At 63.1% G+C, this 55,677-nt stretch carries 56 protein-coding genes, 2 tRNA genes and 2 pseudogenes (2 of these 60 cut by a window edge); 30 read left to right on the top strand and 30 right to left on the bottom strand.

Annotated elements, in window-relative coordinates:
• Positions 1-262: the 5' portion of a DUF1476 domain-containing protein gene (locus JHW40_RS11255; RefSeq protein ID WP_090616363.1), read on the bottom strand. The gene continues 56 nt to the left of window position 1, outside the view; 262 of the gene's 318 nt are visible here — the first part of the coding sequence; its start codon is at positions 260-262; its stop codon lies beyond the left edge, outside the window.
• A gap of 124 nt (positions 263-386) precedes the next feature.
• Between JHW40_RS11255 and purC the strand changes: the two genes are divergently transcribed.
• The 9 genes from purC to JHW40_RS11300 all read left to right on the top strand — a co-directional run bounded on the left by purC (position 387) and on the right by JHW40_RS11300 (position 7,637).
• A complete protein-coding gene (gene purC, locus JHW40_RS11260) occupies positions 387-1,151 on the top strand; it encodes a phosphoribosylaminoimidazolesuccinocarboxamide synthase (protein WP_090616361.1) in 765 nt (254 codons plus the stop codon).
• Positions 1,152-1,163: 12 nt separating this feature from the next.
• A complete protein-coding gene (gene purS, locus JHW40_RS11265) occupies positions 1,164-1,403 on the top strand; it encodes a phosphoribosylformylglycinamidine synthase subunit PurS (RefSeq protein ID WP_090616359.1) in 240 nt (79 codons plus the stop codon).
• 75 nt (positions 1,404-1,478) lie between these two features.
• Positions 1,479-2,300 carry an ABC transporter ATP-binding protein gene (locus JHW40_RS11270; RefSeq protein ID WP_419182440.1) on the top strand — a complete coding sequence of 274 codons (822 nt, stop codon included), beginning with the start codon at positions 1,479-1,481 and terminating at the stop codon, positions 2,298-2,300.
• A 42-nt stretch (positions 2,301-2,342) separates the two neighbouring features.
• Positions 2,343-3,065: a transporter substrate-binding domain-containing protein gene (locus tag JHW40_RS11275; protein WP_090616355.1), complete on the top strand. Its 723-nt coding sequence runs from the start codon at positions 2,343-2,345 to the stop codon at positions 3,063-3,065.
• Positions 3,066-3,122: 57 nt separating this feature from the next.
• Positions 3,123-4,004 carry an ABC transporter permease gene (locus tag JHW40_RS11280; protein ID WP_090616352.1) on the top strand — a complete coding sequence of 294 codons (882 nt, stop codon included), beginning with the start codon at positions 3,123-3,125 and terminating at the stop codon, positions 4,002-4,004.
• Positions 4,001-4,825: an ABC transporter permease gene (locus JHW40_RS11285; protein ID WP_090616349.1), complete on the top strand. Its 825-nt coding sequence runs from the start codon at positions 4,001-4,003 to the stop codon at positions 4,823-4,825. Before JHW40_RS11280 ends, JHW40_RS11285 begins: the two co-directional genes overlap by 4 nt.
• 1 nt (position 4,826) lies before the next feature.
• A complete protein-coding gene (locus tag JHW40_RS11290) occupies positions 4,827-6,161 on the top strand; it encodes a glutamine synthetase family protein (protein ID WP_244519320.1) in 1,335 nt (444 codons plus the stop codon).
• A gap of 45 nt (positions 6,162-6,206) precedes the next feature.
• A complete protein-coding gene (locus tag JHW40_RS11295) occupies positions 6,207-7,013 on the top strand; it encodes a calcium-binding protein (protein ID WP_244519317.1) in 807 nt (268 codons plus the stop codon).
• A gap of 36 nt (positions 7,014-7,049) precedes the next feature.
• Entirely contained in the window at positions 7,050-7,637 is a 588-nt protein-coding gene (locus JHW40_RS11300) for a histidine phosphatase family protein (protein WP_244519316.1), read from the top strand.
• A 4-nt stretch (positions 7,638-7,641) separates the two neighbouring features.
• Here the strand turns inward: JHW40_RS11300 and JHW40_RS11305 are convergent, their stop codons facing one another.
• From JHW40_RS11305 to JHW40_RS11315, 3 genes are all read right to left on the bottom strand, one after another.
• On the bottom strand, positions 7,642-8,889 hold the full coding sequence (locus JHW40_RS11305) for an Hsp70 family protein (protein ID WP_090616339.1): 1,248 nt from the start codon (positions 8,887-8,889) through the stop codon (positions 7,642-7,644).
• Positions 8,890-8,970: 81 nt separating this feature from the next.
• Positions 8,971-10,977: a DEAD/DEAH box helicase gene (locus JHW40_RS11310; RefSeq protein ID WP_090616335.1), complete on the bottom strand. Its 2,007-nt coding sequence runs from the start codon at positions 10,975-10,977 to the stop codon at positions 8,971-8,973.
• Positions 10,978-11,280: 303 nt separating this feature from the next.
• Positions 11,281-11,910, bottom strand: coding sequence for a 50S ribosomal protein L25/general stress protein Ctc (locus tag JHW40_RS11315; protein WP_090616331.1), 630 nt, complete (start codon positions 11,908-11,910; stop codon positions 11,281-11,283).
• A gap of 194 nt (positions 11,911-12,104) precedes the next feature.
• Between JHW40_RS11315 and JHW40_RS11320 the strand changes: the two genes are divergently transcribed.
• A complete protein-coding gene (locus tag JHW40_RS11320; protein ID WP_090616327.1) occupies positions 12,105-13,094 on the top strand; it encodes an acyltransferase family protein in 990 nt (329 codons plus the stop codon).
• A gap of 6 nt (positions 13,095-13,100) precedes the next feature.
• Here JHW40_RS11320 and JHW40_RS11325 read toward each other — a convergent pair whose 3' ends face one another.
• Together JHW40_RS11325 and JHW40_RS11330 are read right to left on the bottom strand one after the other, a co-directional pair.
• Positions 13,101-14,282 carry an alpha-hydroxy acid oxidase gene (locus JHW40_RS11325; RefSeq protein WP_090616324.1) on the bottom strand — a complete coding sequence of 394 codons (1,182 nt, stop codon included), beginning with the start codon at positions 14,280-14,282 and terminating at the stop codon, positions 13,101-13,103.
• A 64-nt stretch (positions 14,283-14,346) separates the two neighbouring features.
• Positions 14,347-14,598, bottom strand: coding sequence for a hypothetical protein (locus JHW40_RS11330; RefSeq protein ID WP_090616320.1), 252 nt, complete (start codon positions 14,596-14,598; stop codon positions 14,347-14,349).
• Positions 14,599-14,741: 143 nt separating this feature from the next.
• On the opposite strand from JHW40_RS11330, the gene dnaG reads away from it, so the two are divergent.
• The 5 genes from dnaG (at position 14,742) to JHW40_RS11355 (ending at position 20,931) form a co-directional block, all read left to right on the top strand.
• The gene (gene dnaG, locus JHW40_RS11335; RefSeq protein ID WP_090616316.1) at positions 14,742-16,655 is read left to right on the top strand and encodes a DNA primase; all 1,914 of its coding nucleotides are present in this window, start codon (positions 14,742-14,744) and stop codon (positions 16,653-16,655) included.
• 144 nt (positions 16,656-16,799) lie between these two features.
• Positions 16,800-18,803 (top strand): RNA polymerase sigma factor RpoD, encoded by a 2,004-nt coding sequence (rpoD, locus tag JHW40_RS11340; RefSeq protein WP_090616312.1) that lies wholly within the window; start codon positions 16,800-16,802, stop codon positions 18,801-18,803.
• Positions 18,804-18,890: 87 nt separating this feature from the next.
• A complete protein-coding gene (locus JHW40_RS11345; RefSeq protein ID WP_090616308.1) occupies positions 18,891-20,333 on the top strand; it encodes a DNA recombination protein RmuC in 1,443 nt (480 codons plus the stop codon).
• Positions 20,330-20,755, top strand: a complete 426-nt coding sequence (locus JHW40_RS11350; protein ID WP_090616305.1) for a secondary thiamine-phosphate synthase enzyme YjbQ — start codon at positions 20,330-20,332, stop codon at positions 20,753-20,755. Before JHW40_RS11345 ends, JHW40_RS11350 begins: the two co-directional genes overlap by 4 nt.
• Before the next feature lie 80 nt (positions 20,756-20,835).
• Positions 20,836-20,931, top strand: a tRNA-Sec gene (locus JHW40_RS11355).
• Positions 20,932-21,061: 130 nt separating this feature from the next.
• Here JHW40_RS11355 and JHW40_RS11360 read toward each other — a convergent pair.
• From JHW40_RS11360 to JHW40_RS11375, 4 genes are read right to left on the bottom strand one after another with little or no spacing between them, the layout of a single operon-like run.
• Positions 21,062-21,283 carry a hypothetical protein gene (locus tag JHW40_RS11360; RefSeq protein ID WP_090616302.1) on the bottom strand — a complete coding sequence of 74 codons (222 nt, stop codon included), beginning with the start codon at positions 21,281-21,283 and terminating at the stop codon, positions 21,062-21,064.
• Positions 21,280-21,672 carry a hypothetical protein gene (locus tag JHW40_RS11365; RefSeq protein ID WP_090616300.1) on the bottom strand — a complete coding sequence of 131 codons (393 nt, stop codon included), beginning with the start codon at positions 21,670-21,672 and terminating at the stop codon, positions 21,280-21,282. The genes JHW40_RS11360 and JHW40_RS11365 overlap by 4 nt, the downstream gene beginning before the upstream one ends.
• Positions 21,669-21,872, bottom strand: a complete 204-nt coding sequence (locus tag JHW40_RS11370; RefSeq protein ID WP_090616296.1) for a hypothetical protein — start codon at positions 21,870-21,872, stop codon at positions 21,669-21,671. The genes JHW40_RS11365 and JHW40_RS11370 overlap by 4 nt, the downstream gene beginning before the upstream one ends.
• Positions 21,869-22,057: a hypothetical protein gene (locus JHW40_RS11375; RefSeq protein ID WP_090616293.1), complete on the bottom strand. Its 189-nt coding sequence runs from the start codon at positions 22,055-22,057 to the stop codon at positions 21,869-21,871. The genes JHW40_RS11370 and JHW40_RS11375 overlap by 4 nt, the downstream gene beginning before the upstream one ends.
• 399 nt (positions 22,058-22,456) lie before the next feature.
• Between JHW40_RS11375 and JHW40_RS11380 the strand changes: the two genes are divergently transcribed.
• Together JHW40_RS11380 and JHW40_RS11385 are read left to right on the top strand one after the other, a co-directional pair.
• Complete coding sequence (locus tag JHW40_RS11380) at positions 22,457-22,735, top strand: hypothetical protein (protein WP_139208232.1); 279 nt, start codon at positions 22,457-22,459, stop codon at positions 22,733-22,735.
• A gap of 56 nt (positions 22,736-22,791) precedes the next feature.
• A complete protein-coding gene (locus JHW40_RS11385; protein ID WP_139208231.1) occupies positions 22,792-23,052 on the top strand; it encodes a cupredoxin domain-containing protein in 261 nt (86 codons plus the stop codon).
• 604 nt (positions 23,053-23,656) lie between these two features.
• On the opposite strand, the gene JHW40_RS11390 is transcribed toward JHW40_RS11385, so the two are convergent.
• The 10 genes from JHW40_RS11390 to ppk2 form a co-directional block, all read right to left on the bottom strand.
• Positions 23,657-24,148, bottom strand: a complete 492-nt coding sequence (locus JHW40_RS11390; RefSeq protein WP_244519315.1) for a hypothetical protein — start codon at positions 24,146-24,148, stop codon at positions 23,657-23,659.
• 2 nt (positions 24,149-24,150) lie between these two features.
• Positions 24,151-24,504, bottom strand: a complete 354-nt coding sequence (locus JHW40_RS11395; RefSeq protein ID WP_090616287.1) for a phage tail assembly chaperone — start codon at positions 24,502-24,504, stop codon at positions 24,151-24,153.
• A 62-nt stretch (positions 24,505-24,566) separates the two neighbouring features.
• On the bottom strand, positions 24,567-25,499 hold the full coding sequence (locus tag JHW40_RS11400; protein WP_026155396.1) for an IS5-like element ISPpa3 family transposase: 933 nt from the start codon (positions 25,497-25,499) through the stop codon (positions 24,567-24,569).
• A 39-nt stretch (positions 25,500-25,538) separates the two neighbouring features.
• Positions 25,539-25,769, bottom strand: coding sequence for a transposase (locus tag JHW40_RS11405; RefSeq protein ID WP_090617612.1), 231 nt, complete (start codon positions 25,767-25,769; stop codon positions 25,539-25,541).
• Positions 25,770-25,829: 60 nt separating this feature from the next.
• Positions 25,830-26,036 carry a hypothetical protein gene (locus JHW40_RS11410; RefSeq protein WP_139208284.1) on the bottom strand — a complete coding sequence of 69 codons (207 nt, stop codon included), beginning with the start codon at positions 26,034-26,036 and terminating at the stop codon, positions 25,830-25,832.
• A gap of 291 nt (positions 26,037-26,327) precedes the next feature.
• Positions 26,328-26,489, bottom strand: coding sequence for a cbb3-type cytochrome oxidase assembly protein CcoS (gene ccoS, locus JHW40_RS11415; RefSeq protein ID WP_090617616.1), 162 nt, complete (start codon positions 26,487-26,489; stop codon positions 26,328-26,330).
• Entirely contained in the window at positions 26,477-28,762 is a 2,286-nt protein-coding gene (locus JHW40_RS11420) for a heavy metal translocating P-type ATPase (RefSeq protein ID WP_090617619.1), read from the bottom strand. The genes ccoS and JHW40_RS11420 overlap by 13 nt, the downstream gene beginning before the upstream one ends.
• Positions 28,763-28,775: 13 nt before the next feature.
• The gene (locus tag JHW40_RS11425; RefSeq protein WP_090617621.1) at positions 28,776-29,231 is read right to left on the bottom strand and encodes a FixH family protein; all 456 of its coding nucleotides are present in this window, start codon (positions 29,229-29,231) and stop codon (positions 28,776-28,778) included.
• A gap of 1 nt (position 29,232) precedes the next feature.
• Positions 29,233-30,669, bottom strand: a complete 1,437-nt coding sequence (ccoG, locus tag JHW40_RS11430) for a cytochrome c oxidase accessory protein CcoG (RefSeq protein ID WP_090617623.1) — start codon at positions 30,667-30,669, stop codon at positions 29,233-29,235.
• A 187-nt stretch (positions 30,670-30,856) separates the two neighbouring features.
• Positions 30,857-31,849, bottom strand: coding sequence for a polyphosphate kinase 2 (ppk2, locus tag JHW40_RS11435; RefSeq protein WP_090617626.1), 993 nt, complete (start codon positions 31,847-31,849; stop codon positions 30,857-30,859).
• Between the two features lie 242 nt (positions 31,850-32,091).
• On the opposite strand from ppk2, the gene parE reads away from it, so the two are divergent.
• Both parE and JHW40_RS11445 read left to right on the top strand, forming a co-directional pair.
• Positions 32,092-34,053 carry a DNA topoisomerase IV subunit B gene (gene parE / locus JHW40_RS11440; RefSeq protein WP_090617629.1) on the top strand — a complete coding sequence of 654 codons (1,962 nt, stop codon included), beginning with the start codon at positions 32,092-32,094 and terminating at the stop codon, positions 34,051-34,053.
• 166 nt (positions 34,054-34,219) lie between these two features.
• Positions 34,220-34,975, top strand: coding sequence for a WecB/TagA/CpsF family glycosyltransferase (locus JHW40_RS11445; protein WP_090617639.1), 756 nt, complete (start codon positions 34,220-34,222; stop codon positions 34,973-34,975).
• 4 nt (positions 34,976-34,979) lie between these two features.
• Here the strand turns inward: JHW40_RS11445 and JHW40_RS11450 are convergent, their stop codons facing one another.
• Complete coding sequence (locus tag JHW40_RS11450; protein ID WP_244519388.1) at positions 34,980-35,987, bottom strand: glycosyltransferase family 2 protein; 1,008 nt, start codon at positions 35,985-35,987, stop codon at positions 34,980-34,982.
• 155 nt (positions 35,988-36,142) lie between these two features.
• Here JHW40_RS11450 and JHW40_RS11455 point away from each other — a divergent pair, with 155 nt between their 5' ends.
• The 3 genes from JHW40_RS11455 to JHW40_RS11465 all read left to right on the top strand — a co-directional run bounded on the left by JHW40_RS11455 (position 36,143) and on the right by JHW40_RS11465 (position 38,929).
• Positions 36,143-37,021 (top strand): tyrosine-protein kinase family protein, encoded by an 879-nt coding sequence (locus JHW40_RS11455; protein ID WP_090617633.1) that lies wholly within the window; start codon positions 36,143-36,145, stop codon positions 37,019-37,021.
• 3 nt (positions 37,022-37,024) lie between these two features.
• A complete protein-coding gene (locus JHW40_RS11460) occupies positions 37,025-38,248 on the top strand; it encodes a Wzz/FepE/Etk N-terminal domain-containing protein (RefSeq protein WP_090617635.1) in 1,224 nt (407 codons plus the stop codon).
• Between the two features lie 240 nt (positions 38,249-38,488).
• On the top strand, positions 38,489-38,929 hold the full coding sequence (locus tag JHW40_RS11465; protein ID WP_090617637.1) for a glycosyltransferase family 25 protein: 441 nt from the start codon (positions 38,489-38,491) through the stop codon (positions 38,927-38,929).
• Positions 38,930-39,225: 296 nt separating this feature from the next.
• Here JHW40_RS11465 and JHW40_RS11470 read toward each other — a convergent pair.
• A pseudogene (locus JHW40_RS11470) lies at positions 39,226-39,561 on the bottom strand (IS5/IS1182 family transposase); the annotation flags it as partial.
• On the opposite strand from JHW40_RS11470, the gene JHW40_RS11475 reads away from it, so the two are divergent.
• Complete coding sequence (locus JHW40_RS11475; protein WP_090618182.1) at positions 39,547-40,116, top strand: hypothetical protein; 570 nt, start codon at positions 39,547-39,549, stop codon at positions 40,114-40,116. The pseudogene JHW40_RS11470 and the gene JHW40_RS11475 overlap by 15 nt on opposite strands.
• A gap of 406 nt (positions 40,117-40,522) precedes the next feature.
• Here JHW40_RS11475 and JHW40_RS11480 read toward each other — a convergent pair.
• Positions 40,523-41,481 (bottom strand): IS630 family transposase gene (locus JHW40_RS11480; RefSeq protein ID WP_272848970.1). Its coding sequence is split into 2 segments (ribosomal slippage): positions 40,523-41,137 and positions 41,140-41,481, totalling 957 coding nucleotides; the frame shifts between segments, so codons are not numbered across the junction.
• A 105-nt stretch (positions 41,482-41,586) separates the two neighbouring features.
• Between JHW40_RS11480 and tnpA the strand changes: the two genes are divergently transcribed.
• The 3 genes from tnpA to tnpC all read left to right on the top strand — a co-directional run bounded on the left by tnpA (position 41,587) and on the right by tnpC (position 43,990).
• Entirely contained in the window at positions 41,587-42,003 is a 417-nt protein-coding gene (gene tnpA / locus JHW40_RS11485) for an IS66-like element accessory protein TnpA (RefSeq protein ID WP_119752218.1), read from the top strand.
• Positions 42,003-42,356: an IS66 family insertion sequence element accessory protein TnpB gene (tnpB, locus tag JHW40_RS11490; RefSeq protein ID WP_119752217.1), complete on the top strand. Its 354-nt coding sequence runs from the start codon at positions 42,003-42,005 to the stop codon at positions 42,354-42,356. The genes tnpA and tnpB overlap by 1 nt, the downstream gene beginning before the upstream one ends.
• Positions 42,357-42,424: 68 nt before the next feature.
• Positions 42,425-43,990, top strand: coding sequence for an IS66 family transposase (gene tnpC, locus JHW40_RS11495; RefSeq protein ID WP_272848971.1), 1,566 nt, complete (start codon positions 42,425-42,427; stop codon positions 43,988-43,990).
• 187 nt (positions 43,991-44,177) lie between these two features.
• Here the strand turns inward: tnpC and JHW40_RS11500 are convergent.
• The 3 genes and pseudogenes from JHW40_RS11500 to JHW40_RS11510 form a co-directional block, all read right to left on the bottom strand.
• Positions 44,178-44,253: transfer RNA gene (locus JHW40_RS11500), tRNA-Ala, on the bottom strand.
• A gap of 396 nt (positions 44,254-44,649) precedes the next feature.
• A pseudogene (locus JHW40_RS11505) lies at positions 44,650-45,978 on the bottom strand (IS5 family transposase).
• A 223-nt stretch (positions 45,979-46,201) separates the two neighbouring features.
• On the bottom strand, positions 46,202-48,439 hold the full coding sequence (locus tag JHW40_RS11510; RefSeq protein ID WP_170852003.1) for a TonB-dependent receptor: 2,238 nt from the start codon (positions 48,437-48,439) through the stop codon (positions 46,202-46,204).
• 360 nt (positions 48,440-48,799) lie between these two features.
• Between JHW40_RS11510 and JHW40_RS11515 the strand changes: the two genes are divergently transcribed.
• On the top strand, positions 48,800-49,732 hold the full coding sequence (locus JHW40_RS11515; protein WP_026155396.1) for an IS5-like element ISPpa3 family transposase: 933 nt from the start codon (positions 48,800-48,802) through the stop codon (positions 49,730-49,732).
• A 183-nt stretch (positions 49,733-49,915) separates the two neighbouring features.
• Here JHW40_RS11515 and JHW40_RS11520 read toward each other — a convergent pair whose 3' ends face one another.
• On the bottom strand, positions 49,916-51,157 hold the full coding sequence (locus JHW40_RS11520; RefSeq protein ID WP_139208336.1) for a hypothetical protein: 1,242 nt from the start codon (positions 51,155-51,157) through the stop codon (positions 49,916-49,918).
• 132 nt (positions 51,158-51,289) lie between these two features.
• Between JHW40_RS11520 and JHW40_RS11525 the strand changes: the two genes are divergently transcribed.
• Both JHW40_RS11525 and JHW40_RS11530 read left to right on the top strand, forming a co-directional pair.
• Positions 51,290-51,637 (top strand): hypothetical protein, encoded by a 348-nt coding sequence (locus JHW40_RS11525; RefSeq protein WP_139208337.1) that lies wholly within the window; start codon positions 51,290-51,292, stop codon positions 51,635-51,637.
• A gap of 67 nt (positions 51,638-51,704) precedes the next feature.
• Positions 51,705-52,663, top strand: a protein-coding gene (locus JHW40_RS11530; protein ID WP_272848970.1) for an IS630 family transposase whose coding sequence is annotated in 2 segments (ribosomal slippage) — positions 51,705-52,046 and positions 52,049-52,663 — 957 coding nt in all. Because the reading frame shifts where the segments join, the coding sequence is not laid out codon by codon here.
• Positions 52,664-52,675: 12 nt separating this feature from the next.
• On the opposite strand, the gene JHW40_RS11535 is transcribed toward JHW40_RS11530, so the two are convergent.
• Complete coding sequence (locus JHW40_RS11535; protein WP_090618138.1) at positions 52,676-53,320, bottom strand: DEAD/DEAH box helicase; 645 nt, start codon at positions 53,318-53,320, stop codon at positions 52,676-52,678.
• Positions 53,321-53,335: 15 nt separating this feature from the next.
• A complete protein-coding gene (locus JHW40_RS11540; protein ID WP_139208331.1) occupies positions 53,336-53,773 on the bottom strand; it encodes a hypothetical protein in 438 nt (145 codons plus the stop codon).
• Positions 53,774-54,287: 514 nt separating this feature from the next.
• Between JHW40_RS11540 and JHW40_RS11545 the strand changes: the two genes are divergently transcribed.
• Positions 54,288-54,977 (top strand): hypothetical protein, encoded by a 690-nt coding sequence (locus JHW40_RS11545; protein WP_139208330.1) that lies wholly within the window; start codon positions 54,288-54,290, stop codon positions 54,975-54,977.
• On the opposite strand, the gene JHW40_RS11550 is transcribed toward JHW40_RS11545, so the two are convergent.
• Positions 54,974-55,677 (bottom strand): IS630 family transposase gene (locus JHW40_RS11550; protein WP_272848972.1). Its coding sequence is split into 2 segments (ribosomal slippage): positions 54,974-55,588 and positions 55,591-55,677, totalling 957 coding nucleotides (it continues 255 nt past the right edge of the window); the frame shifts between segments, so codons are not numbered across the junction. The two genes, JHW40_RS11545 and JHW40_RS11550, sit on opposite strands and share 4 nt — an antisense overlap.

Genomic DNA, 55,677 nt, shown 5'->3' on the forward strand with positions numbered 1-55,677 from the left:
TGGCGCGGATCGTCGCCTCGTCGGACTTGCCGGACAGGTCGTCCGCGATCTTGCGGAACACGTCCTCGTCGCCGGGGCTTTGGAAATCGGCGGTGACGACGGTCATCGCATAGCTGCGGATATCCTCGCCTTCCTTGCCAAGCAGGCCCGCAGCCCATTCGCCCAGCAGGCGGTTGCGCCGCGCCTCGGCCTTGAAGCGCAGATCGGCGTCATGGGCGAACTTGGCTTCATAGGCGCGTTCGCGATCGTCGAAGGTGGACATGAAGGGGCCTCCTGTTACTGCTCTTTTGATATGACCACAGAAACCCCTTGCCGCAAGCCTTGTATTGCCCATCATGCCTGTTCTGCGCTAAGGCGCGATCGAGGATATGGGAAAGGACCGTGTCATGGCTCCGCGTCGCAAGAAAGTTTACGAAGGCAAGGCGAAGATCCTCTATGAAGGAACCGAGCCGGGCACCCTGATCCAGTATTTCAAGGATGACGCGACCGCCTTCAACGCCCAGAAGAAGGCGGTGGTCGAGGGCAAGGGCGTCCTGAACAACCGCCTGTCCGAATTCTTCATGAACGGGTTGACCAATATCGGCGTGCCCAATCACTTCATCCGCCGCGTCAACATGCGCGAACAGCTGATCCGGCAGGTCGAGATCGTCCCGCTGGAAGTGATCGTGCGCAATTTCGCCGCAGGATCGCTGTCCAAGCGGCTGGGGATCGAGGAGGGCACGCTGCTGCCGCGCCCCATCGTCGAATACAGCTTCAAGAACGACGAGTTGGGCGACCCGATGGTGTCCGAGGAATATATCATCGCCTTCGGCTGGGCCACGCAGCAGGATCTGGACGACATCGTGTCGCTGGCGCTGCGCGTCAACGATTTCCTGTCGGGCGTGTTCTATGGCGTCGGCATCAAGCTGATCGATTTCAAGATCGAGATCGGCCGGATCTGGGACAACGATTATATGCGCCTGATCGTCGCTGACGAGATCAGCCCCGACAGTTGCCGCTTGTGGGATGTCAAGACCGGGCAGAAGCTGGACAAGGATGTCTTTCGCCGCGATCTGGGCAACCTGACCGACGCCTATACCGAGGTGGCGCGCAGGCTGGGCCTGATGCCCGCCAATGCCACCGCCATCCACAAACCGACCGTTATCAACTGAAAGAGACTGCCGATGAAAGCGCGCGTGACCATCATGCTGAAGGACGGCGTCCTTGACCCTCAGGGCGAGGCGATCCGCCACGCGCTGGGCGGTCTGGGACACAAGGGGGTGTCGGGCGTGCGGCAGGGCAAGCTGATCGAGCTGGACCTTGACGCCACCGACGCCGATGCCGCCCGCGCCGAAGTCGCGAAGATGTGCGAGGGGCTGCTGGCGAATACCGTGATCGAGAAATATTCGATCGAAATCGTCTGACGCAGCGGCAGCGACGCTTCGGGGCGGCAAAACCGCACGGAAGTCGTTGCATTCCGTTCGTATTTGTCGCCCAATATGGCAATGAACAGCCAGACGACCGCATCCGCCACACCCGCCGCCGCAGCCAGCGAAGCCCCGGTGATCGCGATCCGCGATCTGCACAAGTCCTATGGGCCGCTCGATGTCATCAAGGGCGTGTCCCTGACTGCGCCGCGCGGCCATGTCATCAGCCTGATCGGCTCTTCCGGGTCGGGTAAATCCACCTTGCTGCGCTGCTGCAACCTGCTGGAAAACAGCCAGCAGGGCGATATCCTGTTCGAGGATGAGGCCGTGCGCTGGAAGGGGCGGGGGCAAGACCGCGTTCCCGCCGACCGGGCGCAGGTGACGCGGTTCCGCACCAACCTGTCGATGGTGTTCCAGCAGTTCAACCTGTGGTCACATCTCAGCATCCTGCAAAACGTGATGGAGGCGCCGGTGACGGTGCTGGGCCAGCCCCGCGCCGAGGTCGAGGCCCGCGCCCGCGCGCTGCTGGACAAGGTCGGCATCGGCAGCAAATGCGACGCATGGCCCGCGCAGCTGTCGGGTGGCCAGCAGCAGCGCGCCGCGATTGCCCGCGCGCTGTGCATGCAGCCCAAGGCGCTGCTGTTCGACGAACCGACCAGCGCGCTGGACCCCGAATTGCAGCAAGAGGTCGTGCGCGTCATCAAGGATCTGGCCGGCGAACACCGCACCATGATCCTTGTCACCCACGACATGCGCCTTGCCGCCGATGTCAGCGATCACGTCGTGTTCCTGCATGACGGGCTGGTGGCCGAGCAAGGCCCGCCCGCGCAGCTTTTCGGCGACCCGCAGTCCGAGCGTCTGCGCCGCTTTCTCAGTGCAACGATGGCGGCCTGAACCAACAGGCCAGCCGATTTTCCCAACAGGAGACCCTGAAACATGAAGAAACTGATCCTTGCCGCCTCTGCCCTCGCGCTGACTGCGGGACTGGCCCATGCCCAGACCGTGCGGCTGGGCACCGAGGGTGCCTATCCTCCGTATAACTTCATCGACGACAGCGGCGAGGTGGCGGGTTTTGAACGCGATCTGGGCGACGAGCTGTGCGTGCGCGCCGCGCTGGACTGCGTCTGGGTCAAGAACGACTGGGATTCGATCATCCCCAACCTCGTCTCGGGCAATTACGACGCGGTTCTGGCGGGCATGGCGATCAACGAAGAACGCCAGCGCGTGATCCAGTTCAGCCAGAACTACATCCCGCCGGCATCATCGGCCTATGCCGCGCTGTCCGAGGATGTCGATCTGGAAAGCGGCATCATCGCCGCCCAGACCGGCACCATTCAGGCCAGCCATGCCGCCGAAATCGGCGCGACGGTGCTGGAATTCGCCTCGCCCGATGAAACGCTGGCGGCGGTGCGCAACGGTCAGGCCGACGCGGTTCTGGCCGACAAGGATTACCTTGTCCCGCATGTCGCCGAATCGAATGGCGAACTGGTCTGGATCGGCGAGGACATCAATCTGGATGAAGGCATCGGTGTCGGCCTGCGCCAGTCCGACAACGATCTGAAGGACAAATTCGACGAAGCCATCACCTCGATGAAAGAGGATGGCAGCCTGAACGAGCTGCTGGGCAAGTGGTTCGGCGAGGACGCCCGCCTGTTCTGATGATCTGACACCCCGCCATCCGGGCCTGATCCGGGTGGCGGCCGCGCGGATGGACCCATGCCTGCATCTTGTGCCGATCCTGCCTCGCTGGAGGGAATTGCCTGGCTGATGTGCTACCTGACCTCGGGTAAGCATCTGCTGTTCTATGCCAGTTTCGGCACCGTCCTTCTGCTGCTGGCGATCACCGCGCCGATTGCGCTGCTGCTGGGCTATGGCGGGGCGATGGCCTCGCGCTCGGGCTTTGCGCCGCTCAGGTGGTTCGGCAAGGTCTATACCTCGATGGTGCGCGGCGTGCCGGATATCGTGTTCTTCCTGTTCGTGCCCATCGCGCTGGATCAGGCCTTTGAATGGACGCGCCACCAGTTCCTGTGCGACAGCGACGCGCCGGTGCGGCAGGGCAATGACTTCATCGTCTGCGCGGCGGCCAAGCTGCCTTTGTCCAGCAGCCCGGCATGGGTGCACGATCTGTACGGCATCTTTCTGGCGGTGATCGCCTTTTCGGTGGTCTTCGGCGCCTTTGCGGCGAATGTCCTTTACGGCGCGATGCAGGCAGTGCCGCGCGCGCAACTGGAAACCGCCGAGGCTTACGGGATGAGCCCGCGTCAGGTGACGCGCCGGGTGCTGGTGCCGCAGATGTGGACCTATGCGCTTCCGGGCCTGTCGAACCTGTGGATGATCCTGATCAAGGCCACGCCGCTGCTGTTCCTGCTGGGGGTCGAGGATATCGTCTATTGGGCGCGGGAACTGGGCGGGGCCAAGACCAGTGCCTTCGCCTATCCGCATCCCGACTGGCGGCTTTACTATTTCCTGGCGATCCTCGTGTTCTATCTGTTCATGACCTGGATATCCGAGCGTGCCCTGCGCCGCCTGTCGCGCAACCTGTCGGCCGGACAGGCCACCATGGCGGGCGAGCGGTTGCGCAAGGGGGCCGCGGCATGAGCTGTCTGCAAACCATTGCCGATTATGGCCTGCGCTCGCTGGGTTATGGCGAAAGGCTGCTGCCGCGTTCGGATTTCACCCTGTGCCAGCAATTCACGCTGATCGGTTCGGGGCTGATCTGGAACATCTATTTCGCGGCGCTCGCGCTGTTCATCGGGTTCTTTCTGGCCAATGCGCTGGCCTTGGCCAAGGCCAGCGACCGGGTCTGGTTGCGCAAACCGGCCGAGGGCTTCATCTTTCTGTTCCGGGGCAGCCCGCTGTTCATCCAGTTCTTTCTTGCCTATCAGGCGTTGGTCCTGTTGCCGCGCGGCGGGGTGGATCTGTTCGGCATCCCCATCGCCACCAACTGGCTGACGCGGGCATGGGCCGGGGCGCTGATCGTGCTGACGCTGAACACGGCGGCCTATTCGGCGCAGATCTTCCACGGCGCGCTGATGGCCGTGCCGAGGGGCGATCTGGAGGCCGCCGACGCCTATGGCATGTCGGGGTGGAAGAAATTCCGCCGCGTGGTCTGGCCGACGATGATGCGGCTGGCATGGCCGTCCTATACCAACGAGGCGATCTTTCTGTTCCACGCCACCACGCTGGTGTTCTTTTCTGCCTTTCCGGCGTTCCAGCAAAAGGGCGACAGTCTTTACTATGCCAGCTATTTCGCCGATCAGACCTTCAACCCTTTTGTCGCCTATCCGATTGTGGCGGGATATTTCATCCTCTGCACATTGATCCTGATCGGGCTGTTCGGGATCATGAACCGGCATCTGAACCGGCATCTGCCGGGGGCGAGGCCCCGATTGAAATACCGCCCGCAATTGATGAGATGAAATCATGGACTGGTTGAGAGACCACCCCGAGGTCAAGACGATCCGCGTCGCCGCCGCAGACCTGAACGGCGTCGCGCGGGGCAAGCGGCTGCCTGCACGCCATGCCGACAAGCTGCTGGAGGAGGGGACGAAATTTCCCTATTCCGTCCTGAACCTCGATATCTGGGGCGAGGATGTCGAGGACAGCCCGCTGGTCTTCGAGATCGGTGATCCCGACGGGCTGCTGCTGCCGACCGAACGCGGCTTTTTGCCGATGCCGTGGCTGGATGCGCCGACCGCGCTGCTGCCCTTGTGGATGTTCCACCCCGACGGCCGCCCCTATGAGGGCGATCCGCGTCAGGCGCTGGCCCGTGTCGCCGAACGCTATCAGGCCGCCGGTCTGGTGCCGGTGGTCGCGACCGAGCTTGAATTCTTCCTGATCGACGATTCCGGCCGCCAGTTGCGGGTGCCGCCCAGCCCGCGTTCCGGCAAGCGCCGCACCGGCGGCGAGGTTCTCAGCCTCAAGGCGCTGGATGCCTTCGATCAGTTCTTCACCGCGCTTTACGACGCCTGCGAGACGATGGATGTGCCCGCCGACACCGCCATTTCCGAAGCCGGGCCGGGTCAGTTCGAGATCAACCTGATGCATCAGGCCGACCCGATGAAGGCCGCCGACGACACATGGCTGTTCAAGATGCTGGTCAAGGGCATCGCCCGCCAGTTCGGCTTTGCCGCCAGCTTCATGGCAAAACCCTATGAGATGTGGTCGGGCTCGGGGATGCATATGCATTTCTCGATCCTCGACCGGACCGGACGCAACATCTTCGACAATGGCGGCCCCGAGGGCACAGAGCAGTTGCGTCACGCGGTGGCGGGATGCCTGCGGGCCATGCCCGGTTCGACCCTGCTGTTTGCGCCGCATGAAAATTCCTATGACCGGCTGGTGCCCAATGCCCATGCGCCGACCGGCATCGGCTGGGCCTATGAAAACCGCACCGCCGCGATCCGCATTCCGTCATCGGGGCCGAAGGCGCGGCGGATCGAGCATCGGGTGGCGGGTGGCGACGTGAACCCCTATCTGACCGTGGCCGCGATCCTTGGCGCGGCGCTGGACGGGATCGAGGACCGGCTGGAACCACCCGCGCCGTTCAAGGGCAACGCCTATGACCAGAACCTTGACCAGCTTCCGGGCGACTGGGGCGCGGCGATCGAAGCCTTTGACAAATGCACCGAGATCCGCCGCATCTTCCCCGAGCATCTGGTCGAGAATTACCTGATGACCAAGCGGCAAGAGCTGCATTACATGGCCGAACTGTCCGACGAGGAAACGGTCGAGCTGTATCTGGACACGGTCTGACCGCCGCGCCCGCGATTTTTTTGCGGATGTCGGGAATAGACCTTCATGCCCCGCGTTCTTGTGGTGTCGGGCCGGACAGATCGGCCCGGCCTGTTCCAGTCAGAGGGTGATCAGATGGCACGCATCAACGGAAATGGCTCGGCGAACCGGCTGAACGGCACCTCGGTCGCCGATCTCATCTATGGCCGCGACGGAGAGGACACGATCCGGGGCAATGGCGGCAACGATACGATCCACGGCGGCGATGATGACGATCTGGTCTATGGCGGCGCCGGCCACGACCGGATTTTCGGCGGCAAGGGCGAGGATCGCCTGTTCGGCGGCGCGGGCAACGACATCATCCGCGATTCAAGCGGCAACGACCTGCTGGATGGCGGTGCAGGCAATGACCGCCTGTTCGCGGGCGAAGGCAATGACACCATCCGCGGCGGCTCGGGCAATGACTATGTCAGGGCAGGCGAGGGCAACGACATCGTCCGGCTGGGCAGCGGCAACGACCGCGCCTGGGGCGGCGAAGGCGATGACGCGATCTTCGGTGGTGCCGGGCGCGACATCATGTTCGGCGGAGAGGGCAACGATACCCTGAATGGCGGTGCCGGAAACGACGTGATGACCGGAGGCGAAGGCGCCGACCGCTTCGTCTTCAACGGTGGCCGCGACCGGATCACCGATTTCGAGCCCGGCGACGATCAGATCGACCTGCGCAGTTGGAACCAGCTGGACAGCTGGAGCGATGTGCGCGGTGCCTCGCGTCAGGTGGGCAGCGACGTGCATATCAATGTCGGTGCCCACAAGCTGATCATTGAGGATTTTCGGCTTGGACAAATGGACAGTGACGACTTTCTGTTCTGAAGAACGGCTTGACCGTCGGGCAGCGAGGGGCCAGAGATGGCCCCTCTTTTTTATCTGGCCGGGGCGCGCGCGATGTATCCTGATCTTTACCTGATGCGTCACGGGCAGACCGAGTGGAACCTTGCGGGCCGGTTGCAGGGCAGGCTGGATTCGCCCCTGACCGACAAGGGGATCGCGCAGGCCGAACGTCAGCGCGGGCTGGTCGCGGGGGTGGATGCCGCGCGTTACGCCAGCACGCAGGGCAGGGCGCAGGCCAGCGCCCGGATCGTCTTTGACGGTGCCGCATTCGCGGGCGATGACCGGCTGGTCGAAATCGATATCGGCGATCATGCGGGCTCAAGCTATGCCGCGCTTCGCGCGCGGATGCCCGAGATCTTCACCGGCGGGCGGCTGGACTGGTATGACCGCGTGCCCGGCGGCGAGGGGTTTTCGGGGCTTGAGGCACGCTGCCGCGCGTTTCTGGACGGGCTGACCGGCCCGGCGCTGATCGTCACGCATGGCATCACGCTGAGAATGCTGCGGGTGCTGGCGCTTGGCTGGCCTATGGCGCGGCTGCCGCATTATTCGGTCGAACAGGGCGCGGTCCATGTGATCCGCGATGGCCGCTCCGAGATCTGGCGCTGAAGGCTCAGACCGCCGCGCTGGCCAGCGCCAGCCCGTCCACCACCACGGTAAAGGCCTGCGCCCGTTCCTGCGTCGCGTCGGGGCACAGCTGCTGCGCCATACCGGTGACCAGATCCATCAGGCTGGAGCCCCCGACCAGCACCACATGCCCGATCTGCCGGGGTGCGACGCCCGCCCGATCCAGCACCTGCATCGCGGCACTGCGCAGATCAGTGGAAAAGCCCGCAAGGGTCCGGTCCAGCATGTCCCGGGTCAGCGGCGAGGACAGGCCGCGCTGAATGAAGCCCATCGCGATCTGCGCGTCATTGGCGCCGGAATTGGCCGCGATCTTGCCGCGTTCGGTCGCGAAGGCCAGATCATGGCCCAGTTCCTCTTCCAGCACCGTGACCAGCCGGTTCAGCCTGTCCGGCTCGACCGCCAGCCGCGCCATGGATTGCGCCATGCGCCGGGTCTCGGGGGTATAGAGGAACGGGATCTTGGCCCATGTTGCCAGATCGGCAAAGGTCGCATTCGGCACCGGCAACAGGCCCGGCCCCATTTCCCGGCGCAGCTGGCTGCCGTGACCCAGCACGGGCATGGCATGGGCCATCGACAGCGCATGGTCGAAATCGGTGCCGCCCAGACGGATTCCGTGGCTGGCGATGATCTGTGGCAGGCGTGACCCGTCGCTGCGAAAGACGGTGAAATCCGAGGTGCCGCCGCCGATATCGACGATCAGCCCCAGATCGCCCGCGCGGCCAAAGCCGTGACTGGCAAAGGCGGCGGCCTCGGGCTCGGGCAGGAAATCGACGTGATCGAAACCCGCGGCAAGATAGCAGTCGCGCAGATCGGTCAGCGCGCGGGCGTCGCGCTGCGCATCGGCGCTGTGGAAATGCACCGGGCGGCCCGACAGGGCGCGGCGGAAGGGCTGGCCGGTGGCGGATTCGGCCTGTTCGCGGATGCGGGTCAGAAAGGCGCTGATGATGGCGGCGATGCTGCGGCGTTTGCCGCCGATCAGCCGGGTTTCATGCAGCAGCGATGTGCCCAGAACGCTTTTCAGCGCCCGCATATAGCGGCCTTCCTCGCCGCCGATCAGCGCCTGGGCGGCGGCTTCTCCGACCCGCATCGGCCCGCCCGAATGGGGAAAGAACACCGCCGTGGGCAGGGTTTCCTGCCCGTCCTCCAGCGCGATGCGATGGGGCTGGCCGTCGCGCAGCACCGCCACCGCCGTGTTTGAGGTGCCGAAATCGATTGCCAGAATGTCTTGTGCCATGACGCCCTCGGAGAATGGAGAGCCGATGCTGCTAACCGCCCCGGCGCCGGGGTGCAAGCCACCCCGCGCCAGTCGCGGTCGTCAGCGCCGTGGCGCTTTGGGGGGGCGGCCCGGTTTCGCGGCCCCGCCCTCGGTCCGGGCGCGGCGCGGCCATGCGTCGGCACCCTTGCTGGCCGTGGCCTTGCGTGCCGGGGGCTTGCCGGTGGTGGCCGTCGCCTTGCCGCGATGGGGCTTTGGCGCGTCGGCTTTGGCGCCGCGCTGCTTGCGTTCGCTGGTGGTCCAGCGGGCCTTGCGCGGCTTCGCGCCGTCTTCCGCCGGGGCCGCGATCTCGTGCGGGGTATCGGCCAGCACTTCGGCTATGGCCTCTTCGCGGGCCTTGCGGCGGGTGGTCTTGTCCGGCGCGGGCCACTCGGGTGCCGGTTTGGCGCGTTCGGGCCGGGGATATTCCGGCCGCGCCCGTTCGGCACGCGGTGCGGGGCGGGACGTAGGGCGGGATGTGGGGCGGTCAAAATCAGGCTCGCCCTCGATCTGGCGCAGGATCAGGTCGTCGCCGATTTCCTGCCCGTCCTTGAACTGGCCTGCGACCTCGGCCGCGATCTGGACGAAGGTGATGTCCTGCCGCACCCGGATCGCACCGATCGAATCGCGGCTGATCCCGCCAGCCTCGCACAGTTTGGGCAGCAGCCAGCGGGCCTCGGCCCGGCCGGTATGGCCGACCGACAGCGTGAACCAGACCGACGCGCCGAATTCGCGCCGCTCTCGTGGGGCGGCGGCATCAGGGGCGGCGGCCTCGGCCAGTTCCTCGGGAGCGGGGCGGCCTTCGCGCCACAGCCGGATAAAGGCCTGCGCCACCTGTTCCGCGCCAAAGCGTTCCAGAACCTGCGCAGCCAGCGCGGAGTCCTCGACCGGTTCGGTCAGGCCCGGATGGGCCAGCATGCGTTCGTCATCGCGGCCCCGAACCTCATCGGCCGAGGGCGCCTTGCCCCATTCCGCCGTGACCCTGGCCCGTTGCAGCAGCCTTTGCGCGCGCTTGTAATCGGGGGGCGTCACCACCAGCGCCGAGACGCCCTTGGCCCCCGCCCGCCCGGTGCGCCCGGAACGGTGCAGCAGCGTTTCGGGATTGGTCGGCAGATCGGCATGGATCACCAGTTCCAGCCCCGGCAGGTCGATACCGCGCGCCGCCACATCGGTGGCGATGCAGACCCGTGCCCGCCCGTCGCGCAGCGATTGCAGTGCGTGGCTGCGTTCCTGCTGGCTGAGTTCGCCCGACAGCGCCACGACGCGAAAGCCGCGATTGCCCATCCGCGCCAGCAGGTGATTCACATTGGCGCGGGTCTTGCAGAAGATGATCGCCCGCTGCGCCTCGTGAAAGCGCAGCAGGTTGAAGATGGCGTTTTCCTTGTCGCGCGCCAGCACGCTGAAGGCGCGATATTCGATATCGACATGCTGGCGGGCATCGCCCGCGACATTGATGCGCAGGCTGTTGCGCTGGAAATCGCGGGCCAGCGCCTCGATATCGGGAGAGACGGTGGCCGAGAACATCAGCGTGCGGCGGCTGGCGGGGGCAGCGGCAAGGATGAAGGTCAGGTCATCGCGAAAGCCCAGATCCAGCATCTCGTCGGCTTCGTCCAGAACCGCGACGCACAGGTCGGACAGCACCAGCCCACCACGCTCGATATGGTCGCGCAGACGGCCCGGCGTGCCGACGACAATATGCGCGCCACGTTCCAGCGCGCGCCGTTCGGTGCGGTAATCCATGCCACCCACGCAGGTCGCGATGCGCGCCCCGGCATCTGCGTAAAGCCAGCCCAGTTCGCGCGCCACCTGCAAGGCCAGTTCGCGCGTCGGCGCGATGACCAGCGCCAGCGGATGGTCGACGGGCAGCAGCGGCGGCTGATCGGGCAGGATCTGCGGCGCGACGGACAGGCCGAAGGCGACGGTCTTGCCCGACCCGGTCTGGGCCGAGACCAGCAGGTCGCGCCCCGCGGCATCGGGCGACAGGATCGCGGATTGAACGGAAGTCAGGGTCTCATAGCCCTTGGCAGCCAGCGCCGAGGCCAGCGGGGCGGAAATGTCGATCTGGGTCATTAACCTATGTCAGGCAGCGGGGTGCATGCACCCGATGGGAGGCGCCGCTTGCCCTCGGTCAGCGAATCCCACAAGTCGCCTGGAAAGGGGCTGCAAGAGCCAAAGGACGCCGCATAACGCCTTGCCGCGTCAAAGTCAAAGGGAATTGAGCCCGCATATGTGGCCTGTCGCCGCAGGCCGGACTGTGAAGGGCGTGACAGGCTGGAAAATACTGCCGAGGGGCGCGAACACCGGGACCGCAACAGAAAAAGGCCCCGGCAATCACCTGCCGGGGCCTGCATTCCGTCAAAACCGCCCGCCCGATTACTCGGTGGCTTCTTCGGTCTCTTCTTCGGTCTCTCCGCCATCGTCGCTGGAACGCAGCGCCGACGGAGCGGCGAGGTTGGCGATGACGAAGTTCCGGTCGATGGTCGCCTTGACGCCCTTGGGCAGCTTCACATCGTTGATATGGATGGTGTCGCCCACTTCCAGACCTTCCAGATCGACCGTCAGGTGGTCGGGAATGTCACCGGCGGTCACGATCAACTCGACCTCGCCGCGCACCGTCACCAGCGTGCCGCCCTTTTTCAGGCCGGGGCAGGTTTCGTGGTTCACGAATTCGACCGGGATATACAGGTTCACTTTCGAGTTGCTGCGCAGGCGCATGAAGTCGATATGGATCGGCAGATCCTTGACGACGTCCTTCTGCACGCTGCGGCAGATCACGCGCACATCCTGCTGGCCGTCAACCTTCAGGTTCCACAGGGTGGACATGAAGCGACCGGCGCGCAGTTTGGTCAGCAGCTTGTTGAAGTCGAACTGGATGGAGACCGGGTCCTTGTGGTCGCCATATACGATTCCGGGCACCTTGCCTTCACGACGAGCTTGGCGGGCGGCCCCCTTGCCTGTCCCCGCGCGCGGCTCGGCCACCAGATCCGGGATCACTTTGGCCATGATTCTGTTCCTTTACCTTGGTTAAGTCGCCATCCTCCAAGGGTGCATGACGACAAGTCGCGTCCCTTAGCCGAAGCGCAGGGGAAAGTGAAGGTCAAACTGCACCTGCGAAAAGCAGAGTTTGACTCGGCGGATATTTGCCTATTATGTAGAATCGGCGGAAAGTCGCCAGTATTTAAGAGTGTCATCATTTCATGTCCCCCAGATATCATGCGCTTGACTATCTCAAAATCCTGCTGGTCTCTGGCGTGGTGCTGGCTCATGCGGGGCTGATGTCGAACCATATTCCGCAATGGGGTTATCTGGTCGGCAACGGTCTGTTGCGGGCCACGGTGCCGACTTTCGCGTTGCTGACCGGGGCGGGGCTGTTCCATACCATGCGGCGCGGCCGGTTACGGCGGTGGAGCGCGGCGATGCTCTCGGTCTATCTGATCTGGTGCGTGATCTACGCACCGATCTGGCTGCGTGACATCACCGGCCCGGCGCAGCTTGCACAGCGGCTGTTCTTCGGGCCGATGCATCTGTGGTATCTGGCGGCAATGTTGCTGGCGACGGCGATCCTTGCGCTGGTTCTGCATGGCGCGGCAGATGCAGCCTCGGGGCGCAGGCGGGTGATCGCGACCGTCCTTGTCACTGGCCTTGCGGGCAGTTTCCTGCAATTCGCGGGCTTTTTTGGCTGGCTGAGACTGGAGGGGGACGAGATCCGCAACGGCCTTTTCCTAATCTATCCCTTCGCCGGGCTTGGCTATCTGCTGGCCGACTGGGTCGAGCGTCATGGCCGCGACGCTCTGCCATCGGCCAAGGTGCTGTGGCTTGGCCTTGCCATCGTCATTGCCCTGCGTCTGGGCGAGGCAATGCTGGATATGGCGGTTTTCGGAACCTCGCTGGGAACGGTGCCCGAATTTCCGCCGCTGGCCTATGGGTTCTCGGCTCTGCTGTTTCTCGCCTTCATCCGTCTGGAGGTTCCGGCGCCATTCGTGGACCTGTCAACCATATCGGCGGTGACATATCTGATGCATATGGGCTTCATCCTGCTGCTGCTGCATTTCGGCATCAGGAATCCGTGGCTGATGTTCTGGGGTGGATTGCTGCTGCCCATGCTGATCGCGGTTGCCTTGCCGCGGCTGCCCTGGCTTGGACGGCGCAGGGCCGCGCCCGCGCCCGTCCCAAGGCAGCCGGAATAATCCACCTCAGCTCATATATTCGTCGGTGAAACCCTTGGGAAGCAGCAGGTTGTGGCGACCCAGGGCCTTCACATCACGCTCTCCGCACAGTGCCATGGTGGTGTCCAGCTCGTTGCGGATCACCTCCAGCGCCTTGCTCACCCCGGCCTCGCCCATCGCGCCCAGACCGTGGATGAAGGCGCGCCCGATCCAGGTTGCGTGGGCCCCCAACGCCAGCGCCTTCAGCACGTCCTGACCCGAGCGGATGCCGCTGTCCATATGAACCTCGACCCGGTCGCCCACGGCCTCGACGATATGCGGCAACATGCGGATCGCGCTCAGCGCGCCATCCAGCTGCCGCCCGCCATGATTGCTGACGATGATTGCATCGGCGCCGAAATCCGCCGCGATCCGCGCATCCTCGGGATCGAGGATCCCCTTCAGGATCAGCTTGCCGACCCACAGATCGCGGATCCGGGCGATCTTGTCCCAGTCCAGCCGCTCATCGAACTGCTCGGCGGTCCAGCTGGACAGCGACGAGGTATCGCCAACCCCCTTCGCATGGCCGACGATATTGCCGAAAAAGCGCCGCCTGGTGCCCAGCATCCCCATGCCCCAGCGCCATTTCGTTGCCAGATTCAGCATCGTCGGCAAGGTCAGCTTGGGCGGGGCGGACAGCCCGTTCTTCAGATCCTTGTGCCGCTGACCCAGAATCTGCAAATCCAGCGTCAGCAACAATGCGCTGCAATTGGCGCGTTTGGCCCGTTCGATGATGGCCTCCAGAAACGCCTGATCCTTCATCACATACAGCTGGAACATGAAGGGCTTTGTCGTATGCGCGGCCACATCCTCGATGGAACAGATCGACATGGTGGACAGACAGAAGGGCACCCCGAATGTCTCGGCCGCCCGCGCCGCCAGAATCTCGCCATCGGCATGCTGCATCCCGGTCAGCCCCACCGGCGCCAGCCCCACCGGCATCGAGACCGGCAGCCCCGCCATATCCGAGGCAAGGCTCCGGTTCGACATGTCCACCGCCACCTTCTGACGCAGCCTTATGCGGGCGAAGTCGGTCGTGTTCTCGCGAAAGGTCTGTTCGGTATAGCTGCCCGATTCGGCATAGTCATAAAACATCCGCGGCGTGCGGGCCTTATGCAGAACCTTCAGATCCTCGATGCAGGTAATGGCCGGCTTGGGGAATAGGGACATGGTCGCCTCCGCATGATTGGTAAGAATTTTTTACCGACGGATTCGCATCAGGGCAACCGTGCCGTCACTCGGGCCGCATGATTTGCCGCCGCGCCGGACTGTCGGCTTCGATCACCGGCCCGCGCAAACCGGCAGCCCGGCTGCGCAACGCGGCGGCACGGGCTGACAACTGGGCCTCGGCTTCGGCGCCCCCCGTGCCGGCATGGGCGGGCAGGGCCGGCTCGGCCAGCATCTGCGCGGTCGGCAACAGATGCGGATAATCCTCCGCCTCACCCGCGCAACCGGCAAGACCCGAAACACATATGACGGCGATCATGCGAATATCCATCCGCGCAGATTACGTCGCCCGCGCCACCGCCACAACGGGCTTTCCCGCCCTCCGGCCTGCCTCATCTCTGGTGTTCAAATATCCCTCTTCCACCGCTTGCCCCGAATGCCGCGTCAGCCGATACTCGCGCCATGAGTCTGCCACCCGGTTTCCTTGACGAGCTTCGCACCCGAGTGCCGATCAGTCGCGTGATCGGGCGCAAGGTGGTCTGGGATCTGCGCAAATCCAATCAGGCGCGGGGTGACTGGTGGGCGCCTTGCCCCTTCCATCAGGAAAAATCGGCCAGCTTCCATTGCGACGACCAGAAGGGGTTCTATTACTGCTTCGGCTGCCAGGCCAAGGGCGATGTGCTGACCTTCCTGCGCGAATCCGACGGGATGGAGTTCATGGATGCGGTCCGCTTCCTTGCCGCCGAGGCCGGGATGTCGCTGCCCGAACCCGATCCGCGCGCCCGCGAACGCAGCGACCGGCGCGACCAGCTGCTCAAGGTGACCGAAGCGGCGCTGCGCTGGTTCCGCCTGCAACTCCAGACGGCGGCTGCGGCAGAGGCGCGCGATTACCTGACCCGGCGCGGGCTGGACCAGCCGGCGCTCGACCGGTTCGAGATCGGCTTTGCCCCCGACAACCGCCACGCCCTGACGCGCGCCCTGCGCGAAAAGGGCTTCGAGGAATCGCAGATCGTCGAGGCGGGCATGTCCGCGCGCCCGGATGATGGCGGGGCGGCCTATGACCGGTTCCGGGGCCGCATCATCTTTCCGATCCGCGATGGCCGCGACCGGGTGATCGGCTTTGGCGGCCGGGCGATGGACCCCAATGCCCGGGCCAAATATCTCAACAGCCCGGAAACGCCGCTCTTCGACAAGGGCCGCAACCTCTATCACTTGGGTCCGGCGCGGGCGGCGGTGGCCAAGGGTCAGCCGCTGATCGTGGCCGAGGGCTACATGGATGTGATCGCGCTGGCCCGCGCCGGTTTCGAGGGCACCGTCGCCCCCCTCGGCACCGCGATCACCGAGGATCAGCTGCGGTTGATGTGGCGCATCTCGCCCGAGCCGGTGATCGCGCTGGACGGCGATGCGGCGGGGTTGCGCGCGGCGCAGCGGCTGATCGATCTGGCGCTGCCGATGACCGGGCCGGGGCAGGCGCTGCGCTTCGTGTTGCTGCCGGCGGGGCAGGACCCGGATGACCTGATCAAATCCGCCGGGGCCGGGGCGATGCGGGCGCTGCTGGATCAGGCCCGGCCGCTGATCGACCTGCTCTGGACCCGCGAAACCGAAGGCCAGCGTTTCGACAGCCCCGAACGCAAGGCCGCGCTGGACCGCCGCCTGCAAGAGGCCATCGCCCGGATCCCCGACGAACTGACCCGCCGCCACTATACCGAGGAAATCCGCCGCAAGCGGTGGGAGCTGTTCGGCAACCGTCCCCCGGGCAATCGTGGTCAGGGGGGGCGCCCCGCGGGCGGCAGGCCCGCGCGGTCCGGCAAGGCCTCGATGGCCGCGACCGGACCGATCCCCGCCATCCCGCTGGACGGTCCGAATGCGGGTCCGGCGCTGCTGGAAGGCGCGGCCCTGCTGATCTGCGCCCTGCGCCCCGAGATGATCGCCGCCGCCGAACCCCGCCTTGAACGGCTGTCGCCCCGCGATCCGGGCCGGGCGGCGCTGCTTCATGATCTTCTGGTTGCGGACAGCAGCGATGCCGGACGGCAGGCCCTTGAAACCCTGCGCGCCGACGCCCATCTGGGCCTGACCCCCGCCGTGATCGAACAGCAGGATGCCGAGGCCGCGGCCGCCATCCTGACGAATCTTCTGGACCGGCTGGAGGCCCATCGCGCAGCCAGCGCCGAACTGGCACGCGCCGAAGCAGAGATACAGGGTGAGGTCGATGAGGGCCTGACCTGGCGCATGCAGCAGACAGCGCGCGCAAGGCACCGCGCCGAGCGCCCGGACATGGAGGATTCCGGCGATCTGAACGAGGATCGCGATGCGCTTTCAGCGCAGCTTCAGACCTGGCTCAGCGGTGAAATCTGGCGCAAACCACCGCGACGCTAGGCTGATTCGCCGAATCGGCACCTGATTCGCGAATCATTGGCGACCCCGGCCTTTGATTCGCTTTTGAAGCGGGGTAAAAACGACAACCGATTCCCAGACGATTCGCGGACCAGCCGTGGGTGTCCGCCCCAGAAGGAGCCGTCAATGGCCGCCAAGGACGACGAACACGACAAGACCGACAAGGACGATAATGCGCACACGCTGGACATGAGCCAGGCGGCCGTCAAGCGCATGATCGCCGAGGCGCGCGAACGTGGTTTCATCACCTATGACCAGCTGAACGCCGTGCTTCCGCCCGAACAGGTCAGCAGTGAACAGATCGAGGATGTGATGTCGATGCTGTCCGAAATGGGCATCAACGTCATCGAGGACGAAGAGGGCGCGGAAGAGGCCGAGGGCGGCGCTGTGGCCACCACCGATTCGGGATCGCGCGAAGTGGCTCTGGCCTCCAGCGAGACCGAAAAGCTGGACCGCACCGACGATCCGGTGCGCATGTATCTGCGCGAGATGGGCTCGGTCGAACTGCTGTCGCGCGAGGGCGAGATCGCCATCGCCAAGCGGATCGAGGCGGGCCGCAACACGATGATCGCCGGGCTGTGCGAAAGCCCGCTGACCTTCAAGGCGATCACCATGTGGCGGCAGGAGCTGCTGGACGAAGACATCCTTCTGCGCGACGTGATCGATCTGGAAACCACCTTCGGCCAGTCTCTGGATGGCGACGAAGAGGGCGAGGAAGAGCTGACCGAAGTCGCCACCGACAGCACCGGAGCCGCCACCGCCACCGCCACCGCGAGCGTATCGCAAAAGCGCGAGGAACTGGATGCCGATGGCAATCCCATGCGCAGCGATGACGATGAAGAGGACGAGGAGGGCGCCAACCTGTCGCTGGCCGCGATGGAGGCCAGCCTCAAGCCCCGCGTGCTGGAAACGCTGGAATCGATCGCGCTCGATTACGAACGTTTGGCCGATTTTCAGGACCAGCGCATGTCGGCCACGCTGAACGAGGATGGCAGCTTTTCCGCCGCCGCCGAGATCGCCTATCAGAAACTGCGCAGCGAGATCGTGGTGCTGGTGAACTCGCTTCACCTGCACAACAACCGGATCGAAGCGCTGGTCGATCAGCTGTACGGCATCAACCGCCGCATCGTCACCATCGATTCCGGCATGGTCAAGCTGGCCGATGCCGCGCGCATCAACCGGCGCGAATTCATCGACGCCTATCGCGGTTGCGAGCTGGACCCGACCTGGGTTGACCGCATGATGCAGCAATCGGGCCGTGGCTGGCAGGCGCTGTTCGACCGCTCGCGCCCGCAGGTGGAAAAGCTGCGCGGCGACATGGCCGAAGTGGGTCAGTATGTCGGCGTCGATATCGAGGAATTCCGCCGCATCGTGAATCAGGTCCAGCGTGGCGAGAAGGAGGCGCGGCAGGCCAAGAAGGAAATGGTCGAGGCGAACCTGCGTCTGGTGATCTCGATCGCCAAGAAATACACGAACCGGGGCCTGCAATTCCTCGACCTGATCCAGGAAGGCAATATCGGCTTGATGAAGGCGGTGGACAAGTTCGAATACCGCCGCGGCTACAAGTTCTCGACCTACGCCACCTGGTGGATCCGGCAGGCGATCACGCGCAGCATCGCCGATCAGGCCCGCACGATCCGCATCCCGGTCCACATGATCGAAACGATCAACAAGCTGGTCCGTACCGGCCGCCAGATGCTGCATGAAATCGGCCGCGAACCGACGCCCGAGGAACTGGCCGAAAAGCTGCAGATGCCGCTGGAAAAGGTCCGCAAGGTGATGAAGATCGCCAAGGAGCCGATCAGCCTCGAAACCCCCATCGGGGACGAGGAGGACAGCCAGCTTGGCGATTTCATCGAGGACAAGAACGCCGTCCTGCCGCTGGACAGCGCCATTCAGGAAAACCTCAAGGAAACCACGACCCGGGTTCTGGCCAGCCTGACCCCGCGCGAGGAACGGGTTCTGCGGATGCGTTTCGGCATCGGCATGAACACCGACCACACGCTGGAAGAGGTCGGCCAGCAGTTCAGCGTCACCCGCGAACGTATCCGCCAGATCGAGGCCAAGGCGCTGCGCAAGCTGAAGCATCCGTCGCGCTCGCGCAAGCTGCGCTCCTTCCTCGATCAGTAAATCCGGCAGGCGCGGGCAGGGATGCCCGCGCCGCTTGCATTTGCGCACAAAACATGAACACTGGCGGCGGAATGTGAAGGAACCCTCATGCCGCAAGCCATTGAAACCGCGCTGAACGATCTGCCAACATTGCGAATCCTTCTGGCGGTGCTGGCCGTGATCGCGATCGGCGCGGTGCTGCTGCTGGTGCAGCGGGGTCGCGATCTGGCGGTGGCACGGGGGCAGAATTCCGATCTGCAATCGCGGCTGACGCGGCTGGACGAACAGGCACGGTCGCAGGATCTGCGCATCGGTCAGCAGGAAATCCGCCAAGAACATCAGGCCGCCCGGCTGGCGGAACTGACCGAGGAACGCGACGGGTTGACCGACGCGCTGCACCAGTCCCGACAAGAGATCGCGCGCGCTGAACGGGCCCTGGCGGAACTGCGTCTGGGCGCGCAAAAGGACCGCGAGGCAGCCGAGCGCGAGATTGCCACCTTGCGCGAATTGCGCGAGGAAATGTCCGGCCAGTTCAAGCTGATGGCGGCCGAGACCCTGCGCTTGCAGGGCGCCGACATGCAGAAGGTGCAGAGCGAACAGCTTTCGGCTCTGCTGACCCCGTTCCGCGACCAAGTCCATCGTTTCCAGACCGAATTGCAGGCCCGCAACAAGGTGCTGGACGAAGAGGGCGCGCGGCTGCGCGAACAGATCACCTTCCTGCATCAGCGGTCCGAGGATATCTCGCGCGAGGCGGTGAACCTGACCCGCGCGCTGAAGGGTGAAAAACAGCGGCAGGGTGCATGGGGCGAAATGGTGCTGGAACGCATCCTCGAGACATCGGGGCTGGAGGCGGGCACCCATTACGAGACGCAAGCCAGCTGGCGCGACGAAGAGGGCAAGCTGTGGCGTCCCGATGTCGTGGTGAAGATGCCGCGCGACAAGATCATGGTCGTGGACAGCAAGGTCTCGCTGAACGATTACGAATTGTCCGTCAATGCCGAGGACGCCGCCGAACGCGACGCTGCCCTGCGCCGCCATGTTGCCGCCATGCGCAATCACATCACCACGCTGTCCGACAAGGGTTATCATCGAATGGATGATAATTCAGTGGATTACGTTCTAATGTTCATCCCGATTGAAGGGGCGTTCTCCGAGGCTCTGCGCGCCGATCCGGGGCTGGCAGGCTTTGCGCTGGAACGCGGTGTCGGGCTGACTACGCCCACCACGCTGATGCTGACCCTGCGCACGGTCGAACATATCTGGGCGGTCGAGCGCCGCGAAAGCAATGCGATGGAGATCGCCCGCCGCGCAGGCGCGCTTTATGACAAGGTGGCCGGTTTCGTCGATTCGATGGAGGCCGTCGGCCGGGCGCTGGATCAGGCCAGCCGCTCTCATGGGCAGGCGATGGACCGGCTGACCCGCGGCTCGGGCAATGTCATCCGTCAGGTCGAGATGCTGCGCGAACTGGGCGCGCGGACGCAGAAGAAGATCGGGCTGGACCATGACGGCGGCGCGTTGCCCGGCATCGAGGGGCCGGAGGCCGCCGAATGAATACCCGCTTTACCATCCGCACAGACGGCCGGGCCTGCCATGACTTCACCCGCGAGGTTGCCAACTGGCTGGACAATATCGGCGCGGACGACGGGGTGGTGACGCTGATGGTGCGCCATACGTCCTGTTCGCTGTTGATCCAGGAAAATGCCGATCCCGATGTGCAAGTGGACCTGTTGGCGTGGCTGGACCGGATCGCGCCGCAGGCCGATCACCCGTCGATGCGCTGGATCACCCATCGCAGTGAAGGGCCCGATGACATGCCCGCGCATCTGAAGGCCGCGATCCTGCCCGTCAGCCTGCAAATCCCGGTTGTTTCGGGCCGGATGGACCTTGGCACATGGCAGGGCATCTATCTGGTCGAGCATCGCCACGCGCCGCAACAACGCCGGATCGCGGCCAGTTTCCTGCCCGCAAGTTAGGGTAAATCCACGAAAATCGCGCCGGGATCGCTTGAGACTGCGCGCCTCAGCCATTAGGTTGACCTGCACGACAGGATCACGGACGGGAATCGTCCCCGGTGGGGCGGCCAGACTTCAAATCTGGTTGGGGCAGCGAGCCTGTCCCGGGTGGGTTCGACTCCCATTCCCGTCCGCCAAATAATCCGACTAATGAATTGATATTTAACATTTTTATCAGTTTACTTTCAGTTTATCGCGCCAATTAATCCCCCAAAGAAAAATTGTCGCATGAGGGTTCTGCCCCCGACCGAAGCCGGGGGCGGGCTGTCAGCTTTTCGGCAGTTCCAGATCAGCGACGGTCAATTTCTCCCCGGCGTCGTGCCGGTCGAACCGCTCCTGCACCCACTGCTGGAACTGCTCGACGGTGAACACACCTGACGAAAGGCCGCGGAAGCCGCCCAGAAAGATCAGTTTCTTGGTGGAGTCCAGCTTGTGAAATATGTCGAGGATCTCTTGCCCCTCGGGGGTTTGCTCAGTCGCCTGCGTCATGTCATCATCCCCACCAGAGCGCGGGCCTCGGCCCAGATCTCGCCTTCCTCCCAATCCGAGGATACTTCGCCCCGGCTGGTAGCCACGATCATCTTGGCGGCGAAGTCGCCCGGCGTCTTGCACGGGATCGACATCATCTTTTCCTCGATTGCAAAGATCTCGTTGTAGAACAGGCGATCCATGATCTCTTCGGCGTCCGGGGCGTCCAAGATGAGTGTCTCGTTCCCGTAGGCTGCGGCTTGGTCAACCAGCTCCTGATGGCGTCGAAACAAGGCAATGATCCGGGTTTCATCTTCTGGTGGCAGAACCTCCCCCGACAGCGTCACAGCCGGGACAACACCAGCAGCGGCAACGGCGGGAATGGCTTTGAGAAGGGCGCGGCGGTTCATGCTGCACCGCCTTTCGGAAGGGCGGCGCTATCCAGCCCATCGTTGACCTCACGGGCTATATCGAGGGCGACGTGTATAAGCGCCGTGACCGCATTTTCCGCGATGCCCTCATTGTCCAAGGTGGCAATGGCTTCGAGAACACCGACAAGCTGGCAGGCGCGGTTCTGCTGGTTCTGAATATGCTGTTCAAGGGCGGTCATGCAGCCACCTCCATCAGCTTGACGGTGCGGCGCAGTGCAGCGCGCATGTAGCTGCGGGCCTCTCGCTCGGCCTGTGAATAGCCGGTGCGGCGCTCGGTGGCGTCCAGCGCCAAGATGAGCATGTCGTGGATTTCGTGCAGGCTGGCGACAGGCAAGCCGACTGTGTTATGGCAATGAATAGCCATTCGCTGATCCTCCGTTGATCAGTGTTTCGGTTAGGGCCGGGTGGAAGGTAGGACTTCCGTCCGGCCTGCTTTCGTGATAACACCAATTTATGAACACGTCAACTCATGATAACACGAAACCTAAGCGCCGCCCGCCAGAAACCGGGACACTGGTCGGTGTACGTCTGCAGCCTGACCTTCTGGATTGGCTCGACCAGCAGCGGTCCAAGCTAGACCCTGAGCCATCGAGGCCCGAGATGATCCGCATCTATCTTGAGGAGCGGCGCGGTAAGCTGGTGGTGCGGGATTGATCAGCTTATGTGCGTATCCGGCGTGGAGCGCAGTAGGCTACTTTCCGCCTATCAATGTGGTCACCGTTATGTGATTATTCGTTATCGAATCAGATAACGGAGATTGAACATGCGCCCGATTTTTGTCTGCGGTTCTATCATTTTAGGTGCTCTTGCTGGATGTGCGCCCGTCAGCCCGATTGTGAGCGACTTCAACGGCGCAAGCGTGAAAATTCAAAGATCGACACTGACTTCGGACACCCTAGAACAAGCCAAGGCCAAAACGCAGGCAGAGGCCACGCGCATCTGCCAAGCGGGCGGAAAGACAAGAGCCGAACCAGCATCCACTAGAATGCTCCCCGGCGACAGCTATATCGCGGAAGATCTGTTCCTCTGCTTGGATCGCTAACCGTGAGTGCCGGATAGAAAGAATATCCGGCCCCACTGGTTTTCTTGGAGAAATAAATGTTTGAAGTCGGAAAAAGATACGAATTCCGTGTAATTGAGGGTGGTGATGAAGTAAGTTTCACGGGCAGAATAGAGAAATATGAGCATCCGCTCCTCAAGCTTGAGGATACTGCCGTCGAGGCATTGAAGATAATCCTCACAGGACCAGACGGAGAAGATGCGAAACCGCTGTCGGACATGCCCGCACGAACATTTCCAGGGCGAATTATAAATGTTATCTCTCCTAACTTCATCAGCGCAGTGATTGTCATAGAGTGAGATACAGATTTTTACCTCGCGAGCCTGTCTAGAATTTTATCGAGGCGGGCGCGGGTGAGGCGCTGGACGTAGCGCCGTTTCCGGCGGGGTGGTGCCAGCAGCCGATCCAACCTCTCGGCGGTCAACTTGCGAGGGAAATGTCTGAGCCGACCGGAGGCCCATCCGGCTTTCGACACACAGGACAACGAACAAAAGGACGCCCCTTTGTTTCGTGATCTGTATTCACCGCCGCACCATTCGCACTCACGGGTCGGATGAATGCGCGTTGCCTCCACAGAACAGGCGTGGCTGCAAAAGCGCCGGGTGGCGCTGTCAGGGTGGAATTTATTTCCACATGTCTCGCACTTCCGAGGGGTCGACCGTGCCGCCCTTTTTCGCGCCGCCGCTTTACATGCACAACTGTTGGAACAATAGACGGCATTTCTCTTTTTGTGCGGCGGCATCGGGCGGTCGCATTGCACGCATAGCTTCTTGGCGTTCTCAGCGGCCCGTGCTTGGCGCTCTAACGCTGTCCGTGCGGCTTCGGCACATCGGGAAGAACAATATAGCCTGCCCCCATATGAAAACCGTTCAAAGACGGTGCCGCATTGTTCGCAGCTATGCCTTAAATCCAGCGGATCGAAGACCTGACCACCTGATCCTCGCTCATCTCTTTCAGCTTGTTGAGATGGTTGTGATGGCTTTGCTTGCACAGATCGCTGCAAAACTTCGGCCTGCCATCCGGCAGCGGCTTGTGACAGCGAGCGCATGAAGCGCGACCTATCAGAGTTCCGGCTTGAATTGTCCATTCCAGTTGCCCCTCGTTCCAGCTTGGGCGCGTGGCATTCACCCTTCGGAAAGCCGTCGCCAGTATCTCGCGGGCCATGTCGTCGGCGTCCTGCCACTTCCAGCCCTGCCTGCACAGATCGGACCGGATGCCATGGCGTAGCGGGCCTTCAAGCCCGAACAACGTGGCTGTCGCGCCGGCCTCGAATGCCAGCCGGATCACCGCGACCAGTTCCTTCACCAGGGCATCGAAGCGGCCTTTGCCCAGCTTGCCTCGATGGCGGTCCCGATCCCGCCGCCCCTGAGTTTTCAGAAACCTATGCGACTGCATATTCATCCCAGCATGGCGTCCAGAAGCGCCGCGTTGATCGGGTGCTGTGAAACTGGCGGCAGCGTCTTCACGCCTTCCGGTGCCTGCCGCTCCTTGCTGTAGGCGTGGGATAGCCAGACCTCATCCAAAGCCATGATGATTTCGACGTGGCGCGGCTCGACCGGCTGGCGCATCATCCGCGACCATGCGAACAGATCCTGCCAACTGATCGGGTTCGGGCCGTTCATACCGTAGCTGCGGGCGCGGGACAGGGCTGTGAAGGCCTCAAGCAGCGGGGCACCGACTTCCGGCATCCTGACCTTGCCGCCCTCCAGACTGGCTTTCAGCGCGGCGCAGAGGTGTTTCTTGACGTTCATCGGCCATAGGCGTTGTTGCAGAAGTCAGTGTGTGAGCGCAGTTTTCCCTTTCCGCGTTGAGTTCATGCCACGCGTTTGATCTCGGCGGATCCGAGGGCATTGAAGCGGTTCATGAGGGCGATGCGGATATGGATTTCGGCGGTCTGGCGGTCCGGGTCTCGTGATGAGATGCGTTCACCGAAGGCCTTGAGGCAGCGCATCCTTGCCTCGATCCTGCTTCGGACGTGATAACCTGACCAGCGCTTCCATATGGCCCTGCCCAAGCGCTGGGTTGCCCGGAGGATCTCGTTGCGCGCCCTGGCTGCGGGGCAATCCTCCTTCCAGAGACGGCCATTCCTCCGGATCGGGATGATAGCGGTGCCGCCTCGATCCAGGATCGCGGTGTGGCAGCGTCGGGTGTCAAAGGCACCGTCGCCGGTGACGGTGCCGATCTGTTCATCCTCTGGGATCTGGTTGAGCAGGTCGGGCAGAACAGGGCTGTCGCCTTCACGGCTTGAGGTGAATTCGACGGCGCGGATGTCACCTGTAGCCGTGTCCATCGCCAGATGAACCTTACGATATTGGCGTCGGCGATGCGGGCCATGCTTGCGGGCAAGCCATTCCCCATCACCAAGAAACTTGATCCCGGTGCTGTCCACCAGCAGGTTCAGCGGCCCCGGCGCACGGCGGCTCGTGATCTGAACCGTGATGCGCTTCTGCCTGCGGCTCAGGGTCGAGAAATCGGGCACCCGCCAGTCGAGCCCGGCCATCGAAAGGATGCTCGCCACCATCCCTGTCGTTTGCCGGAGAGGCAGGCCGAACAGAACCTTCACCATCAAGCAGAACTGGATCGCGGCATCAGAGAAGACCGGCGGCCGACCATTGCATCCGGATTTGGGTGCGCGCCAAACCATGTCCTTGTCCAGCCAGATCAGAAGGGACCCGCGCCGCTTCAAGGCATCGTTGTAGGACTTCCAGTTCATCGTGCGGTAGCGGGTGGGCTCAGGCTTGCTCATACTCGCCCCTTAGCCCACTGGATTCGCAGTGTGAATCCCTCAGAAAACGGAGTTCTGCAACAACGCCATCTGCTTGCGCCAATCGTAAATCTGCCAGCGGGTCGTGCCGTGCTTGCGCGCAGTATCTGCGACCGTCACCCCGGGCATCATGCTCTCCGCCGCGATCCGCGCCCGCTCTGCCTTCGTCCGCCGCCGACGACCGCTTGGCCCCCCGATCACCTCAAGCCGCGAGACCCCGACGCCTATAGAGCCGTCCAATTGGACGCCCATTTTGCCGTCTCTCTCCAAATCCAAAACCTCCGCCGCACATGTGCGTGGAGAATGAAGGCATCAACTCAAAAATGGCAGGAGGGGATCGGCGTCGCGCTTACCGAAGACGCTGCCTTTCGTAGAGACGGGGGTGCCAGCTTTTTCGATCTCATCCACGACGACGACAGGATTGGCGATACGGTTTTGGATGATGGTTCCGATGACCCGACCCGGGCAGGAGCCACATTGCAGCAACTTGGCCGGAGATGGTGAAAGGGTCGCTCCCATCGCTTCCAGCACCTGATGTGTGGACCGGCACGGCAGAGGTCGATGTCACGGGGGCATTAAGGAAGAAACGCGCGGAAATCCAACGGGGCTCGCGGCGACGAAGGATCGGGCCGCTCGGAGAAGCCGGATATACGTCCGCAATGGCGAGCTCTGAACCAGAGCCAACCAAACCGTTGCAATCAGGCGGGGTCCATATACATCCACATATGGCACATCCATACCGTCGGGGGCGGTTACAGAATCAGTGCCCTGGCAAATGGCGGAGGGGGTATCCCGCCCGCCATGATCGGGTCAGTCCGGTTTGGGCCGGTCGTCCCATGCGTCGCTGAGGATGCGTTCGGCGTCGCCCTTGGGGTCCTCGAACTGTCGCGATTTCAGGGCCCAGATGAAGGCGACCAGTCCGGTTGCGCCCAGCCCCAGCGAGACCGGAATCAGAATGGTCAGGATTTCCATCGCGTTTCTCCTTGTGCCTTGCGCAGCCGCAATGCGTTCAGCGTGACGGTGATCGAACTGATTGACATTGCCAGCGCCGCGAACAGCGGTGTCGCAAAGCCCGCGATCGCCACCGGCACGGCAATGAAATTATATCCGAACGAGATGGCAAAATTTTCGCGGATGCGGCGGGTCGCGGCTTTGGCCACGGTCAGCGTATCGGCGACGGGCGCCAGATCCTTGCCGGTCAGCACCATGTCGCTGGCCACCCGCGCGGCATCCAGCGCCGAGGCGGGCGAGATCGAAGCGTGGGCCGAGGCCAGCGCCGCCGTATCGTTCAGCCCGTCGCCCACCATCAGCACATGCGCGCCCTGCTGGCCCAGCCCGGTGACCATCGCCGCCTTTTCCTGGGGCGAGACGCCCGCATGATATTCGGTGATGCCCAGACGCGCCGCGATATCGGCCACGGCGGCGGGGCGGTCTCCGGACAGCAGGATGACGCGGACGCCCTGCCGTTGCAGGCTGCTGACGCATTCGGCGGCGCCGGGCCGCAGGCTGTCGGTGAAGTCCAGCCGGATCGGAGTCTGCCTGCCGATGGCCAGCCATGTGGCGCTGGTCGGCGCATCGTCGCTGGTGTCATGGGCGCCCAGCCAGTCGGCGCGGCCCAGACGCACCTGCTGGCCGTTCCAGCGCGCGGCGACGCCGAAGCCCGGTTGTTCGTGCAGGTCGTCCAGCTGCGCGGGTGGGGTGTCCTTCAGGGCCGAGGCCAGCGCCTGCGACAATGGATGCGACGAGGCGGTGGCCAGCGCCCGCGCGACGGGGTGCAGGGATCGGGGCAGGGGATCGGGCGAGACCAGTTGCGGCTGGCCCAGTGTCAGGGTGCCGGTCTTGTCGAAAACGACGGTATCGACGTCGGCCAGACGCTCCAGCGCGGTGCCGTCCTTGATCAGCAGCCCGCGCCGGAACAGCCGTCCCGAGGCGGTCGTGGCCACTGCGGGCACCGCCAGCGCCAGAGCGCAGGGGCAGGTGATGATCAGCACCGCCGCCGCGATATTGACCGACAGCCGCAGATCGCGCGTGGCCCAGAACCAGCCGGCGAAGCTGACCAGCGCCAGCACATGCACCACCGGCGCATAGGCGCGGGAGGCACGCTCGGCCAGCGAGGTATAGCGACCACGCGCGGATTCGGCGGCCTCGACCAATGCGGTCAGCCGGGCGAGCGAGCTGTCGCGGCCCGCGGCCATCACCCGCATGACCAGCGGCCCGGTCAGGTTGACCTCGCCCGCCGACAGCACCAGCCCCGGCGCGGCGGGGACGGGGAGGGTCTCGCCGGTCAGCAAGGCGCGGTCGATTTCGGAATGTCCGTCCACGATCTCGCCATCGGCGGGGATGCGGCCGCCGGGGCGGATGCGGATCAGGTCGCCCGGGCGAAGGGTCGAGACGGGCACGGTTTCCTCGGCCATGGCGCTGATGGCGAGGCCGGGGGACATTGCGTCCCCCGGACCCCCTGCAAGGTATTTGGAAGGAGTGCGAAGCAGGGTGGCGCGGGGGACTTCGAGGGCCGAAAGCTCGGCCGCGGCAGAGCGGGCGAGGGCGCGGGTGCGGTGGTCGAGATAGCGCCCGATCAGCAGGAAGAAGCACAGCATCACCGCCGCGTCGAAATAGGCGTGATGGCCCGAGAGAATGGTCTCGAAAAGCGAGATCGCCAGCGTCTTGGCCAGCGCCAGAGAGATCGGTACATCCATGTTGAGGCGGTGAGCCTTGAGCGCGCGCCAGGCGCTGGAGAAGAAGGGCCGGCCCGCGAAGGCCACCGTGGGCAGGGCGATGGCACCGGAAATCCAGTGGAACAGGTCGCGGGTCGCGTCCTCGGCCCCCGACCAGACGGCGACCGACAGGATCATGATGTTCATCATCGCGAAACCGGACACGCCGATCCGCATCAGCAGGTCGCGGCCCTGACGGTCTGCGGTGGTGGCCGAGAGGGCGTCAGGGTCGAGTTCATGCGCATCGAAGCCGATGGCGCCGAGGACCGGGATCAGGTCCTCGGCGGTCAGTTGGGGCGCATCGACGGTGACGCGACGCAGGGTCAGGTTGACGCGCGCGCTGCGCACGCCGGGAAGGGCGGTCAGCGCGCGTTCGACATCGGTGATGCAGGCGGCGCAATGGGCGGCGGGCAGCGACAGGATCAGATCGCCGCTGGCCTGCGGTTGCGCCCTGTCGGCCAGCCGTTCGGCCAGAGGGGCTGCGTCGCAGGCGGGGCAGGCGCTGATCCGCGCGGCGGAGAGTTCGGCCATGGGGTCCCCTTTCCTAGTTGCGGGCGATATGGTCCAGACGCTGGCGGAACTCGGTTCCGTCAGCCGCCGTCGCCGTCACATGCAGGATCCAGCTGCCCGCAGCCAGATCGGCGGGGGCGCTGAAGATGCCGCCGTCATAGGTGAGGTCCAGCACCCGGTCCTCGCGGATATGGGTCGGGCGGCCGATCGTCGCCGACAGTTCGCGGATCATCGGGTGCTGGCCGTGAGGGTCGGTGACTTCCAGCGTCAGCCGCTGCCCGTCATGGCCTGCTTGGACGGTCCAGCCAAGCGCCTGCTGCGCCGCCCGGTCGCGGTCGAAGCTTTGCGAGGCGACATAGCTGTTTTGCACCTCCAGCCCCGGAAAGGTGCCCACCGCCTTGAAGGCCATCACCAGATTGACCGCGACGATGACACCGAAAGCGCAAAGCGTGATGGCCAGAACATGGCGGCCGGTCAGTTCGCGTTTCATGTCACTGGCCCTTTCCGTGAAAGACGGTCGCGACCGAGGCGCGCGCCGGGTTGTCGATATTCTCGATCACCAGATCGATCTTTTGCGAGGGGGTGCGGGCCAGAGCCGATTGCGGCGGCGCGGTCAGATAGACCCGGCGTTCCAGCGTCTGGTCGGCGGGAACCACGACATTGTCGTCTTGCGCGCCCTCGATGGCCAGAACCAGATCCTGCGTGCCATCGCCGCCCACCGAAATGCGATAGGTCGCGGGCTCGTGCTCTTTGCTGCGCAGCCGTAGCTCGTAGGTGTTGCGGATCGAGCCGTCGGACATGGTCACAAAGGTCGGGTTGCGCACCGGCGTCACGTTCAGGTCAACCGCCGAGCGGATGAACAGCGCCACCACCAGCGCCACGCCGATCCCCGACCACAGCGTGAAATACAGCAATGTGCGCGGACGCAGGACATGTTTCCAGACCGGCCGGGGGGCGGCGCCGGTGCGTTCGGCCTCTTCGTCGCGCAGCGCCAGATAGTCGATCAGGCCGCGCGGCTTGCCCACGCGCTCCATGATCTCGTCGCAGGCGTCGATGCACAGCGCGCAGGTGATGCATTCCATCTGCTGTCCGTCGCGGATGTCGATCCCCATCGGGCAGACGTTCACGCAGGCCATGCAGTCGATGCAATCGCCCTGCGGCGCGGCGGCGGTGCCCTTTTGCGCCTTGCCCCGCGGCTCTCCTCGCCATTCGCGATAGGCGACGGTCAGCGTGTCCTCGTCCATCATCGCGGCCTGGATGCGTGGCCAGGGGCAGGCATAGATGCAGATCTGTTCGCGCGCGAAGCCGCCGAAGAAGAAGGTCGTCGCGGTCAGGGTCAGGATGGTGATATAGGCGACCGGATGGGCCTGCCCGGCCAGCAGGTTGCCAAGCAGCGTCGGCGCGTCGGTGAAATAGAACACCCACGCGCCCCCCGTGCAAAGCGCGATCAGCAGCCACAGCGACCATTTGACAGCGCGCAGCCGGATCTTCTGGCTGTTCCATTTCTGCCGGTGCAGGCGCAACTGGTTGTTGCGGTCGCCCTCGACCCAGCGCTCGACCATGGTGAACAGGTCGGTCCAGACCGTCTGCGGGCAGGCATAGCCGCACCAGACCCGTCCCAGCGCCGAGGTGAACAGGAACAGCCCCAGCCCCGCCATGACCAGAAGGCCCGCGACGAAATAGAATTCATGCGGCCAGATCTCGATCCAGAAAAAGAAGAAACGGCGGTTGGCAAGGTCCACCAGCACCGCCTGATCGGGCATGTTCGGGCCGCGGTCCCAGCGGATCCACGGGGTGATGTAATAGATCGCAAGCATGATCGCCATGGCGACCCACTTGAGAGTGCGGAACCTGCCTTTGACTCGTTTGGGAAAGATCGGTTCTCGCGCGGCATACAGACCTGGCGGGTCCATCTGCGGGCTGGACATATGGGTTGGCTCCTGTTTCGCAGGGCCTGTCTAGGCCGGGCGGCGCGGACCTGCCTTGATCTGTATCAAGTCGGGGTGTTTTTCCCGCCCGCCTGCCGCGGGGTGGATCCGTCCGATGCCGCCGCCGCAAGGATCGCCGCGACATCGGTACTGGTTTGACAGTTTTACTGAAAATCAGATGGTTACGCTAGGATGCTGATGCGCCTTGGGCCTCTTTCGCGGGTATGTCTTGCCTTGATCTCCGTTGGCGCTTATCGGGATGCTGCGCCGCACCCAGGATATGGGCGGCGCCATGGACCACGTGGCTGGCCTGCCCGACCAGCAGCGGATCGGGGGGCGTCACCACCGCAAGATCCTTGTCGGGATAATCCAGCGTGGACAGGAAATGGCGCATGCAGTTCAGCCGGGCGCGCTTCTTGTCGTTCGATTTGACGATGACCCAGGGCGCGTCGGCGGTGTCGGTATAGAAAAACATCGCCTCTTTCGCCTCGGTATAGTCGGCCCACTTGTCCAGACTGGCCTTGTCGATGGGGCTCAGCTTCCAGCGCTTCAGCGGATCCGTCTCGCGCGAGAGAAAGCGGCGGTGCTGTTCGTCCTGGGTGACCGAGAACCAGTATTTGTAAAGCCTGATCCCCGAGCGAACCAGCATCCGCTCGAATTCGGGCGCCTGACGCATGAATTCCAGGTATTCGTTCGGGTTGCAAAAGCCCATCACCCGCTCGACGCCAGCGCGGTTGTACCAACTGCGGTCGTAGAAGACCATTTCGCCCGAGGTCGGCAGGTGCTGGACGTAGCGCTGGAAATACCACTGGCCGCGCTCTTCCTCGGTCGGTTTGTTCAGGGCGACGACGCGGGCGAAGCGCGGGTTCAGATGCTCGTTGAAGCGCTTGATCGTGCCGCCCTTGCCTGCGGCGTCGCGACCCTCGAACAGGATCACGAATTTCTGGCCGGTTTCTTGCGCCCAAAGCTGGACTTTCAGCAGTTCCGCCTGAAGCAGGGCCTTTTCGGCCTCATACGCGCGTCGGCCCATGCGGCTTGAATAGGGATATCGGCCGTTTTCAAAGCCCTGCACGGCCGACCTGCGCGACCTTCGATGCGGTGCGGGGACAGGCTGGGCCTCAACCGGGGGTACGGCCGGACGGGCCTCGATGGTGGTGGGGGCGGCAATCTCGGTCATCATCACCTCACAAAATGAACTCGTCACAATGCGGCGGATGATACACGATCCGCCGCCTGACCACCTTGAGCAGGATCAAATTCCGGGTCCCTGGTTTCGCTGCGGCAAGCCGCTCTGCCAATTCCGGCAGGAAGCCGCCAAGGGTGCGCGGAACAGGTGGCAGCCGCTGCGCGCCGCAAGCCCTTGCCGCGCCCCGCCCTGACATGAGATAGTCCGCGCGCATCAGAACAAGAACGAGCAGACGAATGGCCGACGATCTTCTTTCCGCCGCCGACGCAAGCGCCAACAGCTATTCCGCCGCCTCGATCGAGGTGCTGGAGGGGCTGGAGCCCGTTCGCAAGCGACCCGGCATGTATATCGGCGGCACCGATGAACGCGCCTTGCATCATCTGGTGGCCGAGATCCTCGACAACTCGATGGACGAGGCCGTGGCGGGACATGCCAGCCGCATCGAGGTCGAGCTTCTGGCCGATTTCAGCGTGGTGATCCGCGACAATGGCCGCGGTATTCCCATTGATCCGCATCCGAAGTTCCCGGGCAAATCCGCGCTGGAGGTGATCCTGTGCACGTTGCATGCGGGCGGCAAGTTCTCGGGCGATACCTATCAGACCTCGGGCGGGTTGCACGGGGTCGGGGCCTCGGTCGTCAACGCGCTTTCCGACAGCATGGTCGTGCAGGTGGCCCGCAACAAGGAACTGTTCCAGCAAAGCTTTTCGCGCGGGGTCCCGCAGGGGCCGGTCGAACGGATCGGCGCCGCCCCGAACCGGCGCGGTACCACCGTCACCTTCCACGCGGATGAGGAAATCTTCGGCCATCACCGCTTCAAGCCCGCGCGGCTGATCAAGATGGTGAAATCCAAGGCCTATCTGTTCTCGGGCGTGGAAATCCGCTGGAAATCCGAGATCGACGACGGCGAAACCCCGCGCGAGGCGACCTTCCATTTCCCCGGCGGGCTGGCCGATTACCTGTCCGAGACGCTGAGCGGCGCGACCGCCTATGCCGACCGTCCCTTTGCCGGCAGCGTCGATTTCAAGCGTTTCAATGCGCCGGGAAAGGTGGATTGGGCGATCAACTGGACGCCGTCGCGCGACGGTTTCATCCAGTCCTATTGCAACACAGTCCCCACGCCCGAGGGTGGCACGCATGAGGCCGGTTTCTGGGCCGCGATCCTCAAGGGTATTCGCGCCTATGGCGAACGGGTCAGCAACAAGAAGGCCGCCCAGATCACGCGCGAGGATCTGCTGACCGGCGGCTGCGCGCTGGTGTCTTGCTTCATCCGCGAACCGGAATTCGTCGGCCAGACCAAGGACCGGCTGGCCACGACCGAGGCCGCGCGTCTGGTCGAGGGCGCGGTGCGCGACCATTTCGACAACTGGCTGGCCTCGGACACGAAATCGGCAGGCGCGATCCTCGATTTCCTGATCCTGCGGGCCGAGGAACGGCTGCGCCGCCGTCAGGAAAAGGAAACCGCCCGCAAATCCGCGACCAAGAAGCTGCGCCTGCCGGGCAAGCTGGTGGATTGCTCGAATTCGGCCCGCGACGGCACCGAGCTGTTCATCGTCGAGGGCGACAGCGCGGGCGGCAGCGCCAAGATGGCTCGCAACCGGACCAATCAGGCGCTGTTGCCGCTGCGTGGCAAGATCCTGAACGTGTTGGGCGCGGCCTCCAGCAAGATGGGCGCGAATCAGGAGATCGACAATCTGTGTCAGGCCATCGGAACCGGCATGGGCACAAAGTTCAACGTCGATGACCTGCGTTACGACAAGATCATCATCATGACCGATGCCGATGTCGATGGCGCCCACATCGCCAGCCTGCTGATGACATTTTTCTTTACCCAGATGCGGCCGCTGATCGACAAGGGCCATCTCTATCTGGCGTGCCCGCCGCTTTATCGGCTGACGCAGGGGGCGCATCGGGTCTATGTCGCCGATGATGCGGAAAAGGAACGGATGCTGGTCAAGGGGCTGGGCGGCAAGGGCAAGATCGACGTGCAGCGATTCAAGGGTCTGGGCGAGATGGACGCCAAGGATCTGAAGGACACGACGATGAATCCCGAGTCGCGCAAACTGATCCGGGTGGCGATCGACGACGACGAGGGCGGCGAAACCGGCGATCTGGTCGAGCGTCTGATGGGCAAGAAGCCCGAGCTGCGTTTCCAGTACATTCAGGAAAACGCCCGCTTCGTCGAGGAACTGGACGTCTGATCAGATCAGGCTGCGGCATCGGTATCGACCGCAGCGATCCGGTCAAGGGCTTGACAGATCGTATCCAGCACGGGACGAACCTTTGCAAAAGCACTGGTGAGGCCTTTGACAGCTGCCCAAATGGGCAGTTGCTGCGGCGCGGCGTCCGGGCACTTACGGAGACATGATGCAATTCGATTATCCCGATCACCGGATCACGGTGAACATGCCCGACCAGCCCGCCTTGATGGCCGAGATTCGCGATCGCTGGCGGGCGGGCAGGGGCTTTGCGCTGGCCACGATCAATCTGGATCATCTGGTCAAGCTTAAGGAGGATGCGGATTTCCGCGCCGCCTATGCCGCGCAGGATCTGGTCGTGGCGGATGGCAATCCGATCATCTGGCTGTCGCGGCTGGCGCGGCGTCCGGTCAGCCTTGTGCCGGGGTCGGATCTGGTGGTGCCGCTGGTACGGCTGGCGACTGAAGAAGGCTGTCCCGTCGCACTGGTCGGCAGCACCGATGAGGCGCTGACGGCGGCGGCGGCCCGGCTGTGCGAACTGGTGCCCGGCGCGCCCATCGTGGCGACCATCGCCCCGCCGATGGGCTTCGATCCGCATTCGGACGAGGCAGGCGCCTTGCTGCGTCAGGTTCAGGCCAGCGGCGCGCGGATGTGCTTTCTGGCGATGGGCGCGCCCCGACAAGAGATTCTGGCGGCGCGCGGGCGGCGGGAGGCTCCGGCCGTCGGCTTCGCCTCGGTCGGGGCGGGGTTGGACTTTCTGGCCGGAAACCAGCGCCGGGCGCCGCTTTGGGTCAGGCGGCTGGCGCTGGAATGGGTCTGGCGCATGCTGTCGGCGCCGCGGCGGCTGGTGCCGCGCTATGCCCGCTGTGCCGCGATCCTGCCGGGGCAGGTGCGAGCGGCACTGGGGCTGCGACGGGCGGAATGATGCCTCACTTGTATTCGATCAGCCGCCCCTGACGCCCCAACAGCCGGTTCCTCCAAAAGCCCAGCACCCCCAGCACCTCGGGGAATTTCCCCAGCACGGTGAATGCCGCATATTCCCAGGATTCGCGCCGCGACAGCCCGTGCCGCGCCGCGATCCGCAGCACCTGCGCCGGATAGGCCAGAAGCAACAGCACCCCCAGGGCAGGCATCAGCACCAGCGCGAGCAGGATCGCCAGAGGCAGCGCCGCACCCCACAAGATCGCCCGCCGGGTCTCGGTCACCCAATGCCGCTCGGGCGGGGCGCCATGCAGCGCCGCGCCCTCGGCGAAGGCGTGACCGGCCCGCCTTGCCCGCCGCCACCATTGCGAAAACCGGGTCATGGCGGCGTCATGCAGTACCATCTCGTGATCCAGCCGCCAGATCTGCCCGCCCGCACGACGCAGGCGCAGGCACAGCTCGGGCTCTTCGCCCGCGATCAGGTCGTCGCGAAAGCCACCGACCGCCAGCAGGGCCTGCGTGCGCATCAGGGCGTCGCCGCCGCAGGCCAGTTCCTCGCCGACCGGCGTATCCCATTCCAGATCGCAAAGCCGGTTATAGACGGAGGCCCGCGGATGGCGTTCGCGCCGCCTGCCACAGACCACGACGACCTGCGGATGATCGGCCAGAAAATCGGCGGCCACCTGCAACCAGCCGGGCTGAAGCTGACAGTCGCCGTCGACGAAATGGACGAAATCGGGCAGGTCGCGATCCTCCGCGATCCGCTCCAGCCCGGCATTGCGTGCCCGCGCGGCGGTGAAGGGGCGCGTCATGTCCAGCGCGATCACCTCGGCACCAGCCGCCCTTGCCGCGTCAGTGCTGCCATCGGTCGAGCCGGAATCGACATAGATCAGCCGTCGCATTCCCGCCGCCTGCAGCGATGACAGGCAGTCGATCAGCCGCTGGCCCTCGTTCCGGCCGATCACGATTGCGTCGATCGCCGGCAAGGTCTTGCCGGTATTCTGCTGCTGAGCCACCATGATACCCTGTCAAAAAAAAGATGCGCACCCGTCTGTGTCTGTATAAAACAGGTCGCGCCTGAATAAATGTATAAATTGATTCCCATCCGGTATCTGTTACGGAGAGTTGTAATGCGTCATTCCCCCGACTGGCGTTTCAGCGGATAGCAGGTATGAGTTCGATTTCACAGGAAGTTCCGCAGAATGAACCGGCAAAACCGGAAAACCCGCCCCTGAAGGTCGCGCGCCTGCGGCTTGACCGCGGGGCGGCAGCGCATGCGGCGATATCCGAGAACGATCACCTGTCGCGCTGGGGCGGGCTGAAGCCTCTGGTGCTGGATCCTGAAACGCTGGCGCGCCATCACCTTTATGCGGATGGAGAGGACAGTAATATCGTCGCCCGGTTCGATTTCCTGCGCACGATGGTTTCGGGGGCGATGAAGGAACATGGCATCCTGCGGCTGGGCGTCTGCGCCCCGACGGCGGGTTGTGGGGCGTCCTTCGTAGCGGCCAATCTGGCGCTGTCACTGGCGCGGCGCCCCTCGGCTCGGGTGGTGCTAGCCGATATGGACCTGCGCCGCCCCAGCCTTGCCCGTCTGTTCGGGGTAACCGCGCCGGGGGCCTTGGCAGATGTCCTGTCGGGCCGGCGTTCGGCTGCCGAGCATCTGCGGCTGGCCCGTCACAATCTGGCGGTGCTGCTGAACAGCCAGCCGGCCATGAACAGCGCCGAGATATTGCAGGAACCCGCGACCGGGCTGGCCCTGCGCGAGATTCGCGACCATTTCGGCCCGACCGCCGAAATCTATGACCTGCCGCCGCTTTTGGGCTCGGATCAGGCGCTTTCGATCCTGCCCGAGATGGACGGCATCCTGCTGGTGGCCGATGGCACGGTGACCACCGCCGCCGACATGCGCGCGGTCGAGCGGCTGTGCGAGGGGCGCACGACGCTGGTCGGGCTGGTTCTCAACCGGGGCGAGATCCGCCAGCCCCTTCACGTCGCCATTGCCAGTTTTTTCGGGCGCCTGTTCGGGCGCCGCAACGGTTCGGGTTAAGTCATGATCACCATCGGTTCCCTTGGCGATATCGTCAGCATCATCCGGCGGCGTTTCTGGGTGATGGCGATCATCATTCTGATCGGGGCGGCATGCAGCTTTTTCTATGCCAAAAGCCGTCCGCACAGTTATGGCGCCTCGGCCTTGATGCAGATCGAGACCCCGCGCGGCGGCGTTGCCGAGGATCCGCGCGGCAGCACGCCCCGGATCGCCGCAGCCTATTGGTTGCAACTGGTGCAGGCCCGGCTGATGGTGCGCGACAATATTCTGGAACTGACGGATCGTTTCGGCCTGTTCACCGATATTCCGGGCCTCAGCGACGAACAAAGGATAGGTCTGTTCGCCAGTGCGATCCGCATCGATTCGGTGACCGGAGGCACCGGCCTTGGCGCAGAGCAATGGCCGGGTATCCTGCGGGTGACTGCGACGATGCCTTCGGCGCAGCTGGCGGCCGATGTGGCAAATGAGTTGGCCAACAAGGTGCTGGAGATGAATGCCAGCACCCAGACCGAACGCGCGCTGGAAACGCTGCGCTTCTACAGCGAGGAAGAGCGGCGCCTGCTGGAGCAGATCGACCGGGTCGAGCAGGAGGTGGCCGCCTTCCGTAATGAGAATCTGGAATTCCTGCCCACTGCGCTGGACAACCGGCCCGAAGAACTGCTCTCGATCGATCAGGAGCTCAGTTCGATCGACGCGCAATTGCTGGGAGAGCGGGCGCAACTGGCGGAGCTGGCGGCCAAGGCCCCGCTCAGCTCGGTCGAGCAGCGCACGCATGAACGAATCACGGGTCAGGTCGAGGTGTTGCTGGCCCGGCAAGACCAGTTGCGCAGCCGGGCCGAGGAGATCCGCGGCTCGGGCCAGCGCACGGCCAATGCCGAGGCACAGATGGCCGCATTTGACCGGCGCCTGACATTGCTGCGCGGCCAGATGACGGAAGCCGCCGCCCGCCGCGCCGGGGCCGAGACCGCACAACGCATGGATGAGGAATATCGCAACGATCAGTTCATCCTGCTGGAGAGGGCGGCACCGCCGCAATACCCGCTGGATTCCACAAGGCGCAAGCTGATGGTGATGGGGCTGGCGGCATCGATGCTGCTGGCGGGGCTGGTCGCGCTGGGGCTGGAGTTCCTGCGCCCGGTACTGCGCTCTCCTTCGCAAATCGAGCAGGCATCGGGCCTGCGCCCGGTGGTGACACTGCCAACCTTGCCAAAGCACCGCAAAGGCTGACTGCGCTCCAGTCTGTCCAAGCCGCTTCATCTTATGAGGACGACATGACGCCGAGGATATTTCGATGTCTGCCGCTTCTGATACGATACAGACTGATGCAGGCGAATTGCTGCTGGCGAATTGTGGGGCGATGCGCGTCATCAACTTGTCATCTCGACGCGACCGGAGGCAAGAATTCCAGCAGCAATACAGCCCATCTGATTGTCGTGAAATCACCCGGACATTGAGTTATTCGACGCGGTGCGCCCCACCGATGCCGGGCCGTTTTCTTCGATAGGTGCGCGCGGCTGCTTTCTCAGCCATCTGGCGATCTTGCAGCAGGCGCTGGACGGCGGTGCCGAAACTGTTCTGATCTGCGAGGACGATCTGAACTGCACCCGTGATTTTACGGAACGCGCACCTACGACCCTTGCCGCACTGGCGCGGGAGGATTGGGCGATCTTCTATGGTTTTTCCACGCCTGACATGGCGGGCGTCACGCCGTTGGGAAGCGGGCTGGGACTGTTGGACCCTGGCCAGGGGCTTGTCTGCGCGCATTTCATTGCCTTTCGTCGTCCGGCTATCGAGATGCTCGTCCCTTTTTTCGGGCGATACTCGCCCGTGCGCCGGGTGATCCGGAGCGCGGGCCAATGCATGTCGATGGCGCCTATAGTTGGTTCCGTGCCAGTTATCCACAGTTAAGAACCCTGGTGGCGATCCCGGCACTTGGCTATCAGCGGGCGTCGCGCACGGATATCGCTTCCCTTTCCCTGAAGGACGAGGTGCCGGTTCTGCGAGAGTTGATCGGTCTGCTTCGGCGGTGGAAGAACAGGTTAAGGGGCGGCTGACAGTAGCGATGCCCGCAGATACAATGAGGTCTGTCGTGTCTGGAGATAGGCATGATCTGCCCGAATACTGATTCAGAACGGGCGAACCTGTTCTGCGGCATTGTTGCAGAAGTCGTTTTCAGGACATAATGCCGCTTTTCCCGGCTGAGTTCATGCCACGCGTTCGATCTGGGCGGTGCCGAGGGCATTGAAGCGGTTCATCAGGGCCACGCGGATGTGGATCTCGGCTGTCTGACGGTCGGGGTCCCTCGAGGCGATCCGCTCGCCGAAGGATTTCAGGTTCCTCATCCGGGCCTCGACCCGGCTGCGGACATGGTCGCCGGACCATCTTTTCCAAATCGTCCGGCCGAGGCGCCGGGTTGCCCTCAGGATGTCGTTGCGGGCCAGGGCAGCGGGGCAATCTTCTTTCCAGAGGCGGCCATTTCTGCGGATGAGAATGATCCCTGTGCCACCGCGCGCGAGGATCGCCGAATGGCAACGGCGGGTATGCGAATGCGCCGCTTGGCTCTAGCGTCGTGCCGTTCCCTGAAAGCACGGGCAACCGATCTGGAGACGCTGGCACGGGGCTTCAAAGGGCGTCGTGGGCGCGTCCTGCTGCGTGAGTCTGTCAACGTCGCGGCGCAGGGCAGCGTTGCCCCCAATGGCGACTGGCGACCGCAGGGGCTGACCCCGAACCTAGAAGCCAGCATGGCAACCCAGAACTGGAAGGCCGCGCGGGATAGCGTCCTGACCGCGTTCGGCATCCTACCGGGTGGCTTTGATGCGGCGACGACCGGGCCGATGGTGCGCGAGGTGCAGCGGCATCTGGCAGGCTGGACGTTGCAGCCAATGGCGATGCTCATGGCCGATGAAGCCAGCGAGAAGCTGGGCGGCAAGATCGAAATCGACGTGATGCGCCCTGTCCAAGCCTATGACGTGTCTGGCCGTGCCCGTGCGATGGCAACGCTGATCCAAGGGCTGGCACAGGCGAAGGAGGCGGGCATTGATCCTGATGCTGCCCTGCGGCTTGTGAACTGGGGTAAAGACGATGGGGCATTCTGATCCAGAGGCAGGCTGTCGGCGTTTCCCTATGGTTGAGTGCGATCCCCCCGAGGTGTTCTATTGGGGGGATGAGATCGACCAAGAGACAGCCCGCAGCCTTTCCTTGCCGCGATACTTTACAGGCAAGCCCTGCAAATGGGGTCATGTATCAGAACGATGGGTGAAGGGCGGGACGTGCATTACCTGCCATCACGCCAGACGCGGGACTGATGAGTGGCACGACCACATGTCGCAGAAATACCTTGCCGATGAAGCGTATCGCGAGGGGAAGCTGGCATGGCTCAAGCAGAACAGGCCGCGAATCCGCGAACAGCGTCGGGAACGCTACAGGACTGATCCGGCATATCGCGAGGCGAAACGGCTGGAAAATGCGCGGCGAGGGAAGGCAACCTAAAGCATTTCTGTTTTAACCTGCGACATATCCTGCGGCCTTGAAGTAGTTCCAACATTCGCCGGGATCGAAGAGATCACAGACTTCGCCGATGGCCTTGAAGACGTCGGTAAATGTTCTTGCCCCGATCCTGCGCAGGTGCGCCTTGAGTTTTGCGAATGCCATTTCGATGGGGTTCAGGTCCGGCGAATATGGCGGCAGATAGAGAAACCAGCAGCGATGGGCACGCAGAGCCTCGGCAGCCTGCTTGTTGTGGTGGGTGGCAAGGTTGTCGAGGATCACCACGGTTCCCGGCTCGATCTCCGGGATCAGGACCTCGCGAACCCAGGCTGCGAAGGCGGGGCCGTCCATTGCGCCCCGGATGCACCAGGGCGCAATCAGGGCATCCGGTGTGAGCCCGGCAATCAGGGTCTGTGTTCCCCAGCTGCCGAAGGGCGCATCCATGGTCAGGCGTGTGCCGCGCAGGGCACGACCCCGCAGACGGGTGAGATTGGTCTTCACTGAGGTCTCGTCTATGAAAACCACGCGTTCCGGCCGATCCGCGATGGCTGGCAAGCGATGCTCGAACCAATCGGTTCGCCGCTGTCTTACCCTGGCACCACGGCGTTCGGCGGCCACCAGCGACTTTTTTTATAGGTGAACCCAAGCCGCGACAGCAGACTGGCAATGGACGAGTGATGGACACGAACGCCTTCCGCTGCGATCAGCGCGTCCCTGAGTTCGAACAGCGTGATGTCGGGATCCTGTGCGAGCAGTTCCTCAAAAAAGGCCCGGTGCGGGGCAAGCTTTCCATGCCCTTTGGGACGTCCCTGGGGCAATGGTTCGGCATGCCCCCTGGTCCTGATCGCCCGGCCCCAACGTGCTCCGGTCGCCGGCGAGAGTTTCAGCCGCAGCGCCGCCGCCCGACCGCTTAAACCCTCCTCGATATATCGCTGAAACCGCGTCCGGAGGGCCGACGGCAATGGTGCTGACATGATCGTAAGCGCGACGCCGATCCCCTCCTGCCATTTTTGAGTTGATGCCTTCATTCTCCACGCACATGTGCGGCGGAGGTTTTGGATTTGGAGAGAGACGGCAAAATGGGCGTCCAATTGGACGGCTCTATAGGCGTCGGGGTCTCGCGGCTTGAGGTGATCGGGGGGCCAAGCGGTCGTCGGCGGCGGACGAAGGCAGAGCGGGCGCGGATCGCGGCGGAGAGCATGATGCCCGGGGTGACGGTCGCAGATACTGCGCGCAAGCACGGCACGACCCGCTGGCAGATTTACGATTGGCGCAAGCAGATACGCAAAGGTAATTTGGTGGTGCCCGAAAGCGTGGCGGCCTTGCCGTTCTTCGCGGAACTGGTGGTTGATGACAGCGCGACTGAGGCTTCGGCGGCCGTCCCCGGGTCTGATCTCGAAATCGTGGTGGGCGACATCGTCATCCGCGCGGGTCCTGGTGTCGACGAGGGCCAACTGACCCGGGCAATCCGCGCGGCACGGGCAGCGGCGTCGTGATGTTCGGCCAGGGCGGCCCGGTGAAGGTCTTCGTGGCGACCCGGCCTGTCGACTTTCGCAAGGGGATCGACGGTCTGGCACTGGCGGTGCAGGAGATGTTCGGGATGGACCCGTTCTGCGGAGCCGCCTTTGTGTTCCGAGCGAAGCGGGCGGATCGGATCAAGCTCTTGATCTGGGATCAGACCGGGATGGTGCTGGTTCACAAGCGGCTCGAGGGCGGCAAGTTCGTCTGGCCACAGGTGCGCGACGGGGTCATGCGCATGTCCGGAGCGCAGTTTGCAGCGCTGTTTGAGGGCGTGGATTGGCGGCTGGTCCGACCCGAACGGGCGCGGCGCCCGCTGGCGGCGGGGTGACTGGCAGGCTGCGTCGAAACGCCTGTTTTTGCTGGCCTGCAAGGGCATCCTGTGATTCACTTCCCGCCATGGAAACAGCTGATCTTGCGCGCGAAAACGCCCTGCTGAAGGCCCGCCTCGCCGAGGTGGAGGCGACGCTGGCCGAGACGCAAGAGGCCAATCGGCGGCTGCAGGATATCCTGCACGCGGCGCAGCGCGAGAAATTCGGCAAGCGCTCCGAAAAGCTCTCGCCCGACCAGTTCAACCTGCCCCTGGAAGATGCCGAATTTGCTCAAGGTGTGCTCGAGGCAGCACAAGAAAAGGCCGAAGCGGCGATGCAGCGGGCGCGCGGGGAAACACCCCGCAAGCCCAAGCGCAACCGCGGGCATCTGCCGTCCCATCTGCCTCGGGTTGAGCGCGTGATCGAGCCTGCCAGCACGCTCTGTCCCTGCGGTTGCGGCGAGATGTCCAGGATCGGGGAAGACGTGTCCGAACGTCTCGACGTGATCCCCGCCCAGTTCCGGGTGCTGGTCACGCGGCGCCCGAAATACGCCTGCCGCCGTTGCTCGCAAGCTGTCGCGCAGGCCCATGCCCCCGAGCATGTCGTGCCCGGCGGGCTGCCCACGGAACTCTTCATCGCCTGGATTATCGTCTCGAAGTTCGGTGACCACCTGCCGTTTTATCGGCAGGCCGAGATCTTCAAGCGGCAAGGGATCGATCTGGACCGCGGCACACTCGGCAACTGGGTCGGGCGCGCCTGTTTCCACCTGATGCCCGTCATCAACCAGATGCGTGCCCATCTGCGTGGCGCAGACCGCATCTTCGTGGATGAAACCCGCGCGCCGGTGCTGGAACCGGGCCTGAAACGCACCAAGAGCGGATTCTTCTGGGCCGTCGTATCCGATGATCGCGGCCATGGCGGGGCTGGCCCACCCATCGTGCTCTTCCACTATGCCCCTGGCCGGGGTAAGGCGCATCCGCTGAACTTCCTCGCCGGATACCACGGCCGCTTCCTGCAATGCGACGCCTACCAGTCCTACAACGCGATGACCGAGATCGCGCGCGACAATGGCCCGTGGCAACTGGTCTATTGCTGGACCCATGTCCGCCGCCGCTTCGTAAAGCGCTTCGAGAGCGATGGTTCACCCATTGCCGAGGAAATGCTGCGCCAGATCGCGCTGCTTTATCAGATCGAGAAGTCCGTGCGGAGCAAGGAGGCCGCTATGCGCCTTGCTGCCCGGCGTGAGCATTCGGCCCCGATCATCGCGGCGCTGAAACCCTGGCTGGAAGCCCAACTCTCGCGCATACCGCAGAAATCCCAGCTTGCCGAAGACATCCGCTACTCCCTCGCGCACTGGCCCGGACTGATCCGCTTCCTCGAGCACGGCATGCTGGAACTCGACACCAACCCGGTCGAGAACCAGATCAGGCCGATTGCCCTGACAAGAAAAAATGCACTCTTCGCCGGGAATGAAGTCGGCGCCGAAAACTGGGCTATGCTCGCCTCGCTGGTCGCTACCTGCAAGATGTCCGACGTGAACCCGGTCGACTATCTCGCCGCCACACTGCGCGCCATCCTCGACGGTCACCCACAAAGCGGTATCGAAGACCTCATGCCATGGCGCTTCAACCAGCCGTCAAGCCTCGCAGCATAGGGCCGCAACGTCGCGCTTACACATGATCTATCCTCCCAGACAGAAGGGAATCACGATCCGCGCTGCGACGGAACCCCAAACGATTTAGGGTTCAGTAGAAATGCTTTAGAGCAACGGGAATGTGCCCCCATTGTGCCCCGGCGCGAGGTTAGAGGGTTTCAGTCTATGTCTAAGTCTTTGATTTTATTGGTGGAGCCAAGGGGAGTCGAACCCCTGACCTCTTGAATGCCATTCAAGCGCTCTACCAACTGAGCTATGGCCCCACCTGAGGTTGCGAGGGATGTTGTTTGCCTCGCATGCGGCATCGTATATGAGCCCAACTTAAGGACTGCAAGTGAAAAATGCTGTTTGATCAGCCCTATTTGAGGAGGCCAGATTGATAGTTAGTGCATGATCGACCTTTGGTCGTTTGACCTGCCTCTGAATTTTCATCCAGCCGCGACTGGAGCCCGATGGATGTTTGAACCGCTCCGGTTTTGGAGGAGGCTCGAACTCTTGAGTGGGATGGCGCATCATGAGCAAGACCACGAACATGTTTTCACCTGAAGTGCGCGAGCGCGCCGTGCGGATGGATCTCGGCAACCAGGGCCAGCACGGTTCTCGCTGGCAGCGTTGGCGGAGACGATCAACGGGCTATCAGTCGGCTCTGAACAACCGTGTCAGGCGGGCAATGTTTGCCTGTGAAGGGGCCTTTCGCGCCAGATGGTTGCCGCAATCAGGTGGAGTAACAGGGCTCAAAGAGCCCTGGGATGGGCCAGGACCTTGCGGATGTTGTGGTCACAGGCACAGAGAACGGCGAAGACCGCGTCGCCAATGCGACCCTTCAGCGGGCATCTGGCCAAACGCCCGTCCATCTTCATGTGACCGATTTCGGGTTCGATGGCGCTGCGTCGTTTCAGGAGCTTGGCCAGTAACGGCATGATGCCGCGCCGCATGCCGCTGATCAGGATCTTGGTGGTGCCCACGCCATGGCGCGGTCGACGACGGCGAGATCGGGCACCTGGCCGGTCAGGAGCGCGACCTGCTCCAGCGCCGGTGCCGGGGTGTGGCCATCATAGGGGTTGCCGGGAAAGCTGCGGGCGCCGGCGACGAAACCTTCGTCGATGGTCGTGGCGAGGCTGACCTTGGTGCCAAACTCGTAGCGCATCCGCGCCTTGCCCTTGGAGATGCAGTCAACCTCGGGCTCATGCAGGGAAAAGAGCTTGTCTTTGCTCTTCGGGGTCTGCTCGAGCAGGCGACCAACCAGCCAGATCGTCTCCAAGACCCTGTCACGCAAGGCTCCCTCGGGAATGTCCTGCAAATGCTGGCGCAGGGCCTTGCGCATGCGCTTGAACTGCCGGGCATGGGCATTACGCCCGACCTGGGCGGCGAAACGCGTGGCAAGCCGCGCGTAGCTCTGGCGCAACTCGATCCCGGCCTGCTTCGCCAGACCAACCAGCAGGGCCCGGGCCCGCTCGTAAAGCCAGGCATCCGTCGGATGGGCGATGTTTTTCTCCATCACGGTCGTATCGACTGCGATCCGCCTCAGGCTCTTGTCGGTGACCGCGCCAGAGGCCCGAGCTGCCTCGATTGTCCTGGTCAGCAGCCATTCCACGCGTTCGGCGTGGCCTTGAACCAGTGGCGGCTCACGCCTCACTCACCGATCCTCTTGCGCCAGCGCACCAGCGAGGAGGAATCGATCGGCGGGTGGTGCTGGAAGAAGGTCTCGCCGGTGAAGTGCTGGTAGTAGGGATTTTCAATCCACGGGCGACGACCGCCTCGTCAGACAGCTTGAAGGCATGCTGGAGATATATCAGCCCCGCGACCAGTCGCGGCGACGTCGCCGGGCGCCCTTGATGCGAGGGAAAGAAACTCACCCATTCCCGCTCGAAGAACTCCCAGTCGATCAGCGTCGCGAGCTTCACCAGCTCATGGCGAGCGTCGATCATGTCGACCAGCCTCGGGCGGAGCAGATCATCTTGTTCGGGCACGCGGGAATGGGGCTTCATCGGCGACCTGAAATTGCAAGGTTTCTGCCCCAAGCATACGAAACCATGCAAATCAAAGCGAACAAAACCGCAGATCCAGTAACCAAAAGCAACGTGGTGGAGGTTGTTCAGATCGGACTGAGTATTCTTGTCGGATATTCTACAGACCGCCAGTCGCAGAGGCAATGCAAAGGGCGGGCGACATTGCTGCCGCCCGCCCCTGACATCTGCGCTGATTCGGGGATCAGAACCGATAGTTCAGCTTGGCGGTCACGCTGCGACCCGCCTGCACGTTCGCGAACAAGCCGACATGCGAAGCGTCATACAGGTCCTCATCGAACAGGTTGTTGATGTTGACCTGCACATTGGCACGATCGCTGATCTTGTAGGCCGCCATCGCATCCACCCGCCATTGTGAAGGCAGGGCCGAGGTATTGGCCGCATTCATGAAGCGCTTGCCGGTATAGGTCGCACCACCGCCGACGGTCCATTGCTCGGTCACTTCATAAGTGGTCCAGAGCGCAAGGCTGTGCTTGGCGATATAGTGCATGTCATTACCGTTGGTCGAACCGTCGCCGCCGCCGTCGATGATCTCGGCATCGGTATAGGTATAACCACCATAGATCCCCCAACGATCATTGACCTGCCCGGCCACGCCCAGTTCCAGACCCTGTGCGCGGTTTTTGCCGGTCAGTTCGACCTCGCCGGTAATGGCGTTCTGCACACGAGCATTGGTTTTTTCGGTACGGAACAGCGCCGCCGTCACCGAAAGCTGATTGTTCATCAGATCCCATTTGGTGCCGAGTTCATAGGCGCGGGTCTTTTCCGGCTCGAGGTTGACGTTGCCATCTGTCAGCGTGCAGGCCCCGGCCCCTTCCGAGCCGCCTGCAAGTGAGGCGCACTGACCCGAAGGGCTGGCCGAGGTGCCAAAGGACGCATAGATCGTGCCATTCGGCGCGGGCTTGTAAACCAGACCGGCCTGATAGCTCCAGATATTGTCCTTGCGACGGCGATCTGCACGATTGCCGTCACTGTCCAAGGCTTGTTGCTGAACATCGAACATCTCGTAACGCGCGCCAAGATTCAGCTGCCACTGATCATTGAATTTCAGCGTATCGAAGGCATAGAGCGACTTGCTGCGGGTGATCGTCGGCAGGCCATATTCGTCCCAACTGAAATCCGGGTAAAGCACTTCGTCATAGGGGCTGAAGGTGAAGGGATCCGAAGGCTCGATTGTCGGACCTTGAGGGACGCCGCGACTGTCTTCCGGCCCGGTTCCGATCAGGTTGGCTGACCGCAGCTTGTCACGGCTGTATTCGACACCGAAGGCATAGGCATGTTCGACGCTGCCGGTCGTGGTTTCGCCCGAGAAGTTCGTGCTGAACGCGACGGTCGTGTTGTCCTTTTTGCCAGACCGCAGCCCGCGATCCAGCAATCCGCCTTCGATGATCGTCGGACGGCTGACGATATATTCCTGATCGCTGCCGATATAGGAAAGCTGCGAATTCATCCGGAAATTCGGCGCGAATTCGTGCTCCAGCTTCAGGATCGCGTTCTGGTTGGTGACTTCGCGGAAATCCCGGTCGAACGAGCCATAGAACTTGTCGTGATCCAGCAGACCCAGCGGTTCGAACGGATCAGATGTGGTGCCGGTGCCGAAACGGGTGTCACCCGTCGCATCCAGCCACGCCTGGTTCGCCATCGGCAGCCCAAAATCGGGGTTGCCTTTGGATTTGCTGTGATAAGCACCAAAGCTCAGCCGGGTGGCTTCGGTGATATCGCCGACGATGGACAGGGCGGCGCCGGTCTTGTCATCCTCGATCCCGCCGCGTCCGGGCACTTCGGCATCCTGTCCGAACAGGTTAATCCGCGCTGCTGCACGGTTGCCCAGCTGAAAGTTGGTATCCATCTGCAGGCGATATTGACTGTCGGTGCCGATGGTGGCCGACAGGTCGGTGAATTCCTCGCCGAGACGGGCCGATTTCGACACCATGTTCAACGAACCGCCGGTGCCACCGCGCCCGGAATAGGCGCCGCCCGGACCCTTGACCAACTCCATCTGCTCGATGTTGAACGCTTCATAGCTGGTGCGGCCAAGGCTGCGCACGCCATCGACCATCAGGTCGGTCGAGGCTTCATAGCCCCGGATGAACGGCCGGTCGCCCATCGGGTTGCCGCCTTCGCCGGTGCCAAGCGTTACGCCCGGCGTGGTCCGCAGCACGTCATAGACCGACGAGGCCCCGCGCTCTTCGATTTGGCGCTGGGTGACGACGTGCACCGAACGCGGCGTGTCCAGCAGCGGCGCGGTCAGTTTGGGCGAGGAAGCGCGGTCCACCGCATAGCTGTCGGCGGCCTGGATCCCACCCTGACCGACAACCTGAATGGTGTCGAGGACGATGCCTTCACCGGCGGTCTGGGCAGTGGCGGCACCACCCACGGCGGCCGATATCATCACGACGGGAAGCAATCCGAGAGTGGGCATCGGCGGCGTGGCCGTTTCCCGGGAAGAGGGGGACGGATGGAATGGCGTCATGGGTGCTGTGATCCTCGCTGGAGCATATGTGAAACCACTTCCCGAATGCGTGTTCGGGAACGATGAGATTGGATGGCTGGCGAATGCTGGCGAATGTCGAGTGCACCGTCCGGCCTGATTGCACAGGCCAAGAAAAGCGCGTCCTTCATCCCTGAGAGGATTGACACAGATATGTCAATCACCGGCGCGTGATCGGCGACGCACATTATTATGTCCTGTGGCTGTAATGTCGTATTGGGATGGGCGTTGTTGCAGAACTCCGTTTTCTGAGGGATTCACACTGCGAATCCAGTGGGCTAAGGGGCGAGTATGAGCAAGCCTGAGCCGACCCGCTACCGCACGATGAACTGGAAGTCCTACAACGATGCCTTGAAGCGGCGCGGGTCCCTTCTGATCTGGCTGGACAAGGACATGGTTTGGCGCGCACCCAAATCCGGATGCAATGGTCGGCCGCCGGTCTTCTCTGATGCCGCGATCCAGTTCTGCTTGATGGTGAAGGTTCTGTTCGGCCTGCCTCTGCGGCAAACGACAGGGATGGTGGCGAGCATCCTTTCGATGGCCGGGCTCGACTGGCGGGTGCCCGATTTCTCGACCCTGAGCCGCAGGCAGAAGCGCATCACGGTTCAGATCACGAGCCGCCGTGCGCCGGGGCCGCTGAACCTGCTGGTGGACAGCACCGGGATCAAGTTTCTTGGTGATGGGGAATGGCTTGCCCGCAAGCATGGCCCGCATCGCCGACGCCAATATCGTAAGGTTCATCTGGCGATGGACACGGCTACAGGTGACATCCGCGCCGTCGAATTCACCTCAAGCCGTGAAGGCGACAGCCCTGTTCTGCCCGACCTGCTCAACCAGATCCCAGAGGATGAACAGATCGGCACCGTCACCGGCGACGGTGCCTTTGACACCCGACGCTGCCACACCGCGATCCTGGATCGAGGCGGCACCGCTATCATCCCGATCCGGAGGAATGGCCGTCTCTGGAAGGAGGATTGCCCCGCAGCCAGGGCGCGCAACGAGATCCTCCGGGCAACCCAGCGCTTGGGCAGGGCCATATGGAAGCGCTGGTCAGGTTATCACGTCCGAAGCAGGATCGAGGCAAGGATGCGCTGCCTCAAGGCCTTCGGTGAACGCATCTCATCACGAGACCCGGACCGCCAGACCGCCGAAATCCATATCCGCATCGCCCTCATGAACCGCTTCAATGCCCTCGGATCCGCCGAGATCAAACGCGTGGCATGAACTCAACGCGGAAAGGGAAAACTGCGCTCACACACTGACTTCTGCAACAACGCCATTGGGATGCCGCAAGCTTGAATCTGAGTTCTCGGCCGAGATCATTGCGTTTGCTTCGCGGCGATCAGGATGGATGCCCGCTTTCGCGGCCGGGGAAGGGCGAACGGTCATTTCGGGTCGGGGGCGCACTCAACGCCAGTTCAAGTGGTGAGTTACGCGGCGCGCGTGGCTGTTCAGGCGCGCCGCTTGCAGCTCACCTCGTCCGACGGGGGTGCGCGTATAGATCAATTCGCCCTGCCCGATGATGCCCTGCCAGTTCCGCCAGAAGATTTCCGCTCGGGCCCGGTTCCCGTCAAAGCGCCCAGGCACGGCAAAATACTGGAATCGCTTCAGGAACAGCCCCGACCTGACGACGATAATGTAGCGTGGGTTTCCGACCGGATCGAGAATCTGGCGCAATGTGTCGTGAAACAAGCTCTCCTCGAACCGCGTCGTCTGATGGAGGCTGATCTGATAGCCTGCCGGCCCGTCGTGAACCTCGGGGCGTGGTTCCTGCAGAGCGGAAAAATCGCCCAGTTCCCGCAGAGCCTCGACGGCAAGGCGGGCAATGCGCTCGAGACTACGCCGGGTCTCCTGATCCGAGGGGCCTTGACCAAACATCTCGCGCAACCGCCCAAGCCAGGACAGGCTGGAAACCGGCACCATCTGACGCCGCATTCGGGATCCGATGCTGGTTTCCCGGAAAAGCCGGGGCTCGGGGCGCTGTTGCAGATGCAAGGCGCTTTGCCAATCCGCCGCCAGGGTGTCATGGCGCCGTGCCATTTCGGCAGTGATCGCATTGTGTTGTTGCACGTCGCCTTTCGGTGAAAAATAGGACTGGATCTGGCCGGCGTTCCGGTCCAGTCGCGCGAAGCAATCGAACCGACGATGCAGGCGCGCAATGTCCTCGCCTTCGAGGGTATCGCCGGGCACGATGGCAAGATGCCAGATATTCGAGGTCTTTTCGGGAATGTTCCGCTCGATGCGCAGCGCCCGGCCACGTAGCTGGTTCACCGCGACGAAGCGTGCCAGATTGGTCCCGAGGATCAGGGAATTCATCGCCGGCGCATCCCATCCTTGCCCCAGAAAGGCTTGTGTTCCGACGATGACCCGCACGGCACCCGTGCTGAAGGCGGCGTTGACACGGACGACCGCCTTGGAAAATTCGGGTCCGCCGATCAGCGCATAGCCCGGAAGCCCCGGCACCTCACGGCCGGACAGGTCGTAGCAAAGCGCCCGAGGCAGGCAGATGATCTGTCCGGTCAGCAGCGCCAGATCGCCGCGTGGTTCCGCCAGATGCAGCGCGCGAAAAACTGCGCCGGCGTTGTATTCCTGCGGATCGTGATCCAGCTTCAAGGCCACGTGCCCGATCTTGTCCATCAGGATCGCCATGCGCAGGCCATCCCGGCGGTTTTCGCGTTCAAGCCGATGTATTTCCACGGTGGCGGCAAGGCGGGCCTTGTCAACATGTAACAGTTCCACCCGATTGAGGAATCTGGGCGGAGGAAGGGTCAGCCGATCGTTGTGCAACGCGCCTGCTGCCTTCAGACGCGCCAGCAGCGCAACCGGAAGCTTGGTCAGCTGCGCAGCCAGAACGATCCCCAGCCATTGCCAGTCAAGCACTGGCCATTCAGCGCGGCCAAGCCGCAGCAATCGCCTTGCATAGGCAGGCACGGGCAGTTGCGCATCGCGCAGATAGATCAGCATGGCGCTGAACAGTTCGGGATTGTCCAGGATCTCTTGCGCATGATTCCGGCAATCCGTCATCCATGGCGATTGCGCCAGCATCTCCAGAATGTCTGGATGGGCGCGCAAGGACCGGAACAGTTCTGCCTCGGCCTCGCGATTGTCGTCATAAAGCATTTCTACTGAACCCTAAATCGTTTGGGGTTCCGTCGCAGCGCGGATCGTGATTCCCTTCTGTCTGGGAGGATAGATCATGTCAGCACCATTGCCGTCGGCGCTCCGGACGCGGTTTCAGCGATATATCGAGGAGGGTTTAAGCGGTCGGGCGGCGGCGCTGCGGCTGAAACTCTCGCCGGCGACCGGAGCACGTTGGGGCCGGGCGATCAGGACCAGGGGGCATGCCGAACCATTGCCCCAGGGACGTCCCAAAGGGCATGGAAAGCTTGCCCCGCACCGGGCCTTTTTCGAGGAACTGCTCGCACAGGATCCCGACATCACGCTGTTCGAACTCAGGGACGCGCTGATCGCAGCGGAAGGCGTTCGTGTCCATCACTCGTCCATTGCCAGTCTGCTGTCGCGGCTTGGGTTCACCTATAAAAAAAGTCGCTGGTGGCCGCCGAACGCCGTGGTGCCAGGGTAAGACAGCGGCGAACCGACTGGTTCGAGCATCGCTTGCCAGCCATCGCGGATCGGCCGGAACGCGTGGTTTTCATAGACGAGACCTCAGTGAAGACCAACCTCACCCGCCTGCGGGGACGTGCCCTGCGCGGCACACGCCTGACCATGGATGCGCCCTTCGGCAGCTGGGGAACACAGACCCTGATCGCCGGGCTCACACCGGATGCCCTGATTGCGCCCTGGTGCATCCGGGGCGCAATGGACGGCCCCGCCTTCGCAGCCTGGGTTCGCGAGGTCCTGATCCCGGAGATCGAGCCGGGAACCGTGGTGATCCTCGACAACCTTGCCACCCACCACAACAAGCAGGCTGCCGAGGCTCTGCGTGCCCATCGCTGCTGGTTTCTCTATCTGCCGCCATATTCGCCGGACCTGAACCCCATCGAAATGGCATTCGCAAAACTCAAGGCGCACCTGCGCAGGATCGGGGCAAGAACATTTACCGACGTCTTCAAGGCCATCGGCGAAGTCTGTGATCTCTTCGATCCCGGCGAATGTTGGAACTACTTCAAGGCCGCAGGATATGTCGCAGGTTAAAACAGAAATGCTTTAGGTTTGCCGATCGGTCGTTCGGGCTGCGAATACCAGATCCTGATGCGGGCAGAGATCACCTGTCAGCACAAGTTCGGGCACGGAAATCTCGGCATCTACCGGACCGCAAAGCGCATTGTAATTGTCCCATTCCCAGCCTTCCGAATCATAGGGCGGGGTTGCGGTCAGCGACAGCGTGACCGGCTTGTGGGTTTCCTGCAGCCGGATCAGGGTCTGCCACCAGGCGCGGCGCAGGTGGTGTGCTTCGTCAAGGCAGATCAGATCGAAGGGTGGCAGGGTCCGGGTGCGGTTCTGGTGAATGTTCTGATAGGTGCTGAACCGCAACGGTACATCGGCCTCGGGGTCGGTGCTGATCCAGTCGGGCAGTTCGCCGTCCAGAAAATCATCCCGCAATCGCGTGATCCATTGATCGCGCACCAGCAGGCTTGGCGCCAGAACCAATGTGCGGCGGCCAAGCTTGCGGATGATCTCCAGGCCCAGAACGGTCTTGCCCGCACCCGGCGCGGCAACCACATGCAGTTTGTCGTCGTCGAGATGCGTTTCCATCTCGGACAGGATGCGCATCTGATAGTTGCGCCAATCGTGCCGGAACCGCATCCGGTCGAACGTCTGTTTTGTCGTATCGCTGATGGGCCGGGACATTCGCGACGCCTGAAATCAGACGGAAAGGCGCTGAAGCTGTTCGTCGAACGCTTCCATCGTCAGGTGGAGATCATCGTAATGTCGCATGCGACAGGCGTCGCTGGCCGCCTGGATCAGTTCCAGATAGCCGCGAAAATCGGCGATGGCGGTCTCATCCGGTGGACGAAGCGGGTCAGCCTGAGACAGCCGCGCCCAACGATGGCAAAGATCGGACATTGTCGGCAAATAGAAGAAGATGATGCGGCGCAAGGAACTGATGCAGCCTGGATCGGACACGACCTGCGCGCGCAGGTCGACGCTGGCAGCCGCAAGATCCCAGAAAAGTCGTGCATGCGGCTGAACAGACATCTCGGCGGCGATGCGGAAACGTTCGGTTGCGCCGTCCATATGCTCCAGGGCCGTTTCGAGGCGTGTCTTTCGTTTCCTGCGAAATATGTTCGCCAGAAAATTCATCAATCGAACCTTGCCCTATAATATGCGTGGCCAGGGTAAGCGTAAAGTCGGGCAGGTTCAAACAGGTCGTAAGCGGTGCAATGGCCTCGGCAACATCCTGCAACACGCAGCCGAATACACGCAGGAACTGGAGCACCATGCCCCGAAACACTTCAGGAAATGCTTTTCCCGCCGGCGGCGTCCATGGCGTTCCCAGTTCAAACATCGTCCCTCTCAGGGATTGCAGCTCTCGTAGCTATCAGAGTAACGCCGGCCCATAGTGGCATCCAGGTCCGGCTGTCGCTAAGCCTTCCGCAGATCGCTCATCCCCGCTGCCGAGTGAGCAGGAGGATGAAGAACAACCCGCCGATCACGCCACCGCTGCCAATGCGAACTGATCTATGATGAGGTCATGTCGCGTGTCCTGCGGGTCAAGAACATGTGCGCAAGTTCGGCCAGCAGCTGCACTGTCGAGAACTTTGCCGCGCAAAGGCGACGCAACCGTGCGATATCCGCCGACTATGCCGATATCTATATGAAGACGACGGGCGAGGCGAAAAGGCTCAAATTCGCCGGAGGCGCGTCACTGGGATCCACGCATATCGGGTTTGGCATGGATACGGCTGCGGATGCGCTGAACGGGTGGGGCACCAGGGCTGCGCCGCACGAGCCGGCCGATATTGTTCTGGAAGACGGCACGCGCATCAAGAATGACGGGCTCCTGGGCGATCTCATGGACTGGCAGGAAATCGGTTCCTGGGTGCTGACCGGCGATGGCTGGTTTGACGGGGTGACATACAGCGATACGCTGGTCGGACTTCGACGCCTGATCTATGGCAATCTTGCCATCTATATGGATCTTGGTGCCGTCCTGCATTTCTGCCAGATGCATGAGGAACGCTTTCATTTCTTCAAGGACGGCAAGGTCGAGGAGTTCATCGAATGCTTCGACCATTTCGTGAACTACGTGAAGGACAAATATGCCCATGAACATGAAGTCTATGGCGGTGAGGGCACTTTCGGTTCTCCCGAGGGGGGATTTCTGCGGGACGGGCTGAGAGGGGTCGCGAGGGATGACTTCGAGGCTTCGTTGCCGATCATCGACCACGAACAGCGCAATATTCTTGAAGATTTCATGTATCGCCTGAACCAGAACAGCATTCCACCCGCCACGTTTTCGGATCTGGGTCGGCGTGATGGCGACAATAAAGCATTTCTGTTTTAACCTGCGACATATCCTGCGGCCTTGAAGTAGTTCCAACATTCGCCGGGATCGAAGAGATCACAGACTTCGCCGATGGCCTTGAAGACGTCGGTAAATGTTCTTGCCCCGATCCTGCGCAGGTGCGCCTTGAGTTTTGCGAATGCCATTTCGATGGGGTTCAGGTCCGGCGAATATGGCGGCAGATAGAGAAACCAGCAGCGATGGGCACGCAGAGCCTCGGCAGCCTGCTTGTTGTGGTGGGTGGCAAGGTTGTCGAGGATCACCACGGTACCCGGCTCGATCTCCGGGATCAGGACCTCGCGAACCCAGGTTGCGAAGGCGGGACCGTCCATTGCGCCCTTGATGCACCACGGGGCGATCAGGGCATCCGGTGTGAGGCCGGCGATCAGGGTCTGTGTTCCCCAGCTGCCGAAGGGCGCATCCATGGTCAGGCGTGTGCCGCGCAGGGCACGTCCCCGCAGGCGGGTGAGGTTGGTCTTCACCGAGGTCTCGTCTATGAAAACCACGCGTTCCGGCCGATCCGCGATGGCTGGCAAGCGATGCTCGAACCAGTCGGTTCGCCGCTGTCTTACCCTGGCACCACGGCGTTCGGCGGCCACCAGCGACTTTTTTTATAGGTGAACCCAAGCCGCGACAGCAGACTGGCAATGGACGAGTGATGGACACGAACGCCTTCCGCTGCGATCAGCGCGTCCCTGAG

This window comes from Paracoccus alcaliphilus (genome assembly GCF_028553725.1).
Taxonomy (GTDB): Bacteria; Pseudomonadota; Alphaproteobacteria; order Rhodobacterales; family Rhodobacteraceae; genus Paracoccus; species Paracoccus alcaliphilus.

Bases quoted from the DNA above. Each gene is read 5' to 3' on its own strand.
- purC (WP_090616361.1), top strand. From the start codon at position 387: ATGGCTCCGCGTCGCAAGAAAGTTTACGAAGGCAAGGCGAAGATCCTC.
- purS (WP_090616359.1), top strand. From the start codon at position 1,164: ATGAAAGCGCGCGTGACCATCATGCTGAAGGACGGCGTCCTTGACCCT.
- JHW40_RS11270 (WP_419182440.1), top strand. From the start codon at position 1,479: ATGGCAATGAACAGCCAGACGACCGCATCCGCCACACCCGCCGCCGCA.
- JHW40_RS11275 (WP_090616355.1), top strand. From the start codon at position 2,343: ATGAAGAAACTGATCCTTGCCGCCTCTGCCCTCGCGCTGACTGCGGGA.
- JHW40_RS11280 (WP_090616352.1), top strand. From the start codon at position 3,123: ATGCCTGCATCTTGTGCCGATCCTGCCTCGCTGGAGGGAATTGCCTGG.
- JHW40_RS11285 (WP_090616349.1), top strand. From the start codon at position 4,001: ATGAGCTGTCTGCAAACCATTGCCGATTATGGCCTGCGCTCGCTGGGT.
- JHW40_RS11295 (WP_244519317.1), top strand. From the start codon at position 6,207: ATGCCCCGCGTTCTTGTGGTGTCGGGCCGGACAGATCGGCCCGGCCTG.
- JHW40_RS11300 (WP_244519316.1), top strand. From the start codon at position 7,050: ATGGCCCCTCTTTTTTATCTGGCCGGGGCGCGCGCGATGTATCCTGAT.
- JHW40_RS11305 (WP_090616339.1), bottom strand. From the start codon at position 8,889: ATGGCACAAGACATTCTGGCAATCGATTTCGGCACCTCAAACACGGCG.
- JHW40_RS11310 (WP_090616335.1), bottom strand. From the start codon at position 10,977: ATGACCCAGATCGACATTTCCGCCCCGCTGGCCTCGGCGCTGGCTGCC.
- JHW40_RS11315 (WP_090616331.1), bottom strand. From the start codon at position 11,910: ATGGCCAAAGTGATCCCGGATCTGGTGGCCGAGCCGCGCGCGGGGACA.
- JHW40_RS11320 (WP_090616327.1), top strand. From the start codon at position 12,105: ATGTCCCCCAGATATCATGCGCTTGACTATCTCAAAATCCTGCTGGTC.
- JHW40_RS11325 (WP_090616324.1), bottom strand. From the start codon at position 14,282: ATGTCCCTATTCCCCAAGCCGGCCATTACCTGCATCGAGGATCTGAAG.
- JHW40_RS11330 (WP_090616320.1), bottom strand. From the start codon at position 14,598: ATGATCGCCGTCATATGTGTTTCGGGTCTTGCCGGTTGCGCGGGTGAG.
- dnaG (WP_090616316.1), top strand. From the start codon at position 14,742: ATGAGTCTGCCACCCGGTTTCCTTGACGAGCTTCGCACCCGAGTGCCG.
- rpoD (WP_090616312.1), top strand. From the start codon at position 16,800: ATGGCCGCCAAGGACGACGAACACGACAAGACCGACAAGGACGATAAT.
- JHW40_RS11345 (WP_090616308.1), top strand. From the start codon at position 18,891: ATGCCGCAAGCCATTGAAACCGCGCTGAACGATCTGCCAACATTGCGA.
- JHW40_RS11350 (WP_090616305.1), top strand. From the start codon at position 20,330: ATGAATACCCGCTTTACCATCCGCACAGACGGCCGGGCCTGCCATGAC.
- JHW40_RS11360 (WP_090616302.1), bottom strand. From the start codon at position 21,283: ATGACGCAGGCGACTGAGCAAACCCCCGAGGGGCAAGAGATCCTCGAC.
- JHW40_RS11365 (WP_090616300.1), bottom strand. From the start codon at position 21,672: ATGAACCGCCGCGCCCTTCTCAAAGCCATTCCCGCCGTTGCCGCTGCT.
- JHW40_RS11370 (WP_090616296.1), bottom strand. From the start codon at position 21,872: ATGACCGCCCTTGAACAGCATATTCAGAACCAGCAGAACCGCGCCTGC.
- JHW40_RS11375 (WP_090616293.1), bottom strand. From the start codon at position 22,057: ATGGCTATTCATTGCCATAACACAGTCGGCTTGCCTGTCGCCAGCCTG.
- JHW40_RS11380 (WP_139208232.1), top strand. From the start codon at position 22,457: ATGCGCCCGATTTTTGTCTGCGGTTCTATCATTTTAGGTGCTCTTGCT.
- JHW40_RS11385 (WP_139208231.1), top strand. From the start codon at position 22,792: ATGTTTGAAGTCGGAAAAAGATACGAATTCCGTGTAATTGAGGGTGGT.
- JHW40_RS11390 (WP_244519315.1), bottom strand. From the start codon at position 24,148: ATGCAGTCGCATAGGTTTCTGAAAACTCAGGGGCGGCGGGATCGGGAC.
- JHW40_RS11395 (WP_090616287.1), bottom strand. From the start codon at position 24,504: ATGAACGTCAAGAAACACCTCTGCGCCGCGCTGAAAGCCAGTCTGGAG.
- JHW40_RS11400 (WP_026155396.1), bottom strand. From the start codon at position 25,499: ATGAGCAAGCCTGAGCCCACCCGCTACCGCACGATGAACTGGAAGTCC.
- JHW40_RS11405 (WP_090617612.1), bottom strand. From the start codon at position 25,769: ATGGGCGTCCAATTGGACGGCTCTATAGGCGTCGGGGTCTCGCGGCTT.
- JHW40_RS11410 (WP_139208284.1), bottom strand. From the start codon at position 26,036: ATGGGAGCGACCCTTTCACCATCTCCGGCCAAGTTGCTGCAATGTGGC.
- ccoS (WP_090617616.1), bottom strand. From the start codon at position 26,489: ATGGAAATCCTGACCATTCTGATTCCGGTCTCGCTGGGGCTGGGCGCA.
- JHW40_RS11420 (WP_090617619.1), bottom strand. From the start codon at position 28,762: ATGGCCGAACTCTCCGCCGCGCGGATCAGCGCCTGCCCCGCCTGCGAC.
- JHW40_RS11425 (WP_090617621.1), bottom strand. From the start codon at position 29,231: ATGAAACGCGAACTGACCGGCCGCCATGTTCTGGCCATCACGCTTTGC.
- ccoG (WP_090617623.1), bottom strand. From the start codon at position 30,669: ATGTCCAGCCCGCAGATGGACCCGCCAGGTCTGTATGCCGCGCGAGAA.
- ppk2 (WP_090617626.1), bottom strand. From the start codon at position 31,849: ATGATGACCGAGATTGCCGCCCCCACCACCATCGAGGCCCGTCCGGCC.
- parE (WP_090617629.1), top strand. From the start codon at position 32,092: ATGGCCGACGATCTTCTTTCCGCCGCCGACGCAAGCGCCAACAGCTAT.
- JHW40_RS11445 (WP_090617639.1), top strand. From the start codon at position 34,220: ATGCAATTCGATTATCCCGATCACCGGATCACGGTGAACATGCCCGAC.
- JHW40_RS11455 (WP_090617633.1), top strand. From the start codon at position 36,143: ATGAGTTCGATTTCACAGGAAGTTCCGCAGAATGAACCGGCAAAACCG.
- JHW40_RS11460 (WP_090617635.1), top strand. From the start codon at position 37,025: ATGATCACCATCGGTTCCCTTGGCGATATCGTCAGCATCATCCGGCGG.
- JHW40_RS11475 (WP_090618182.1), top strand. From the start codon at position 39,547: ATGGCAACGGCGGGTATGCGAATGCGCCGCTTGGCTCTAGCGTCGTGC.
- tnpA (WP_119752218.1), top strand. From the start codon at position 41,587: ATGGGCGTCCAATTGGACGGCTCTATAGGCGTCGGGGTCTCGCGGCTT.
- tnpB (WP_119752217.1), top strand. From the start codon at position 42,003: ATGTTCGGCCAGGGCGGCCCGGTGAAGGTCTTCGTGGCGACCCGGCCT.
- tnpC (WP_272848971.1), top strand. From the start codon at position 42,425: ATGGAAACAGCTGATCTTGCGCGCGAAAACGCCCTGCTGAAGGCCCGC.
- JHW40_RS11510 (WP_170852003.1), bottom strand. From the start codon at position 48,439: ATGCCCACTCTCGGATTGCTTCCCGTCGTGATGATATCGGCCGCCGTG.
- JHW40_RS11515 (WP_026155396.1), top strand. From the start codon at position 48,800: ATGAGCAAGCCTGAGCCGACCCGCTACCGCACGATGAACTGGAAGTCC.
- JHW40_RS11520 (WP_139208336.1), bottom strand. From the start codon at position 51,157: ATGGCGATCCTGATGGACAAGATCGGGCACGTGGCCTTGAAGCTGGAT.
- JHW40_RS11535 (WP_090618138.1), bottom strand. From the start codon at position 53,320: ATGTCCCGGCCCATCAGCGATACGACAAAACAGACGTTCGACCGGATG.
- JHW40_RS11540 (WP_139208331.1), bottom strand. From the start codon at position 53,773: ATGAATTTTCTGGCGAACATATTTCGCAGGAAACGAAAGACACGCCTC.
- JHW40_RS11545 (WP_139208330.1), top strand. From the start codon at position 54,288: ATGAAGACGACGGGCGAGGCGAAAAGGCTCAAATTCGCCGGAGGCGCG.